General features: G+C 69.2%; 59 protein-coding genes (2 of these 59 running past the window's edge). 31 read left to right on the top strand and 28 right to left on the bottom strand.

Going from position 1 to position 54,810, the window contains the following annotated elements:
• A protein-coding gene (locus ACOACQ_RS02710) for an alpha/beta hydrolase (protein ID WP_420287551.1) crosses the window boundary here: on the bottom strand, window positions 1-499 show its 5' end (the start). Its footprint begins 551 nt before the window's first position; the window shows 499 of its 1,050 coding nt (coding positions 1-499); it begins with the start codon at window positions 497-499; its stop codon lies off the left edge, out of view.
• Between the two features lie 214 nt (window positions 500-713).
• On the opposite strand from ACOACQ_RS02710, the gene ACOACQ_RS02705 reads away from it, so the two are divergent.
• The 11 genes from ACOACQ_RS02705 (at window position 714) to ACOACQ_RS02655 (ending at window position 12,077) form a co-directional block, all read left to right on the top strand.
• The gene (locus ACOACQ_RS02705; RefSeq protein WP_378604973.1) at window positions 714-1,049 is read left to right on the top strand and encodes a type IV pilin protein; all 336 of its coding nucleotides are present in this window, start codon (window positions 714-716) and stop codon (window positions 1,047-1,049) included.
• Between the two features lie 72 nt (window positions 1,050-1,121).
• Window positions 1,122-2,222 carry a type IV pilus twitching motility protein PilT gene (locus ACOACQ_RS02700; RefSeq protein ID WP_378604970.1) on the top strand — a complete coding sequence of 367 codons (1,101 nt, stop codon included), beginning with the start codon at window positions 1,122-1,124 and terminating at the stop codon, window positions 2,220-2,222.
• Between the two features lie 12 nt (window positions 2,223-2,234).
• Window positions 2,235-3,971 (top strand): GspE/PulE family protein, encoded by a 1,737-nt coding sequence (locus ACOACQ_RS02695; protein WP_378604967.1) that lies wholly within the window; start codon window positions 2,235-2,237, stop codon window positions 3,969-3,971.
• A 2-nt stretch (window positions 3,972-3,973) separates the two neighbouring features.
• Window positions 3,974-5,179 carry a type II secretion system F family protein gene (locus ACOACQ_RS02690; protein WP_378604964.1) on the top strand — a complete coding sequence of 402 codons (1,206 nt, stop codon included), beginning with the start codon at window positions 3,974-3,976 and terminating at the stop codon, window positions 5,177-5,179.
• Window positions 5,179-5,661, top strand: a complete 483-nt coding sequence (locus tag ACOACQ_RS02685) for a type IV pilus modification PilV family protein (protein ID WP_378604961.1) — start codon at window positions 5,179-5,181, stop codon at window positions 5,659-5,661. The genes ACOACQ_RS02690 and ACOACQ_RS02685 overlap by 1 nt, the downstream gene beginning before the upstream one ends.
• Window positions 5,652-6,314, top strand: coding sequence for a type II secretion system protein (locus ACOACQ_RS02680; protein WP_420287550.1), 663 nt, complete (start codon window positions 5,652-5,654; stop codon window positions 6,312-6,314). The genes ACOACQ_RS02685 and ACOACQ_RS02680 overlap by 10 nt, the downstream gene beginning before the upstream one ends.
• Entirely contained in the window at window positions 6,311-8,455 is a 2,145-nt protein-coding gene (locus ACOACQ_RS02675; RefSeq protein WP_378604955.1) for a hypothetical protein, read from the top strand. Before ACOACQ_RS02680 ends, ACOACQ_RS02675 begins: the two co-directional genes overlap by 4 nt.
• Window positions 8,437-9,252: a prepilin peptidase gene (locus ACOACQ_RS02670; protein ID WP_420287549.1), complete on the top strand. Its 816-nt coding sequence runs from the start codon at window positions 8,437-8,439 to the stop codon at window positions 9,250-9,252. The genes ACOACQ_RS02675 and ACOACQ_RS02670 overlap by 19 nt, the downstream gene beginning before the upstream one ends.
• A 67-nt stretch (window positions 9,253-9,319) precedes the next feature.
• The gene (locus ACOACQ_RS02665; RefSeq protein WP_378598743.1) at window positions 9,320-9,874 is read left to right on the top strand and encodes an imm11 family protein; all 555 of its coding nucleotides are present in this window, start codon (window positions 9,320-9,322) and stop codon (window positions 9,872-9,874) included.
• A 13-nt stretch (window positions 9,875-9,887) separates the two neighbouring features.
• Window positions 9,888-10,394 (top strand): hypothetical protein, encoded by a 507-nt coding sequence (locus ACOACQ_RS02660; RefSeq protein WP_420287548.1) that lies wholly within the window; start codon window positions 9,888-9,890, stop codon window positions 10,392-10,394.
• Between the two features lie 420 nt (window positions 10,395-10,814).
• A complete protein-coding gene (locus ACOACQ_RS02655) occupies window positions 10,815-12,077 on the top strand; it encodes a DUF222 domain-containing protein (protein ID WP_420287547.1) in 1,263 nt (420 codons plus the stop codon).
• 221 nt (window positions 12,078-12,298) lie between these two features.
• Here ACOACQ_RS02655 and ACOACQ_RS02650 read toward each other — a convergent pair whose 3' ends face one another.
• Complete coding sequence (locus tag ACOACQ_RS02650) at window positions 12,299-12,610, bottom strand: hypothetical protein (protein WP_378598731.1); 312 nt, start codon at window positions 12,608-12,610, stop codon at window positions 12,299-12,301.
• A gap of 146 nt (window positions 12,611-12,756) precedes the next feature.
• Here ACOACQ_RS02650 and ACOACQ_RS02645 point away from each other — a divergent pair, with 146 nt between their 5' ends.
• The 3 genes from ACOACQ_RS02645 (at window position 12,757) to ACOACQ_RS02635 (ending at window position 13,730) form a co-directional block, all read left to right on the top strand.
• Window positions 12,757-12,984, top strand: a complete 228-nt coding sequence (locus tag ACOACQ_RS02645) for a hypothetical protein (RefSeq protein WP_378598728.1) — start codon at window positions 12,757-12,759, stop codon at window positions 12,982-12,984.
• 77 nt (window positions 12,985-13,061) lie between these two features.
• Window positions 13,062-13,397, top strand: a complete 336-nt coding sequence (locus tag ACOACQ_RS02640) for a hypothetical protein (RefSeq protein WP_378598725.1) — start codon at window positions 13,062-13,064, stop codon at window positions 13,395-13,397.
• Window positions 13,398-13,514: 117 nt separating this feature from the next.
• Window positions 13,515-13,730 (top strand): hypothetical protein, encoded by a 216-nt coding sequence (locus tag ACOACQ_RS02635; RefSeq protein ID WP_420287546.1) that lies wholly within the window; start codon window positions 13,515-13,517, stop codon window positions 13,728-13,730.
• A gap of 110 nt (window positions 13,731-13,840) precedes the next feature.
• On the opposite strand, the gene ACOACQ_RS02630 is transcribed toward ACOACQ_RS02635, so the two are convergent.
• Complete coding sequence (locus ACOACQ_RS02630; protein ID WP_420287545.1) at window positions 13,841-14,152, bottom strand: hypothetical protein; 312 nt, start codon at window positions 14,150-14,152, stop codon at window positions 13,841-13,843.
• Window positions 14,153-14,323: 171 nt separating this feature from the next.
• Here ACOACQ_RS02630 and ACOACQ_RS02625 point away from each other — a divergent pair, with 171 nt between their 5' ends.
• A complete protein-coding gene (locus ACOACQ_RS02625; RefSeq protein WP_378598698.1) occupies window positions 14,324-14,620 on the top strand; it encodes a hypothetical protein in 297 nt (98 codons plus the stop codon).
• A gap of 143 nt (window positions 14,621-14,763) precedes the next feature.
• Here the strand turns inward: ACOACQ_RS02625 and ACOACQ_RS02620 are convergent, their stop codons facing one another.
• The 6 genes from ACOACQ_RS02620 to ACOACQ_RS02595 all read right to left on the bottom strand — a co-directional run bounded on the left by ACOACQ_RS02620 (window position 14,764) and on the right by ACOACQ_RS02595 (window position 20,004).
• Window positions 14,764-15,231: a DUF4279 domain-containing protein gene (locus tag ACOACQ_RS02620; protein WP_378598695.1), complete on the bottom strand. Its 468-nt coding sequence runs from the start codon at window positions 15,229-15,231 to the stop codon at window positions 14,764-14,766.
• A 111-nt stretch (window positions 15,232-15,342) separates the two neighbouring features.
• On the bottom strand, window positions 15,343-15,552 hold the full coding sequence (locus ACOACQ_RS02615; protein ID WP_378598692.1) for a hypothetical protein: 210 nt from the start codon (window positions 15,550-15,552) through the stop codon (window positions 15,343-15,345).
• Window positions 15,553-15,708: 156 nt separating this feature from the next.
• On the bottom strand, window positions 15,709-17,181 hold the full coding sequence (gene cls, locus ACOACQ_RS02610; protein ID WP_420287544.1) for a cardiolipin synthase: 1,473 nt from the start codon (window positions 17,179-17,181) through the stop codon (window positions 15,709-15,711).
• 30 nt (window positions 17,182-17,211) lie between these two features.
• Window positions 17,212-17,415 carry a YgaP family membrane protein gene (locus ACOACQ_RS02605; RefSeq protein ID WP_420287543.1) on the bottom strand — a complete coding sequence of 68 codons (204 nt, stop codon included), beginning with the start codon at window positions 17,413-17,415 and terminating at the stop codon, window positions 17,212-17,214.
• A gap of 13 nt (window positions 17,416-17,428) precedes the next feature.
• Window positions 17,429-17,827 (bottom strand): carboxymuconolactone decarboxylase family protein, encoded by a 399-nt coding sequence (locus ACOACQ_RS02600; RefSeq protein ID WP_420287542.1) that lies wholly within the window; start codon window positions 17,825-17,827, stop codon window positions 17,429-17,431.
• 20 nt (window positions 17,828-17,847) lie between these two features.
• Entirely contained in the window at window positions 17,848-20,004 is a 2,157-nt protein-coding gene (locus ACOACQ_RS02595; RefSeq protein ID WP_420287541.1) for an MMPL family transporter, read from the bottom strand.
• Window positions 20,005-20,097: 93 nt separating this feature from the next.
• On the opposite strand from ACOACQ_RS02595, the gene ACOACQ_RS02590 reads away from it, so the two are divergent.
• On the top strand, window positions 20,098-20,529 hold the full coding sequence (locus tag ACOACQ_RS02590; protein ID WP_378598681.1) for a DUF302 domain-containing protein: 432 nt from the start codon (window positions 20,098-20,100) through the stop codon (window positions 20,527-20,529).
• A complete protein-coding gene (locus ACOACQ_RS02585; RefSeq protein ID WP_378598678.1) occupies window positions 20,513-20,773 on the top strand; it encodes a metal-sensitive transcriptional regulator in 261 nt (86 codons plus the stop codon). Before ACOACQ_RS02590 ends, ACOACQ_RS02585 begins: the two co-directional genes overlap by 17 nt.
• Before the next feature lie 20 nt (window positions 20,774-20,793).
• Here the strand turns inward: ACOACQ_RS02585 and ACOACQ_RS02580 are convergent, their stop codons facing one another.
• Both ACOACQ_RS02580 and ACOACQ_RS02575 read right to left on the bottom strand, forming a co-directional pair.
• Window positions 20,794-21,426 carry an alpha/beta hydrolase gene (locus ACOACQ_RS02580; protein ID WP_378598675.1) on the bottom strand — a complete coding sequence of 211 codons (633 nt, stop codon included), beginning with the start codon at window positions 21,424-21,426 and terminating at the stop codon, window positions 20,794-20,796.
• Window positions 21,423-22,769 (bottom strand): cryptochrome/photolyase family protein, encoded by a 1,347-nt coding sequence (locus ACOACQ_RS02575; RefSeq protein WP_420287540.1) that lies wholly within the window; start codon window positions 22,767-22,769, stop codon window positions 21,423-21,425. The genes ACOACQ_RS02580 and ACOACQ_RS02575 overlap by 4 nt, the downstream gene beginning before the upstream one ends.
• Before the next feature lie 42 nt (window positions 22,770-22,811).
• On the opposite strand from ACOACQ_RS02575, the gene ACOACQ_RS02570 reads away from it, so the two are divergent.
• From ACOACQ_RS02570 to ACOACQ_RS02560, 3 genes are all read left to right on the top strand, one after another.
• Window positions 22,812-23,237, top strand: coding sequence for a homing endonuclease associated repeat-containing protein (locus ACOACQ_RS02570; RefSeq protein ID WP_378598669.1), 426 nt, complete (start codon window positions 22,812-22,814; stop codon window positions 23,235-23,237).
• Window positions 23,238-23,244: 7 nt separating this feature from the next.
• Entirely contained in the window at window positions 23,245-24,705 is a 1,461-nt protein-coding gene (locus ACOACQ_RS02565; RefSeq protein WP_420287539.1) for a DUF1800 domain-containing protein, read from the top strand.
• A 67-nt stretch (window positions 24,706-24,772) separates the two neighbouring features.
• Complete coding sequence (locus ACOACQ_RS02560; RefSeq protein WP_378598664.1) at window positions 24,773-25,990, top strand: DUF1501 domain-containing protein; 1,218 nt, start codon at window positions 24,773-24,775, stop codon at window positions 25,988-25,990.
• Between the two features lie 26 nt (window positions 25,991-26,016).
• Here ACOACQ_RS02560 and ACOACQ_RS02555 read toward each other — a convergent pair whose 3' ends face one another.
• The 14 genes from ACOACQ_RS02555 to ACOACQ_RS02490 form a co-directional block, all read right to left on the bottom strand.
• A complete protein-coding gene (locus ACOACQ_RS02555) occupies window positions 26,017-26,400 on the bottom strand; it encodes a DUF1304 domain-containing protein (RefSeq protein ID WP_378598661.1) in 384 nt (127 codons plus the stop codon).
• Between the two features lie 14 nt (window positions 26,401-26,414).
• Window positions 26,415-27,278, bottom strand: a complete 864-nt coding sequence (locus ACOACQ_RS02550) for an SDR family oxidoreductase (protein ID WP_378598658.1) — start codon at window positions 27,276-27,278, stop codon at window positions 26,415-26,417.
• Window positions 27,275-28,201 carry an ABC transporter substrate-binding protein gene (locus ACOACQ_RS02545; RefSeq protein ID WP_378598655.1) on the bottom strand — a complete coding sequence of 309 codons (927 nt, stop codon included), beginning with the start codon at window positions 28,199-28,201 and terminating at the stop codon, window positions 27,275-27,277. Before ACOACQ_RS02545 ends, ACOACQ_RS02550 begins: the two co-directional genes overlap by 4 nt.
• Window positions 28,202-28,203: 2 nt before the next feature.
• Complete coding sequence (locus tag ACOACQ_RS02540; protein WP_420287538.1) at window positions 28,204-28,911, bottom strand: ABC transporter permease; 708 nt, start codon at window positions 28,909-28,911, stop codon at window positions 28,204-28,206.
• Window positions 28,908-29,573 (bottom strand): ABC transporter permease, encoded by a 666-nt coding sequence (locus ACOACQ_RS02535; protein ID WP_420287537.1) that lies wholly within the window; start codon window positions 29,571-29,573, stop codon window positions 28,908-28,910. Before ACOACQ_RS02535 ends, ACOACQ_RS02540 begins: the two co-directional genes overlap by 4 nt.
• A complete protein-coding gene (locus ACOACQ_RS02530; RefSeq protein WP_378598647.1) occupies window positions 29,570-30,385 on the bottom strand; it encodes an ABC transporter ATP-binding protein in 816 nt (271 codons plus the stop codon). Before ACOACQ_RS02530 ends, ACOACQ_RS02535 begins: the two co-directional genes overlap by 4 nt.
• Before the next feature lie 165 nt (window positions 30,386-30,550).
• The gene (locus ACOACQ_RS02525) at window positions 30,551-30,934 is read right to left on the bottom strand and encodes a nuclear transport factor 2 family protein (protein ID WP_420287536.1); all 384 of its coding nucleotides are present in this window, start codon (window positions 30,932-30,934) and stop codon (window positions 30,551-30,553) included.
• Window positions 30,931-32,934, bottom strand: coding sequence for an FAD-dependent oxidoreductase (locus ACOACQ_RS02520; RefSeq protein WP_420287535.1), 2,004 nt, complete (start codon window positions 32,932-32,934; stop codon window positions 30,931-30,933). Before ACOACQ_RS02520 ends, ACOACQ_RS02525 begins: the two co-directional genes overlap by 4 nt.
• Window positions 32,931-33,494 carry a PadR family transcriptional regulator gene (locus tag ACOACQ_RS02515; protein WP_378598638.1) on the bottom strand — a complete coding sequence of 188 codons (564 nt, stop codon included), beginning with the start codon at window positions 33,492-33,494 and terminating at the stop codon, window positions 32,931-32,933. The genes ACOACQ_RS02520 and ACOACQ_RS02515 overlap by 4 nt, the downstream gene beginning before the upstream one ends.
• 73 nt (window positions 33,495-33,567) lie before the next feature.
• The gene (locus tag ACOACQ_RS02510) at window positions 33,568-33,963 is read right to left on the bottom strand and encodes an arsenate reductase ArsC (protein WP_420287534.1); all 396 of its coding nucleotides are present in this window, start codon (window positions 33,961-33,963) and stop codon (window positions 33,568-33,570) included.
• Complete coding sequence (locus ACOACQ_RS02505) at window positions 33,960-34,637, bottom strand: aquaporin (protein WP_378598632.1); 678 nt, start codon at window positions 34,635-34,637, stop codon at window positions 33,960-33,962. Before ACOACQ_RS02505 ends, ACOACQ_RS02510 begins: the two co-directional genes overlap by 4 nt.
• Complete coding sequence (locus ACOACQ_RS02500; protein ID WP_182380212.1) at window positions 34,634-34,990, bottom strand: ArsR/SmtB family transcription factor; 357 nt, start codon at window positions 34,988-34,990, stop codon at window positions 34,634-34,636. Before ACOACQ_RS02500 ends, ACOACQ_RS02505 begins: the two co-directional genes overlap by 4 nt.
• Window positions 34,991-35,016: 26 nt before the next feature.
• Complete coding sequence (locus ACOACQ_RS02495) at window positions 35,017-36,357, bottom strand: NAD(P)-binding domain-containing protein (RefSeq protein ID WP_420287533.1); 1,341 nt, start codon at window positions 36,355-36,357, stop codon at window positions 35,017-35,019.
• Window positions 36,358-36,419: 62 nt separating this feature from the next.
• Window positions 36,420-37,118, bottom strand: a complete 699-nt coding sequence (locus tag ACOACQ_RS02490) for a winged helix-turn-helix transcriptional regulator (protein ID WP_420287532.1) — start codon at window positions 37,116-37,118, stop codon at window positions 36,420-36,422.
• A 107-nt stretch (window positions 37,119-37,225) separates the two neighbouring features.
• Here ACOACQ_RS02490 and ACOACQ_RS02485 point away from each other — a divergent pair, with 107 nt between their 5' ends.
• Window positions 37,226-38,362, top strand: coding sequence for an acyl-CoA dehydrogenase family protein (locus tag ACOACQ_RS02485; RefSeq protein WP_378598622.1), 1,137 nt, complete (start codon window positions 37,226-37,228; stop codon window positions 38,360-38,362).
• Window positions 38,363-38,408: 46 nt separating this feature from the next.
• Here ACOACQ_RS02485 and ACOACQ_RS02480 read toward each other — a convergent pair whose 3' ends face one another.
• On the bottom strand, window positions 38,409-38,960 hold the full coding sequence (locus tag ACOACQ_RS02480; protein ID WP_420287531.1) for a hypothetical protein: 552 nt from the start codon (window positions 38,958-38,960) through the stop codon (window positions 38,409-38,411).
• 149 nt (window positions 38,961-39,109) lie between these two features.
• Between ACOACQ_RS02480 and ACOACQ_RS02475 the strand changes: the two genes are divergently transcribed.
• The 3 genes from ACOACQ_RS02475 (at window position 39,110) to ACOACQ_RS02465 (ending at window position 42,701) form a co-directional block, all read left to right on the top strand.
• Window positions 39,110-39,424 (top strand): ArsR/SmtB family transcription factor, encoded by a 315-nt coding sequence (locus ACOACQ_RS02475; protein WP_378598613.1) that lies wholly within the window; start codon window positions 39,110-39,112, stop codon window positions 39,422-39,424.
• A gap of 4 nt (window positions 39,425-39,428) precedes the next feature.
• On the top strand, window positions 39,429-40,403 hold the full coding sequence (locus ACOACQ_RS02470; RefSeq protein WP_420287530.1) for a TIGR03086 family metal-binding protein: 975 nt from the start codon (window positions 39,429-39,431) through the stop codon (window positions 40,401-40,403).
• Between the two features lie 153 nt (window positions 40,404-40,556).
• A complete protein-coding gene (locus tag ACOACQ_RS02465; RefSeq protein WP_420287529.1) occupies window positions 40,557-42,701 on the top strand; it encodes a DEAD/DEAH box helicase in 2,145 nt (714 codons plus the stop codon).
• Here ACOACQ_RS02465 and ACOACQ_RS02460 read toward each other — a convergent pair.
• The gene (locus ACOACQ_RS02460) at window positions 42,698-43,327 is read right to left on the bottom strand and encodes a Pr6Pr family membrane protein (protein WP_420287528.1); all 630 of its coding nucleotides are present in this window, start codon (window positions 43,325-43,327) and stop codon (window positions 42,698-42,700) included. The two genes, ACOACQ_RS02465 and ACOACQ_RS02460, sit on opposite strands and share 4 nt — an antisense overlap.
• A 265-nt stretch (window positions 43,328-43,592) precedes the next feature.
• Here ACOACQ_RS02460 and ACOACQ_RS02455 point away from each other — a divergent pair, with 265 nt between their 5' ends.
• Both ACOACQ_RS02455 and ACOACQ_RS02450 read left to right on the top strand, forming a co-directional pair.
• Entirely contained in the window at window positions 43,593-44,852 is a 1,260-nt protein-coding gene (locus tag ACOACQ_RS02455; RefSeq protein ID WP_378598600.1) for a DUF445 domain-containing protein, read from the top strand.
• Window positions 44,853-44,893: 41 nt separating this feature from the next.
• The gene (locus ACOACQ_RS02450; RefSeq protein ID WP_420287527.1) at window positions 44,894-45,139 is read left to right on the top strand and encodes an RNA-binding S4 domain-containing protein; all 246 of its coding nucleotides are present in this window, start codon (window positions 44,894-44,896) and stop codon (window positions 45,137-45,139) included.
• Between the two features lie 12 nt (window positions 45,140-45,151).
• On the opposite strand, the gene ACOACQ_RS02445 is transcribed toward ACOACQ_RS02450, so the two are convergent.
• Window positions 45,152-45,520, bottom strand: coding sequence for an FKBP-type peptidyl-prolyl cis-trans isomerase (locus tag ACOACQ_RS02445; RefSeq protein ID WP_378598594.1), 369 nt, complete (start codon window positions 45,518-45,520; stop codon window positions 45,152-45,154).
• Between the two features lie 143 nt (window positions 45,521-45,663).
• Between ACOACQ_RS02445 and ACOACQ_RS02440 the strand changes: the two genes are divergently transcribed.
• The 5 genes in view from ACOACQ_RS02440 to ACOACQ_RS02420 are tightly spaced (at most 45 nt apart) and all read left to right on the top strand, a layout consistent with a single transcriptional unit that may run on beyond the window.
• The gene (locus ACOACQ_RS02440; RefSeq protein WP_420287526.1) at window positions 45,664-47,016 is read left to right on the top strand and encodes a lipase family protein; all 1,353 of its coding nucleotides are present in this window, start codon (window positions 45,664-45,666) and stop codon (window positions 47,014-47,016) included.
• 45 nt (window positions 47,017-47,061) lie between these two features.
• A complete protein-coding gene (locus ACOACQ_RS02435) occupies window positions 47,062-47,913 on the top strand; it encodes a PP2C family protein-serine/threonine phosphatase (protein ID WP_378598588.1) in 852 nt (283 codons plus the stop codon).
• Entirely contained in the window at window positions 47,910-48,989 is a 1,080-nt protein-coding gene (locus ACOACQ_RS02430) for an FHA domain-containing protein (RefSeq protein ID WP_420287525.1), read from the top strand. Before ACOACQ_RS02435 ends, ACOACQ_RS02430 begins: the two co-directional genes overlap by 4 nt.
• A 1-nt stretch (window position 48,990) precedes the next feature.
• The gene (locus ACOACQ_RS02425; RefSeq protein WP_420287524.1) at window positions 48,991-50,469 is read left to right on the top strand and encodes a serine/threonine-protein kinase; all 1,479 of its coding nucleotides are present in this window, start codon (window positions 48,991-48,993) and stop codon (window positions 50,467-50,469) included.
• Window positions 50,466-54,810, top strand: partial view of an Ig-like domain-containing protein gene (locus ACOACQ_RS02420; RefSeq protein ID WP_420287523.1) — the 5' portion only. It continues 1,802 nt past the right edge of the window; 4,345 of the gene's 6,147 nt are visible here — the first part of the coding sequence; it begins with the start codon at window positions 50,466-50,468; its stop codon lies beyond the right edge, outside the window. The genes ACOACQ_RS02425 and ACOACQ_RS02420 overlap by 4 nt, the downstream gene beginning before the upstream one ends.

Below are 54,810 nucleotides of genomic sequence, written 5' to 3'. Positions count from 1 at the left end.
GTTGCTTGGACATGTCGAACGGGCTGGCGACCATCGAGAGGGAGCGGATGGGGAGCTCGGGGTGGACGGCCGTGGTGCCGATGGAGATCAGCCCACCCATGCACCAGCCGACGAGGTGCACGTCGCGCCCGCCGGCGTCCTCGGACACCGTGCGGACGGCCTCGGGGAGGACGTCGTTGATGAAGTGCTCGATGCCGACCTTGCTGTCGGCACCCTTCAGGGGTCCGTAGTCGACGAGGTACGTCGGCCGCCCGCGGTTGACGAAGTCCTCGGCCAGGGACAGGCCGCGGCGGAGGTCGAAGCACGAGGCCTGGGCGCCGAGCGGAGGCACCAGCAGGACCGGCAGCCCCTTGGCGCGGACCCCCTTCACCTTGTCGTAGCGGTGCAGTTCCAGGGTCCGCCCGGTCGCGATGACCTCGGAGGGAGTCCGGCTCAGGTCGGCGATCCCGCCCTTGACGAGGAAGTCCCACAGGTTGACGACGGAGTCCTTGGCTGCCACGGCGTCAGTGTCGCGCACCGTAGGGGTTTTCCGTGGTCATGTCCTGCGAATCGGCGAAGTTTTCTGAGGCTTGTCCCACTGTGGTCTAGACCGAAGGTAAAGAATCTGCTATTGCCATGACGCCGCGTCGCACACGGACGTTTCATGGCTACATCAGCGCTCGGGTCTGGTCCTTTCCCTCCATCATCATTCCCTTACTTCCTAAGGACTTCGCATGCTCCGCACTCTTGCTCGTCGTCGGAACGACAACGGCTTCACCCTCATTGAGCTCCTCATCGTCATCGTGATCCTCGGCATCCTCGCCGCGATCGTGGCGTTCTCGGTCCGCGGCATCGTCGACCGCGGTGACGCGTCCGCTTGCAAGGCTGAGGTCAAGACCATTGCGACCGCCGAAGAGGCGAACTACGCCAAGAACGGCTCGTACGCCACCATCCCGAACCTTGAGATCAATGGTTTCCTGCGCGACGGCACGCCGAAGTACGTGGCAAGTGCCTCGGCAGCTGACGGCTCCCTGACGATGGTCGCCGGCGCACCCTGCGCAGCTGGCTGATCGGCTCTATTGCTCTCAGGAGGGCCGCCGCCCTGGCGGCGGCCCTCCTTCGGCCGTCTGTGAGGGGAATCAATGTTCCACCACGTGCACCGCATCGGTGACCGGATTGACCAGCTGCTGGCTGCGCTCTGGGAAGTTCGTGGCACCGACCTGCTGCTGACCGTCGGCTTGCCGCCGATGCTCCGGATCGACGGGTCGCTTGCGCCGGTTCCAGGGCAGTCAGTGTTGACGGCAGACGACGCCAACTCGTTGCTCGCCGAGGTTCTCACCTCCGAGCAGCAGACCGCGTGGGAGTCGAAGCACGAGTACGACTTCTCGTTCTCGTGGCGCGAGCACGCTCGGATCCGTGGCAACGCCTTCACCCAGCGCGGACAGACAGCGGTCGCGCTGCGGATGATTCCGCGCGAAGTGCCGACGCCGGACGACCTCGGTCTGCCACCGGTGCTCCGCGATCTCGCGATGAAGCACCAGGGCCTCATCCTGATGACTGGTCCCACCGGTTCCGGCAAGTCGACCACGCTGGCCTCGTTGATCGACCTGATCAACACGAACCGCGGCTGCCACATCATCACCGTCGAGGACCCCATTGAGTACGTCCACGACCACAAGATGGCGGCGGTCAACCAGCGCGAGGTCGGGACCGACACCAACAGCTTCCCGAACGCCCTGCGCTCAGTGCTCCGCGAAGACCCCGACGTCCTGCTCGTGGGTGAGATGCGTGACCTCGAGTCCATCGCCTTCGCATTGACCGTGGCCGAGACCGGCCACCTGGTCTTCGCCACCCTGCACACCAATGACACGGCGCAGTCCGTTGGCCGCATGATCGACGTCTTCCCCGCCGAGCAGCAGGCCCAGATCCGGGTCCAGTTGGCTGCCGCACTCAGTTGCGTGGTCTACCAGCGCCTGGTCCCGAAGATCGGCGGTGGGATGACGGCCGCCTACGAGGTACTGACCGCAACGCCGGCGGTACGCAACCTGATCAAGGAGGGCAAGACGCATCAGCTGCGCAACTCCCTGGTGACTGGCGCCCAGGACGGGATGATCACGCTGGAGCAGTCGCTCTCGCAGCTGATCCAGGCCGGCATCGTGACCGAAGAGGAAGCCGTTGCGCGAAGCCTCTACCCCAAGGACATCGAGGCCCGCCCGCGGTACACCGCCGGCGCGGTGCGATAGGCGGCGCGGCAGATGCGGTTGAGGGGAAAGCACAGCAAGGTCGAGGCGCCGGTCGCGGCGCCTCGGACGGATGAGGACGACGAGCGGCTCGGCCGGATCCTGGTCGGCGCCGGGCGCGTCCAGCCGTACCAACTGGACGCGGTGCGCACGCAGGAGGGCAGCTCACTCGCCACGAAGCTGATCGACGCCGGTCACATCTCCGACGATGTGTTGGCGAGCACGCTGGCCGAGCATCATCGCGTCGGTGTCGCGGACTTCCGGATCCTGACGCCGGACCCGGAGACCGTGGCGCTGCTCACCCGGGACCAGGCGAACACGCTCGAAGCACTCCCGGTCGCCGCGGACGATGACGGCGTCACCGTGGCCCTGCTGGACCCCTCGCCCGAACGCGTCCAGGCGCTGGCGGTTGTGATCGGTCGCTCTGTGCGGCCGCTCGTGGCCACCCGACGCGACCTCGAGCGCGGCATCGCGACCTCCTACCGAGCGACCCGCGAGGTCGGCACCCAGGTCCTTGCCTACGAGGCCCGTGACCTGCTGCGGCGTGAAGCGTCGGACATCGACACGATCAGCGTCAACGACGACGCACCGGTCGTCCGAGTCGTCCAGTCGATCATCACCCAGGCGCTGCGGGACCGTGCCTCCGACATCCACATCGAGCCCGCCGGCGAGAGAGTGCGGGTCCGCTACCGCATCGATGGCGCGCTCAGTGAGGTCCTCGATCTCCCTGCCTCGATCGGGCCGGCCCTCGTCAGCCGCGTGAAGATCCTGGCCGACATGAACATCGTCGAGCGCCGCCGACCCCAGGACGGCCAGATCAGCATGGACATCGACGACCGCGCCATCGACATCCGGGTCTCCACCACGGCAGTCGTTGGTGGCGAGAAGGTCGTGATGCGGGTTCTTGACAAGAGCCGTCCGCTCTTCAAGCTGGAACAACTCGGCATGCCGGCCGACACGGCGGCACGCTACTCGGCGCTGATCCACTCGCCGTACGGCATGGTGATCTGCGCCGGACCGACGGGTGGCGGAAAGACCACCACGCTCTACGCCTCACTGGGTGAGCTGAACAGCCCGGATCGCAACCTGATGACGATCGAGGACCCGGTCGAGTACACCTTTGCATCGATCAACCAGATCCAGATCAATGAAGCGGCCGGCATCACCTTCGCCGGCGGTTTGAAGTCCATCCTTCGCCAGGACCCCGACATCATTCTCGTGGGCGAGATCCGTGACGTGGACACGGCACGGATCGCAGTGCAGTCCGCGCTCACCGGTCACTTCGTGCTCTCGTCCTTGCACGCGACCGAGGCAGTCTCGGCGCTCTACCGCCTGCTCGACATGGGCATCGAGGCCTTCCTGATCGCGTCGTCGGTGACCGCTGTCGTCGCGCAACGCCTGGTCCGCCGGAGCTGCACCTCCTGTCTGGAGCCCTACCAGCCGTCCCCGGACGAGCTGGCCTTCCTGCAGATGTTCGGGGGCAAGGAGCCGATTGCCGGCTTCCAGCACGGCACCGGCTGCCACTTCTGCTCACACACCGGCTACCTGGAACGGATCGGCGTCTACGAGATGCTCGTCGTCACCGACGAGGTTCGTGAACTGATCGTCGACCGGGCTCCGCACGACCAGATGCGCAAGCTGGCCCGCAGCCAGGGCATGCGCACGCTGCAGGAGCAGGCAGCCCAACTGGTCACCCTCGGCACCACCACGGCGTCCGAAGTCATGCGTTCGATCTACGTCGCGGGAGTCTGAACATGCCCAAGTTTGCCTATGTCGGTGTCGACATCGAGGGCCAGAAGGTCAAGGGGACCGAGAAGGCTGGCAGCCGCAACGACGTGGAGGTCTCGCTCTACCAGCGCGACCTGCGCGACCTCAGGGTCACCGAGAAGAAGAGCGTGCTGCAGTACGAGATCTCAGGTCCCCGGATCAAGCGCGAGCACGTCATGCACCTGTCTCGCCAGATCGCGGCGTTCCTGAGGGCCGGGCTGCCGATCCTGGACGCGGTGAAGTCGATCGGTGCCGACAGTGAGAACTCCTCGGTGCGCCGGATGATGCACGACATCGAGGACGGCCTGCGCACGGGTGAGCGCTTCTCGGACACGCTGGAGCGCTACCCCAAGGTCTTCCCGGAGTTCTACCGTGGCATCATCCGCTCCGCCGAGCTGACCGGTGAGCTCGACACGGTGCTCAGTCGGCTCGCGTTGTACCTCGAGCGGGACCTCGAGACCCGCCGCAAGATCAAGTCGGCGCTCATCTACCCGATCGCGGTCGCGCTCATGTCTGTCTTCACCGTCGGGGTGCTGGCGGTCTACGTGCTGCCCAAGTTCGAGACCTTCTTCGCGGACTTCGACGCGAAGCTTCCCTGGACGACCCGAGTTCTGCTGGGCTTCACCGACTTCCTTGGCGCCTGGTGGTGGGCGATTGCTGCGGGGATCGGAGCCTGGGTGCTCCTGTTCGTCATCTCCCAGCAGTTCGAGCGTGGCAAGTACGTCTGGCATTCGTTCCTCCTCGGCGTGCCGGTGCTCGGCAGCACCATCCAGTACGCCCTGGTCGAGCGGTTCTGCCGCGTGATGGCCTCGATGGTCGGCGCCGGTGTCAACCTGCCGGAGGCGATCCGGGTCGCGACCGACTCACTGCGCAACCGGGTGTTCATCAAGCGGCTCAACGGGGTCACCGAGCAGATGCTCGAGGGCCAGGGCCTGGCCGCTCCGCTGGCTCGTACTCAGCTGTTCCCGGGAACCGCGACATCGATGCTCCGCGTCGGCGAGGAGACCGGCTCCATGGACACCCAGCTCGAGGTCACCGCGGACTACTTCGAGGACGAGCTGACCTACAAGATCGCCAAGCTGACGGCACTCTTCGAGCCGATCGTGATCCTGATCATGGGTGGCATCGTCGGATTCGTTGCCATCGCCCTCGTCCAGGCGATGTACGACATCTTCCAGCAGGTGGACATCTGATGCAGCGCACCGGGCAGCGACCGCGTGACGAGCAGGGCGAGACCCTGATCGAACTGGTGGTCGCTGTCGCCATCCTCGGGATCGCCGCGGTGGCGATCCTGAGCGGACTCATCCTGAGCGTCAAGGCGTCGACCCTGGGGAGCAACCAAGCCTCGGGCGGTGCCTACGTGCGGAGCTTCGCCGAGGCCATCCAGAACCACGTCGATGCCAGCGGCTACGCGACGTGTGCGAATGCCACGTCGACCTACCAGGGCGTCACGGTCACCAACCTGCCCAGCGGGTACACCAAGACGGTGGTCGCGGTGCAGTCATGGAACGGCAGCGCGTGGGGTGCCTGCACGGGTCTTGGCATCCAGCGGCTCAATCTGAGGGTCACCACTCCCGGTGACACTTCGCATGGTGCGTCGGAGACCCTCACCGTCATCCTGCGGCAGCCCTGCAACGGTGCTGCCACGACCTCGGCGAGCAACCCATGCGCATGACCTGGAAGCGGTCGCGCTGGCTGCGACGTGAAGACGGCTTCACCCTCGTCGAGATGGTGATCACCGTCTCGATCCTCGGGATCATTGCCGTGGTCCTGTTCGGCGTGGTCATCCAGTACCTCAAGGTCAGTGGAAACACGCGGGCACGACTGGGAGAGTCGACCGACCAGCAGTTCATCTCGACCTACTGGCAGGCGGACGTCAGCAGCCTGGGGCGGCGCTCCTTCACCCCGAGTGATGTCAGCAACCCGGTCCCGAGCTCACAATCGGTCTACGTCGGCGCGGCCGGGCCGGGCGGCTGCGGAAGCACGGTCGGAACGGTGGTCGTTGCCTTCGCCTGGACGGAGTTCACGGTCGGGTCGTCCGTCCCGGCCAACGCCTGGACCTCGACCGCGCAGGAGGTGGCCTACGTGCGGGTCGGCGGAAGTGCGCCGTACAAGCTCCAGCGCGTGCGTTGCAAGGCCGGCGTCGAGGCAGCGCCCCTGACGGTGGCCCACAACCTGACCGGGACCCCGACGGTCACGTGCGACTCCACCTGCACCGCCGCGTCGCCACCCAACCGGGTGTCGATGCAGTTCACCGTCCGGGACACCTCGGAGCCCACCAGCACCGGGTACACCACCACCGTGACCGCTGATCGGAGGCAGGGATGATCAAGCGCCTGCGGAAATTGCGTGAGGACTCCGGCATGATGCTGGTGGTCGCACTGCTCGTCATCACCACCATCGCTGTCGTCACCGGAGTGATGCTGTCCCACGGCTGGACGAACTTCCGGACCACGGTCGCGCTGCGCGGGGTCGCGGGAACCACCTACGCGGCCGACGCGGCAGCCAAGATCGCGATCAACAACCTCCGCCAGGGTGCCAATGCGCCCGGATGGACCGACCCCACGTTCCCCGGAGCGTGGGACAACTGGGTCTACACCAACAACGCCGACGGCACCGGCTGTTTCGGCGCGGTAGGGGAGAACCCGGACAACAATCTCGAACTGAACAACCTCTATCCGGCCGCGGGCGACCAGACCAGTGCCTCATCGGCGCGCGTGGAATGCTCCAGCGTTCCCGGGACCGGGATCTTCGGTGGTGGCAGTGGGGTCGGGATCGAGGATCCTGACCCGACTGATGCTTTCGCGCGCGCGCTGACCACTGTCGGCACCTCGGGCGCGTACCAGGGCATCACCGTCAACCCGCTCGGCACCGGTGGCGATGCGCCGCTTCCTGTCCGTGGTGGTGTCGCCTCGAAGTCCTTCATCACCGTCGAATCGGGATCACTGGTGACCGACGGCTACGTGAGGGCAGAAGGCGCCTGCAGCGGAGACATCGTCGCGGGTGTCGATGACAACGGGGTGGAGCAGCGGTTCTGCAACGCCGCAGGCACAGTGCCGGTTCCTGCTACGCCGACCTCCCCGTTGTCTTCGGTGCCGACCTATCGCGACGCCAGCAGCATGGGCTGCAACTTCCAGCCCGGCTTCTACAACAACGCGGCGGCACTGAGCGCTGCCGTCAACAACTGCGGCACGGCCTACTTCGCAAGCGGGCAGTACTACTTCGACTTCGTCGATGAGGAGCACTCCGGCAGCAACACGTGGAACATCACGACGACCGTCCTCGGTGGCGACATCACCTCGCCCTCGGATCCTTCGATCCCCGGCCGGTGTGTCAGCCCGATCAGCCGGAACTCCGGCAACGGAGTCCAGTTCGTCTTCGGCAACAACAGCCGGATCACGGTGAGCGACACAGCGCACGTCGAGCTGTGCGGCCCCACCAACGGCGGCGACGCGCCCATGACGCTCTACCAGCAGCAGTCGGGTTCGACGGCGAGCCCTGTCGTGGTTCCTGAAGCGAGTGCTGGCACCGTCGACCAGAAGACCGGAAACGGTGGCGGGTTCAAGTGGACCACTGGCGTCCCGACTCCTGCCGGAACGACCATCCGCAACGCGATCGCGTCGCCCGATGCGCTCAGCTACTCCTGGCTCGTCGCCGGCAACAACGACGACGTGGGCATGGACCTGCGCGACTTCCCGGGCCTGTCTGCCATTCCGGCCGGGTCTGACATCACCTCGGCACAGGTTCGGGTGAAGTACCGCAAGTCCAGCGCGCGAAACCTCACGGTCACCGTCAACGGCCAGACCCCGTCGAACGTGGCGATCAGCGCTCCGAGCCCGACGCCGACTCCGACCACCACCGAGTGGGGTTCGGCCGACATCGCGTCGCAGCTTCGCACCCAGCTCCAGGGTGGCTCGTTCAACGCCACTCGGCCGACCCTCGAGCTGCGACTTCTCGACGCGGCGGCGGCCGACACCCTGGTCATCGACGCAGTCACCCTGTCGGTGACCTACGTGCCGCCGACGCTCCGCGCCGCAACTGACAACATCATGTTCATCAATGCTCCGGCGGGTAACTTCCACGGCGAGTTCGTGATCCAGGGAGCCACCTTCGCACCGAACGGATTCGTCCGACTCGTTCCCGGTTCGTTCGACGATGCGCTGGTCGCGTTCCGCTGGGGCCTGGTCGCCCGGGGCGTCGACTTCAAGGCACAGCCGTCCCAGACGTTCGGGTACCCGCTGGTCTCGATCCCCGACGCAGGGGTCGGGCTCGGGAACAAGGTGACGGTGGTCGACCTCAAGGTCTACGTCTGTGTCCAGGCCGGGACCTGCGCCACTGGTGGCAAGCACGCCCTGACAGCGCGCGTGATGATCACCGATCCGCCGTACGACACTTCCGGTACCTTCGAGGGCATCCCCGAACCCGGTGTGCGACAGATCAAGGTTCTCAGTTGGGCGGAGCAGAACTGACCACGCAGGAGATCCTCAGCGTCTTCGTCCCAGTCTTCGCCGGCCTTCTCGGGTTGAATATCGGGTCGTTCCTCAACGTCGTCGCGCACCGCGTGCCGGCGGGGGAGTCGATCGTCAGCCCACCGTCGGCGTGCCCGAGGTGCGGGCACGAGATCCGGAACCGGCACAACGTGCCGGTGCTCGGGTGGCTGGTCCTGCGGGGGAAGTGCTTCGACTGCGGGGAGCCGATCAGTGCGCGGTACCCGCTGGTCGAGCTCGGGACGGGCGTGGCGTTCGCGCTGGTCGCGCTGCGGCTCGGCACCGACGAGCAGGGACTGCGGTTGCTGCCGGCGTACCTCACCTTCGTGGCCATCGGGATCGCGCTCGCGCTCATCGACCTGGACGTCCAGCGTCTGCCGGACAAGATCGTCCTGCCGTCGTACGTCGTCCTGGCGGGTCTGCTGCTGATCGACTGGGACGGGGGAGCGCTGCTGCGCGCGCTCGAAGGCGCGGCGATCCTCGGTGCGTTCTTCTTCATCGTCTGGCTGATCGCGCCCGGGGGCATGGGCTTCGGTGACGTGAAGCTGTCCGGGATCGTCGGCGGGATGACCGCGTACCTGACGTGGGGGACGTTCCTCGTCGGCGCGTTCATGGGGTTCCTGCTCGGCGCCGTTGCCGGGGTGCTGCTGATGGCCGGCGGCAAGGCCGGGCGCAAGACGGCGGTGCCGTTCGGGCCGTTCATGATCCTCGGCGCGTTCGCCGCGATCCTGGGCGCGGGGGGCCTGGGGGACTATTACCTGGAACTGATCGGGTACTAGTCATGTGTCAGTCAAGGCGGGACAGTCTCGAGCCCGACAAGTGGGCAGGATTTGGGGTGGAACTCCCGTGAGCGGACTCAGCCAGATCGACAAGCTGTATCCCACGCCAGATCCTGACTACCCCGAGTTCCTTCCGGCCCATCCGAAAAATGCGCACATCGACTGGATGGCATTCATGGCCTACGTCGAAGAAGGACGCCCGGATCAGCCTTCGACGTACAACTTCTATCTTCGTGCACAAGGCCGCGTTGACGCCGTCTGGCTGAATGGCATCGCCCAGCCTCTCGTTTCACCGGCGCTGCGGGAGGTCATGCACGACGTCGCCGGAGAGGACCTCGATTTCCTGCCCGTGGCCGTTAACGAAGAGCCGTACTGGTTGATGCGAGTTCAGACCCGTATAGACGCGCTTGACCCCGATGCCTCACAGTTCAACCGCGGCTCACGCGGCAACATCAAAACGATCCAGCGCGCCGTGTGGCTGTCCGACCGGATCACCGACCCAAAGATGTTCACCATCCCCCAAACACCTCGAAGCATCTGGGCAACTCCGTCGGTCGCCGATGCGTACAGGAGTTCTGGATGCACTGGGCTCAACTTCGGTCCTTATGGTGAAGTCGTGTGACCGAGACATGTCCGTGAGCGAGGCGGAGGGGGAGGCGGGAGCTGAGGTGGCACTCGCCATTGGCGTGGATTCCGGGATGCTGTTGTTCGCTGATGCCTGCGATACCGACATCGGCCTGGAAGAAACCAAGCCGTGGTGGAGCGGCAGAGTGCCGCTTCCCAGTTGTGGTTGGGTCGCCACGACTCACGCTGTTCTGATTGATACCGGCGGAGATGATGAGTTTCCCGTCGAGGCCGACACGGATCACGGCTTGTGTCGCAGGCTGGTCATTGCGTTCGACGAACCATCGGACCGGGAGTGGCAGCATTTGAAGATTCTTGGCGTGCCGTCGCACCTGTTGTTCGTGGGTGACCCTGGGATGGCCCAGCAGTTCGAGGTCGAGCCCCTCGCACAGGCGATCGCGGCTCCTGGGGTCTGGCTGGTGACGCGTTCAGAAACCGCGAACGTTCGAATCGACATACAGCAGACGCTTGAGCCTGACGCCGGAACTCAGACGACTGCAGTTCGTGTGTCGATGTGAGGTCCAGAACGAGCCACAGGTCGCCTGGCTCGTCGCCGACCAGCGGAAGTGTGGACATCGGAAAAGCGGGATCGGCACAGGGCCTGCCGAATGATGGAATGTCTTCAACAGGCCGTGGTGGTCGCAATCCCGTGCAGTGTCCCCTGCATGGAGCGGCCGCCACGGCCTGAATTGGTGAATCAGTACCAAGCCTGCCTCGTTTTACCTGCGGTGTGACCCGGAGTTTGTTCAAAATTTCTGCGGCTTGGGGTTTCCCGCGGGTTCGAACGGGTGTACGATTGACCGTAGGTCACGACAGCCGGAGCCCCGTGCGGGGAGGAGGGTGTCGAGGCCGAGTCCAGGTCGGGACAGTCAGTGCCCAAGGAAGGGCCGCCGGTCGGGCGACACGTGTTGTAGCCGTGCTCGTCCGCAGGAGAAGACATGACCGCCACCGTCGCCACGGGTGTTCACCCGATTATGGCGTGCGTCCAGACGGTCTCGAACGCGGTCGCCGATGTCGCCGACGTACAGCCGATCTTCATGTCGACCGATGAGAAGAAGGCCGCTCTGGTGGGGCTGGCCGCTGGGGAAGCGGCGCTGGCAGAGCTCCGGTTGCGGGTTCTGGCGAGTTCCGACGACGTGGCCGACGAGGCGGGTGCGTACGACGCCGCAGCGTGGTTCTCGCAGGCAACGAAGGCAGACCCGGCAGCCGCGCGCGCCGACCTGCACCTGGCGAAAGCGCTGGAGGAACGGCCGCTGGTCGCTGCCGGGATGCGTGAGGGCGGGGTGTCGCAGGCGCAGGCCCGTGTGATCGTGGCCGGCGTCGATGCGCTGCCCAAGGAGCTCGGGCCGGAGGTGCTCGCCGCGGCTGAGCGGACCCTGGTCGGGTACGCCGCCGACTTCCGGCCGCGCGAGCTGCGCAAGATCGCGCGGCACGTCCTCGGGGTGGTCGCGCCCGAGATTGCCGAGGAAGAGGCTGGCAGGCAGCTCGAGGCCGAGGAGGCCGCCGCGCGGGAGAAGGCGTCGCTTAAGTTCCGCGACCTGGGTGATGGGCGGACCCGTGTTTGGGGCGTGCTGCCGACGTCGGTGGCGAACCGGTTGAAGGCTTACCTGCAGGCGTACACGTCACCGCGGCGCTGGTCTCGAGACGGTTGCGGCGCAACCTCCTCGACCAACGAGGGGGAGCGGGTGCCGCAACACCGGGCGTACGCGTGGGCGCTCGCCGCGCTCCTGGAGGCGCTGGACCCCGACAACCTGCCGGAGCATGGCGGGGACGCCACGACGGTGATGGTCACGATGACGCTGGAACAGCTCCTGGCGGAGCTGGCCACGGCGGGGCTGTTGTCCGAGGGCGACGAGATCTCGGCATCCGAGGCCCGGCGGCTCGCCTGCCAGGCATCGATCATCCCGGTGGTGCTCGGCGGCAAGGGTCAGGTGCTCGATCTCGGCCGGTCGCAACGGCTGTTCTCCAAGGCGCAGCGCAAGGCCCTCCGCTTACGTGACAAGGGCTGCCGTGCCGAGGGCTGCGACGTCCCGGCCGCGTGGACCGAGGCCCACCACCTGAAACCGTGGTCAAAGGGTGGGAAGACCGACCTCGAGGACGGGATCTGCTTCTGCAGCCACCACCATCACCGGATTCACGACCATGCGTACTCGCACGAGTTGTTGGCGAATGGGAATGTCAGGTTTCACCGACGGAGATAGGCCGTGGCTCGTCGGAACTCGATGAAGGTGACGTCGCGGCAGGCGCCGTTTTGGCGTGCCCCGGAACTGCGCGGATCTGCCGAGGACCGTGCGGCCTCCTCGGCTCAACGCACCTGACGAATCTGTCGTCCGAACGGCCAAAACAGGACAGATTCGTCAGGTACGACGCGCACCCGTTCCGTCCGACTGTGCCGCGACGGGAGCGGAGCCGCGCATCGCACCTAGTCGTCGAGCACTTTGCGAGCTTCGCCCCACTCGCGCTCGAACTCAGACTTGTCGATGTCGTCATGCGGGAAGTCCCAGTCTTGGAGGGGCTTCTCCGGAGCAATGCCGTACCGGCCCTCATACGCCTGGACCGCAGCGATCCCACTGGCGTCACGCGCGGCGACAACCTCATCAAGTGCAGCTGCAGCCCGCGGGCGGCGTTCAGACCCCGCCAGTTCGACGGATCGCGTGATCCAGCCGTCATCTGCGACTTCCCAGAGGAAGGTTACGTCCCCTTCATCCCAGTGCGACCGCACCCACCTCGGCATGGATGGATCGTTGCACCGATGGACTGCCCTGTCATGCCGCTGTCGGAGCGGGATCTGCCCGAACGGGGAGCGGCATGCAGAGCGCGAACTCAGCCTGCCGCGAGACCTACCCGTGACAACATGTGCGCGTGCCCTTTGAGCCAACCGTGACCTCGAAGGTCGCCGAGATCCTCGCGACGGTCGTGGAGTGCGGTGGCGAGGCAAGCGGTGCGCATCTGCTCGACACTTGTGGCTTAAACAAGGCTCAGTTGACTCGCCAGCTCCGATGGATGGAGATGCAGGACTTCGTCAACCAGGTTGGGTCGTGGAATGACGGTGGTCTGTGGGTTCGCGCAACGGCCCTCGGTCGAGCGATCCTCGCTGCACAGCCCTGAGCCCTTCGCGCTCTTGCAGCTGATCGGCCGTGCCGACGTGCGGTCACGAGTTCCGGCACTCGGGCAGACTGCGACGCATGAGCGACGGCCTAAGAACCGAGATCCTGCTGTCGATGCAACGGGCGCTTTGGGAGCACGTGACTCAGGACCTCCGTGGCGTGGCAGTGGAGTACTCGGGAGAGTTGGATCGCGGAGCGCACGTTGTCGCTCGGTTCCTGTACGAAGGCGACGCTGGCCCGTTGCAGCGCGAGTGTGTATCTGAGTCGGAGGCGTACTTCTTGGCGGACTTCCTGCCCGACATGTCTACCGAGTTCGTTGCTGTCGACCACGCAGATCGCGATCTTCAGGGCGACGAGATGTGGGTCTTCCTGCGGTGGGAACCAACACCGGAGTTGCCGGATCAACCGCACTGAAGCGCCCGACCAAGCCGCTGTCGGAGCGGAACGCCGGACCATGCCGCTGTCGGTGCGGGAACCCGCACGGGCGGGCACATGGGCGCACGACGGCAGCGAATCGTGCGAGCATCAGATGTGACCGATCCACGGGATATCTCCACCATGTTCACCTTCTCGCAGAGCAATCCTTCCGGAGCTGGACAGGGAGACGTGGCAGCGCTGCTTCGCCGAGTTGCCGACACGATTGATGGACTCGGCGACATCGAGATCTACGACGTCACGTTCCGATCCGAGGTCACCGACGGCGAAGACGACCTCACAATGTCCGTCTACTACGACCGCCCCGAGTAGGGACGAGACATCCTCCGACGCCCGACCATGCCGCCGTCGAAGCGGAGTCTCGATCCGGCTACCGGTTGGCCTGAAAGCTGCCGACAGGCGAGTGCGACTCGCTCCGCCGGTCAGTACGGCCCTGTTGTTACGGAGATGTAGGCCTCCGCGAACACCGCACACGCAAGAAGGACTGCAGCCGAGACTGTCCCGAGCAAGATGCCTCGGCCGACAGGACGGCGGATGAGAAAGAGTCCGGCGGTCAGGAAACAGGCGGTCACGGTCCCGACGACTTCCAGCCACTTTTGGAACTCAGATCCGGAGTAGTAGGAGTCGCCGTCGTGGACGGCCAGCCTTGCGACCAAGCCGGTCAGTAGGAGACCCGTTAGGCAGGTGGCCAGCGACTCCCGACTGAAACGTCGGGAGCCATCAGAACTCTGCATGAACCGATCATGCCCAGCGGAGCCGCCTCTGTCTGACAGATTGATGGACCGGTTACCTTGTCGACGTAGACAGCGCCTGCGTGCCGCTCCTGATAGATCCGAGACGCACGGACATGCTGCGAACAGGACGGTCGTGACGATCAGCGAGCAGCCGGCCGTAAGGTCGTGCAGATGAAGTTCCGGCAGCGGCGTCAGCGCACGGCTGATCTGCACGTGCAGTTCATCTGGGGCGGCGAACCCGTCGAGGGTTGCGATCCGATTGCATTGCTTGTTGCATCAGACGAGCCAGAGGCTGCAGTTGCACGTGCCGGAGCGTTGGGTGTCTGGCACGCCTCGGTACTCGATGACATCAGGATCAAGGCCAGCGAGGCGGAACACGCCGCAGCCGACCCGCAGGGGTTTGTGTGGCGTCGTGCTGACGAAATGCAGTGGCGAGGTTCGGGATCCTGGCCAGGTCTTCAGAGATGACGGCTGAACCACCGTTTCAGTCCTACAGCAAGGATCCGCTCCGGCGGCGCGCTTGAGGCCGAGATCTCGTTAACCCGCTCCGATCGACCATGCCGCCGTCCGGGCGGAGGCTGACAGAGGCAGCCCAAGGATCGAGACCCTCATCAGCCGTACTCATCTGCGTCGATGTCTGCGCCCATGGCCACCAGAAGCTCGAGCTGTTCGCGCTCCATCGACCATCCCAACAGCTGATGCTGGCCGGCCATCTTCTCCCACTCGTGCCCGTCGTCATCGGTGACCGGCTCACCGAGCGACTCCTCCTCGCCGTCCTCATCATTGAAGTACCGCACGACCTGAAGGCACGCGCTGACGTCGCCGCGTTCGACAAGCGCACGGACGCGATCCGCGACCGGCGCGATGCGATCGAGCACCTCGGATATCTGTTCATCCAGCCGAAGTCCGAGCGTTTCGCAGGAGATCTTCCAGGAGTGGCTTGCGGGGCGGAGCGGATCGCTGCTGTCGCTTCCCTGAACCCTGACCGCATCAGGCTCCATGCCGAGGTGAGCGGAGATCTCAGCCCCAGTCGTCTCGTTGCTCCCCAGCGCAAAGTAGACGTACTGGCTCATCCGCATGGGCCAAGTGTCGCAAGTTGCTGCGCAACCCCCTCGACCGGCGAGGCGTCTCGATACGTCGCTCGTTCCTCGCGACTGCTCGACGAGCTTGCGGGTCAGCGGGTCAGCGGGTCAGCGGCCGGAGAAGCAGACCAGGCAGGACGACGGGTCGTGCTGGATGTTGCTGTCGTGCAGGCGGTCGCTGCGGGAGAGGAAGTCGTCGAGGGCACGCTCGGAGGCGGCGATCTCGAGGATGACCTCCTCGAGCTCGGGCGACAGGCGCGGGCCGGTCTGGACCTCCGAGCCCTGCTCCAGGACGGTTTCGGACGCGAGTGCGCTCATGGTTGCTCCCCCAGCTTCTGCCCGAGTCCTCAGTGTTCAGGACCCTTTGCGATCTCCCTCAGGCCCTGTTCCTCGAATATCCACGCTGCATCACACCGGCGCAATGGGGGAGGGCAAGGTCAGGCCGAAAGCGGGACAAGGTCCCATCACAATTGACTACTGGAGGGCGGCCGTGAGGCGCATGACATTGTCGACGAACCGCACTGTGCGCGGCCGGCGGTCCCAGTCGGCCAGCGTGAGCTCCTTCGACAGCGCGCGATAGCCGTCCTCGACCTCGCGCATCCGCGCCACCACGGCAGGGTCCGGGAGCATCAGCGACACCTCGTAGTTGAGGCCGAACGAACGCATGTCCATGTTGCTCGACCCGATCACGGCCACCGTGTCGTCGATGGTGAAGTGCTTCGCGTGCAGGATCAGCGGGGCCGGGTAGCGGTGGATCCGGACGCCGGCTTCCAGCAGCGCGCGATAGTACGACGCCTGCGCGTGCCCGACCATGAACTGGTCGGCGACCTCGCTCACGAACAGCTCCACGTCGACGCCGCGTTCGGCGGCCGTCGTGACGGCGTACAAGAGCGACTCGTCGGGGACGAAGTACGGCGACGTCAGGGAGATCCGCTCCGTGGCGGCGTAGATCAGCGTGGTGAACATGCGCAGGTTGTTCTCCGCCGCGATGCCCGGGCCGCTGGGCACCACCTGGCAGGGCACGTCGAGCACCTCGTCGGGCCGCGTGTCGGGGGTGCCGTGAACTGCGACGAGCTCGACGACGTCACCCGTCTCGACGTACCAGTCGGTGGCGAAGACGCCGTTGAGGCCACCCACCACCGGGCCCTCCAGGCGCACCATCAGCTCGACCCACTCGCGACCCAGCCGGTGGTTCTTCGCGCTGTGGTAGCCCGGCTCGGTCAGGTTCAGCGAACCCGTGAAGCCGACGCTGCCATCGACCACCAGGATCTTGCGGTGGTTGCGCAGGTCCGGGCGCCGGAAGCGGCCCTTCAGCGGCTTGATCGGCAGCATCGGGTGCCAGTCGATGTCGGTCTTGCGCAGGCGCCGCAGCATCCGGTGATAGCCGGCGATCCGCCGCGAACCGAGGTGGTCGAACAGCAGGCGTACGTCGACCCCGCGGGCCGTCGCGCGGATCATCGACTGGAAGAGCGGGTCGGTCACCTCGTCCCACGCGGTGATGTAGAACTCCACGTGCACGTGGCTGCGTGCCCGGTCCACCTCAGCGGCCATCTCGAGGATCAGGGCCTGGTAGTCGTCCCACAGCTGGACCTCGTTGCCGCCGGTCAGCGGAAGCGCGCCGAGGTGGTGGTTGAGCGAGGCGACGCGGGCGATCGGCGCCGGCAACCGGTTGGTGTCGAACGTCATGGGGAGCCGGTCGGTGCGCTCCCGGATCGCGCGGATCGCCTCCCGCTGGCGGCCGATCCGGCGCGAGCCGAGCCGGGTGCGGCCGAACATCAGGAAGACCAGGAACCCGATGATCGGCTCCACCATGATGAGCAGCAGCCACGCCATCCCGGTCGACGGCTTGCGGTTGCCCGGGATGACGCCGAGGGCGATGAGCCGGAGACCCACCTCCAGGATCAGGAAGATCAGGCCGACGGTCGACGTCGGGTCGGGCCAGGTCATTGCTGCAGACTAGGAGACCTGCAACCTCTCTCAGCGGAAGGCGCAGCCGGACTTCACGCCGAACCGTCGCAGGATCACTGCGGCGGGGCAGAACCCGGTGATGCTCGACTGGAGCAGGTTGGACCCGACGAAGGCGGCGAGCAGCAGCCACCACGTCGAGACGAGAGTGGCCAGGACGACGCTGACCAGGACGAGCGTTCCGGCTAGTGCGAAGACGGCGCGGTCGATGTTCATGTCGTTCTCCTTCTCAGGCGGGGTGCTCGGCGGCCAGCGCGTCGGCGAACTCGCAGAACGCGTCGTACGCCCGGGCGCCGTGGATGGTGGCGGGTCCGCCGTGCATCAGGAACGTCACGCCGATGGCCTCGGCGGCTTCCTGCCTGGTGGCGCCTGCTCGCGCCGCCGCCTGGCCGTGCGACGCCACGCAGCCGTCGCAGCCCTCGACGACACCGATCGCCAGCGCGATCAGCTCCTTGGTCTTCTTGTCGAGCGCGCCGTCGGCGAAGGCCGCCTTCGACAGCTCGCCGAAGCCCTTGTAGACGTCGGGGATGGCGCGGCGAAGGCTGCGGTGGAGCGGGGAGAGGTCGTCGAGGACGACCTTGCCGTGGGGCGAGGCCTGGGGCGTGATGGAGCTGGGCTCGGTGGTCATGGTGATGTCCTCTCGGTCGGTCATTCGTGGGCGAAGGTGATGGTGGGCAGGAGGCGCTGCAACCAGGCAGGCGTCGCCCAGGCGGCCCTGCCGGTCAGGCGCAGCAGCACGGGGAGCAGGACGAGCCGGACCAGGAAGGCGTCCAGCAGGACCGCGACGCCGAGGATGACGCCCATCTCCTTGGGTGGCAGCGGCCCGGACAGGGCGAAGGTGAAGAAGACAGCGACCATCACTCCGCCCGCCGCGAAGATCACGCGACCGGAGTGCGCCACGGCGCCGACCATGGCTTCCTTCGGATCCCCGGACTTCTCCCAGTGCTCCTTCGCGGACGCCAGGAGGAACACGGTGTAGTCCATCGCGATCGCGAAGATCATCGCGAAGAAGAACACCGGCGCCCAGGCGTCGAGGAAGCCCTGCGGCTCGAACCCGAGCAGTCCCGATCCGTGGCCGTCCTGGAACACCAGACGCGCCACGCCGAAGGCAGCGGCCGTGGACAGCAGGCTGGCCAGGGTGCCGAGCAGCGAGATCAGTGGTGCCTGCAGGGCGAACAAGAGCAGCAGGAAGCCCAGGACGAGGACCACGCCGATCACCAGCGGGGTCGAGCGGTCCAGCTGCGCAGTGAGGTCGATGTTCTCGGCCGCTGCGCCGCCGACCAGGGCCGATGACGGGAGGTCGGTCCGCAGCCGGTCGAGGATCCGGGGGAGAGCGGGGTCCGAGGGGTCGACGGTCGGGACGGCCTGGATCAGCTGGCTGCCCGAGCCGTCGCCGGCCGGCTGGGCCGGCAGGACGGACTCGATGCCGGCGTCGGCGGCGAGCACCTGGGTGGCGCTGGCGGCGTCCTCGTCAGGGACGACGACCTGCAGCATGCCGGGCGCACCGGGGCCGAAGGCCTCCTTGACCTGCTCGTAGCCGACGCGGGCACTGGCGTCGTCGGGAAGGACCTTGATCGACGGCATCCCCGTCTGCAGGCCGAGGATCGGCGCCGCCAGCAGCACCAGCGCCGCGGTGGAGCCGATGCCCCACGCCCACGGACGTCGCCACAGGTGCTCGCCCCAGCGGGCGAAGAGGGGGGAGCGGTGCTCGCCCACGCGGGCCCACGGCAGGGCGAAGCGGTTGATGCGTTGGTCCAGCTTGAACAGGACCAGGGGCAGCAGGGTCAGGGTGGCGCCGAGCACGAAGATGACCGAGATCATGATGCCGCCGGCCATCGAGCGGAACGACGGGGACGGCACCAGCATCACGGCGGACAAGGACACCAGCACCGTCGCGCCGGACAGCAGGACGGCCTTGCCGGCGGTGTCCATGGTTTCCGCGATGGCCCGCTGCGGCGAGCCCTGGCGGCCCAGGCGCGCGGCGCGGTAGCGCACGACGAGGAACAGGGCGTAGTCGATGCCGAGGGCGAGCGCGAACATCATCGCGAAGTTCATGGCCCAGATCGAGACCGGCACGAGCTCGTTGATCAGGACCAGCGAACCGGCTGACGCGACCAGGCCGGCCAGGGTGAGCAGCAGGGGGAGGCCGGCGGCGACCAGGGCGCCGAAGGCCAGCACGAGGATGGCCAGGGTCACCGGCCAGGAGTACAGCTCCGAGGTCAGCATCGCCTCGAGGTTGGCTTCGTTGAAGTCCGACCAGAGCAGGGAGGAGCCGGTCGGGTTCACCTGCACCGTGTCGGTGGAGAGGTGCTGGAGCTCCTCCTTCAGGTCGGTCGCGACGCGCACCATCTCGTTGGTGTCGACACCCGCGCCGGCGAGGACGACACCGGTGTGTTCGTCACCCGACATGCTGATGCCGGGCATCGGTGCGATCACCTCGGCCAGTCGTGGCTCCTCCTCGAGGATGCGGGTCACCTCGGCAAGCACCCGTGGGCCGTCGCCCTCGCTGAGCGGGCCGTCAGTGCTGTGCACGACGACCTGGATCGCGTGGCTCGCGGCGCCGCCGAAGTGCTCCTGGACCAGGTCGCGGGTCGCGACCGACTCCGAGCCGCTGGCCTGCCAGCCGGCCCCCGAAAGGTTCTTCTCGACGGAGGGGGCGAAGATCCCGAGCCCGATCACCACGACGATCCAGCCGATGCCGACCACCTTGCGGTGCTCGGTCACCCAGATGCCGAGTCGGCCGAGAGGGCCGGGGCGCCAGGTCGGCGCGGCCGGCTCCGTTGATTCCGCTGCTGTCTGCGTCACGGTGACGCCTCCTTTCCTTTAACCCCCCGGGGGGATACGATGACAACCGTAACAGATCCCCCCGGGGGGATGGAGAATCGAGAGGGGAATGCCATGGGCACCACCGAATTCACGATGAGCACCACCGTCGCGACGTCGTACGACGTCACGGTGGCGCGGGTGCGGGAACTGCTCGGTGACGCCGGATTCGGCGTCCTCACCGAGATCGACCTGCAGGCGACGCTGCGCGCGAAGCTGGGCGTGGAGGTGCCCGCCCAGGTCATCCTCGGTGCCTGCCGGCCGCAGCTGGCGCATCGGGCGCTCCAGGTCGACCCGCGGATCGCGACCTTGCTGCCGTGCAATGTCGTGGTCAGCGAGATCGGCCCGGAGCACAGCAGGGTCGAGGTGTTCGACCCGGCGTTCATGGCGACGATCGCACCGGATCCGGAGCTCAGCGCCGTGGCGGACGACGCCCGCGCGCGGCTGACCGGGATGATGGACGCACTGACCACCGAGGCGGGAGATCGCAATGCAATTGGAGCCTGAGGAGATCAAGGCCGTCATCACCCGGCTCAAGCGGGCGAACGGCCACCTCGCGTCGGTGATCCGGATGCTCGAGGAGGGCGCGGACTGTGAGGCGGCGCTGCTGCAGCTGGCCGCGGTCAACAAGGCGATCAGCCGGGGCGGCTATGCCCTCGTCTCGACCGGTCTGCAGAAGTGCCTGGCCGAAGGCGGCCCCGAGAGCGTCGATGCCAAGAAGCTGGAGAAGGTCTTCCTGGCCCTCGCCTGATCCAGGACACGACGGGTCGCTCAGGCGTCGTTGAGGATCTTCTGCACTCCGCTGAGTGCCACGAGGTTCCACAGGCCCGACTGCCGCAGCAGGTAGTGGCCCACCGGGCCCATGTCGACGAAGCTCGCCTCTGCCGCGACGACGCCGGCCCGTTCGACGTACCGCATCGTGGCCTTGGGCGAGGTGATGTGGTCGCGGGTGCCGTGGGCGGCGTGGAGCACCTTGCCGGCCAGCGCCTCGACCGGTTCGTCCTTCGGGAACCACGGAGCCAGGGCGACCACGCCGAGCACCGCCGGGTCGTCGGCCACGGCGACGGCGGTGCGTGCCCCCATCGAGTGACCGAGGATCACGACGGGGAGGTCGTACCGGCTGCGGATCTCGTCGAGGGCCCACCGTGCGTCCTGCACGGGGTCGGGCAGCGCGCCGGGCCGGGCGTTCCAGCCCTTGACCCGGTAGCGCAGCAGGAGGATTCCGATGCCGTCGGCCTTCAGCGCCGGAGCGAGGTGGCGGGCGAGCACGCGGCCGCGGCGCCACGACAGGCTCCGGATGCCCACCGGGCCGGGGCCGTGCTCGGCGCCGCCGTGCAGGACGAGCACGATCGCGCGCGGATCCTTCGGCACGCGCACGTCGGTGAACTTCGGCGCCTCGGTCATGTTCGTTGCCCCCGGATCAGTTGGTACGCCGCCAGCGCCTCGTTGCGCTGCACGGCATGGTCGACCATCGGTGCGGGATAGCCCCCGGGAAGTTCGGAGCGCCACGGCCGGTGGATTGCCGGAGTCGCGACGCCGGCGAGCTCGGGCACCCAGCGGCGGATGTAGTCGCCCGCAGGGTCGAACTTCTCGCCCTGGGTGATCGGGTTGAAGATCCGGAAGTACGGCGCCGCATCGGTGCCGCAACCGGCCACCCACTGCCAGTTGTGCTGGTTGCTGGCGAGGTCGCCGTCGACGAGGTGCGCCATGAAGTGCGCGGCACCGTGCTGCCACTCGACCTGCAGGTCCTTGACCAGGAACGACGCCACGATCATCCGCACCCGGTTGTGCATCCAGCCCTCGGCGAGCAGCTGGCGCATCCCCGCATCGACGATCGGGAAGCCGGTGGTGCCGCTCGCCCATCTCCCGAGGCGGTCCCTCAGCTCGGCGCCGGTGACGTAGGGGAGGTCGCGCAGCTCGGGGCGGAAGTACTCCGTGGCCGACGCCGGCCACGCGTGCAGCACCGACGCGTAGAACTCCCGCCAGGCCAGCTCCCGGCGGAACACCTCGCTGTGCGGGTCGGCCGGATCGAGACCGGCCAGCAGGGTGCGCGGGTGGACGCTGCCCCAGCGCAGCGCGGTCGAGAGTCGCGACGTGGCGTCCAGGTCCGGGCGGTCGCGGATGTCGTCGTACGGGGTGCCGAGGAAGTCGCGCCAGCGCTGCAGCGCGGCTGCTTCACCGGCCTCGGGGAGCGTGGCGCCGGTCGTGGGCGTGGTCGTGGGGACCAGCTCGCCCGGGGCGCCGACCCAGTCGACCGCAGCCGGGTCGGAGTCCGCCGGGTGCCGCCAGCCGTGCTCCACCCAGGCGCGGTAGAACGGCGTGAACACGCGGTACGGCTTGCCCGCACCCGTGGTGAGGCGGCCCGGAGCGACGGCGTACGGCGAGCCGGTGCGGACCAGCGGGACGTCGAGCGTCTCCTCGACGTGCTGGTCGCGCCGGACGCCGTACGGGCTGAAGTCGGCGCTGACGTGGACCTCGCGCGCGTTCGTCTCGCGGACCAGGTCGGCGAGCACGGCGGCGGGTCGGCCGGTGCGGACGACGAGACCGGGCCCGTGGCGGCGCAGGTCGGCGTCGAGGGCGCGGAGCGAGGCGTGCAGGAACGCCGTGCGCACCGGTCCCGCGGACGACAGCAGCACCTCGTCCAGCACGAAGACGGGCACCACCGGCCCGGACTCCGCGGCTGCCAGCAGGGCCGGGTGGTCGCCCAGGCGGAGGTCCCGGCGGAACCACAGGATCGTCGGCGTCACCTCGCCATGCTGGCAGAGCGACAAAGCGCTAGCGTGACCGGCATGCGGGCACCTGAGTACTCCGACGCACGGCTCGCCGCGGACCTCGCGGCCGCCGCCGGCGAGCTCGGACAGCCCCTCACCGCCAGCGCGTACGACGCCTGGCAGCGCAGCCACGACGCAGCGTCCCCGGCGCTGCTGATCCGCCGGTTCGGTTCCTGGAACGAGGCCTGCGCCCGGGCGGGCGTCGCGACCAACAAGACCCGGTCGACCACCCGTCGCTGGAGCGACGACGACGCCGTGGCCATCGTGGCGTCATACCTCAAGGCTCCAGGGAGCACCGGCACGTTCGCGGACTACTCGGAGTGGGCGCGGCAGCAGGACGGGGCGCCCAGCGGCGCGACGCTGCGCCAGCGCTGCCCGTGGGCCGAGATCAAACAGCGCGCGGAGGCGCACAACAGCTCAGGCGGGTCGTCCGCCGGCCGATGACCCGTGGGTGACGTACACGCCACGTCCCTACCGCCGAACGACGATTCCGAACGCCGCAACGCTGCACGGTCTGCGTCGGTTCACGAGCGGGTACACGCCGGCGCTGCGCAACCAGGTCACCGCAGCCGGAGGCTTCGGCGCGTGGTTCAACCGGCAGCTGGCCGACGCGTACGACGACAACGTCTACGTCCAGACCGCCCGCTGGTGGCCCTCGATCAACGCGTCGCCCGCGACGGTGTGGCAGCGACACAAGGACGAGGTCGAGGAGCTGTGGCGCGCCGACGCGAACTACCAGTGCTGGGCGCTGGTGCGCCGGTACGGCTCGCAGCGGCAGGTGCGGGAAGTGATGGCGGAGTTCTGGGAGCACCACCTCCACGTGCCGGCGACGGGTGAGGTCGGGCCGTTCCGGTCGTCGTACGGAAAGACCGTGCGGACGCACGCACTCGGTCGCTTCGACGAGCTCCTGCCCGCCGCGATCACGCATCCGGCGATGGCGGTCTACCTCGACAACGCGAACTCCTCGAAGTCCGCCCCCAACGAGAACCTCGGGCGTGAGCTGCTCGAGCTGCACACGGTGGGGCGGGGGGAGTACGGCGAGGACGACGTGAAGAACTCCGCGCGCATCCTCACCGGCTACCGCGTGGGGCTCTGGTCGGACTGGGCGTTCTCCTACGACCCGGCCAAGCACTGGACCGGGCCGGTGCAGGTGATGGGCTTCGCGCACGCCAACAGCGATCCCGACGGCCGGGCCGCGCTGACGGCCTACCTGAAGTACCTCGCACACCACCCCGCGACCGCACGGCGCATCGCGCTGAAGCTCGCCCGACGGTTCGTCTCCGACTCGCCCCCCGACGCGCTCGTCACCCGGCTCGCGCAGGTCTACCTCGCGAACGGTACGGCGATCCGGCCGGTGTTGAAGGCGCTCGTGGCATCGTCGGAGTTCGGGGCCTCGCGGGGCAGGAAGGTCCGTACCCCGCCCGAGGACGTCGTCGCGACCTGGCGGGCGGTGGGTGCCCGGTTCACGGCGCCTCCGCGAACCAGTGACGACTCGTCGGGAGCGAACGCGATCCTGTGGCAGAGCCAGTCGATCGGGCTCACCCCGTTCGGGTGGCAACGACCCGACGGGCGACCCGACACCGCCGCCGACTGGGGATCGACGTCGCGGTTCCTCGCCTCGCTCGACGTCCACTTCACGATGGCCGGCGGCTGGTGGCCCAAGGTCGGCACCGGCTACCGCAGCGCGGTCAGCTGGCTTCCCCAGCGGCGGATCCGCTTTGACGAGCTCGTCGACCACGTCGCCCGGAGCGTGCACGGGGCCGGCTCGACCGCCCTGCTGCTGCAGGTCGCGTGCGAGGCGACCGGGTGCCGGCCGTCCGAGGTGATCAGCTCCACCCACCGGATCGTGCGGTGGGAGTGGGCGCGGCTGCTCACCGTGTTCCTCGACTCACCGACGCACATGACGAGATGAGGTGGGACTGGTGACTTCTTCGGCTTCTTCTGGTCGGTGTGCTGAGGGGTGCCCGGAGTTCACGCGGATGTCGCGGCGGGGGCTGCTGCGCGGTTCGGTCGGGGCCGGGGTCGGCGTGACCGCGGTCAGTGCCTTCGGGACCGCCTTCATGGAGACCTCGTACGCCGCCACGCGATCCGCACCCGCCGTCCTGGTCGTGCTGTCGATGCGCGGCGCCGTCGACGGGATGAGCCTCGTCGTCCCGCACGGCGACCCCGTCTACTACGCCGCCCGGCCGCGTATCGCGGTGCCGTCCGAGACGCTGCTGGTGAAGGACGGGTTCTTCGGCCTGCACCCGAACCTTGCCCCACTCCTGCCGCTGTGGGACGCCGGCCAGATGGCCACCGTCCACGCCACCGGACTGCCTGCACCCAACCGGTCGCACTTCGCCGCCATCGAGGAGGTCGAGGACGCCGACCCCGGGTCCACCGAGCGGGTCGGCTGGCTCAACCGACTGATCGGCCGCGACAGCTACACCAACCCGCTCCAGGCGATCAGCTTCGGCGAGTCCGTGACACCCGTCGCGCTCGCCGGTCCGCAGGCCAGCGTCGCTGTCGACACCATCGCCGACATGCAGCTGGCCGGGGCGGACAAATGGGACACCGCGCGCCGGCGCCCGAAGTCGATGCGGACGATGTGGGCTGGGGCGCCCGGACCGCTGGGCGTCGGCGCGCGGGCCGCCATGCAGGCCGTCGGAGACTTCGCCCCCGTCCGGGCCGTGCCCGCCGCACCGGCGAACGGCGCGGCCTATCCCTCCGGCGACTTCGGCAAGGTGATGGCCGCCGCTGCGCGCACCATCCGTGGGGACGTCGGTGCCGACGTCATTGCCGTCGACTACGGCTCCTGGGACCACCACGCCGACCTCGGCCCACTGGCCTGGGGCCAGATGCAGAAGATGACGACCGAGTTCGCCCGCGGAGTGGCGGCGTTCTTCACCGACCTGGGACCACTGGCCGCGAAGGTCACGCTCGTGACGCTCTCGGAGTTCGGTCGTCGTACCAAGGAGAACGCGAACTACGGCCTCGACCACGGCTACGGCACCGCCATGATGCTGTTCGGTGCGGGCGTGAAGGGTGGCTACCACGGCACCTGGCCGGGCCTGACCAACACCGCCAACGCCGACCTTCTCGTCACCACCGACTACCGCAGCGTCCTCGCCGAGGTGGCCGTGAAGCGGATGGGCGCGTCGTCCGCGCAGGTGTTCCCGGGGTTCCAGCCTGAGACCGTCGGCGCGATCGCTGGTTGAGGTGCGAGCGAAGCGAGCCTCGAAACCTAGACGAGTGAGATCGCGAGCAGGATGACGGCGATCGCGGGGAAGGTCAGCTGGGTCAGGGCGGCGCGCGCCTTGTCGGGGGAGGAGATCAGCAGGACCAGGCCGGCCGCGACCATCGAGCCGGCGCCGCAGAACACCAGCGTCGCGCCGACGTCGTCCTTGTCGGCGAGGATCGCGCCGATGCCGCCGGCCGTGATCAGCGCGAGGAACAGGTTGTAGAAGCCCTGGTTGTAGGCCAGTTCCTTCGTCGCCTCGGCCTCCTCGGCACTGGTGCCGAAGGTCGCGCGGGTCTTCGGACTGGTCCAGGTGAGCGACTCCATCACCCAGATGTAGACGTGGAGCAGGGCGGCCAGCCCGGCGAAGACGAGGGCGACAGCGGTCATGGCGGGTCCTGCTTTCAGGCGGTGGCGTCGGCCGTGGGGTCGGTCAGGAGGGTCTCCAGACTGACAGGTTCGCGTCCGGTGAGCAGGCGTACGTCGCCGCTCACCGGGGCCAGTTCACCACGCGCCACGGCTGTGTACGTGGAGACCCACGCGTCGTACTCCCACGGCTCGGCGGGCCAGCGCAGCCGGGACGCGTAGGCCTCCTCGAGCGTCTCGTCGTGGAAGGTCACCGGGCGGCCCGTGTGGGTCGACAGGATCGCCGCGATCTCGGTGAAGGTGAGGGCCTCCGGCCCCGTCAGGTCGTACGTCGACCCGGCGTGTGCCGTGGGTTCCAGCAGCGCCGTGACGGCACAGCGCGCGATGTCCGCACGGGCCACGGCGGAGACCCGGCCGTCACCCGCGGGGCCGCGGATCACGCCGTCCTCGCCGACCAGGTCGGCCATCAGCTCGAGGTAGAAGTTGTCGCGCAGGAAGGTGAACCCGAGCCCGCTCGCGCGGATGTGTTCCTCGGTCGTCCAGTGGTCGCGGGCCAGCGTGAACGTGCAGTCCGGCGAGGCAGCGAAGAACGACGTGTAGACGATGTGCTGCACACCGGACGCGGCTGCGGCGTCCACGAACGCACGGTGCTGCGCGAGGCGGTCGACGGCCTCGGCACCCGACACCATGAACAGGGTGTCGACGCCGGCCAGCGCCGAACGGGCGAGGTCGTGGTCGTCGTACGCGAAGAGGACGGGGGCTGCTCCGGGCAGTTCGGGCGCGCGCGACAGGTCGCGGACCAGCAGGCGCTGCTCGATGCCCTGCTCCGAGAGCGCCCGGGCAACGAGTTGCCCGAGCGCTCCCGTGGAGCCGGTGACCGCGAGGGCCGGCCCCGTGATCACAGCAGGTCTTCGTCGTTCAGCCAGTCCTTCGCGATGGTCGCGGCCGGCAGCTTCTCCTCGACGCTGCGGGCGTTGAGGGCGATCAGGTCCTCCGGGGACATGGCGGCGCTGATCTTGTCGATGATCGCGGCGGCGTCGTCGTCGACGTCGTCGCTCGCCACCGGGACGAACGCCGACGCCAGGAACAGGCCCTTGGAGTCGGTGAGCGTGACCAGGTCGTTCTTCTTGATCGACGGGTCGGCGGTGTAGATCAGGCCGATCTGGATGTCGCCGTCCTTGAGGGCCTTCACGGTGAGCGGGCCGCCGCTGTCCTCGATCGGCGCGAACTTCACGTCGACGCCGTACGTCTTCTTCAGGCCCTTCGGGCCGTTGGGGCGCGACTCCGCCTCGGAGTTGGCGCCGAACACCAGCGGGTCGGTGACCTTCTTGAGGTCCTCGATCGTCGCGACGCCCCACTTGTCGGCGAACTCCTTCGTCACGACGTAGGAGTCCTGGTCGGTGGCGGGGGAGGCGTCGAGCAGGCGCAGCCCCTTGGGCAGTGCGTCGCCGAGGGCGGCGTACACCTCGTCGGGCTTGGTGGCCGTGGCCTTCGGGTCGAGGGCGAGGAGCAGCGGACCGGTGTACTCCGGGAACAGGTCGATCGCGCCGCTCTCGATCTCGGGCAGGTAGACCTCGCGCTGGCCGATCTGGAACTGGCGGTCGACCTTGATGTCGTCCGCCTCGAGAGCCTGGGCGTAGATCTCCGCGACGATCTCGTTGGAGTAGTAGGCCTGCGAACCGATGACGATGGTCGCGCTGTCGCCGTCATTGTCGGAGGCCAACGGGTCGGAGCCACCGCACGCGGTGAGCGTGAGGGCGCTGGCTGCGGCGAGGGCCACCAGATTGCGGGCCATGCGACGGGTCGTCAGGCGAAGGGGGGTCATGGTCAACCTTTCGAAGGCGCAGCCCCGGCGGGACTGCGGGTCGGGGAGCCCGGGGAGGGGGTGTGGCCCCGGCTGGCGCGCTGGAGGGCTCCGAGCGCGAGATCGAGGAGCAGGGCGAGGCCGGCGACGAGCAGCGCACCGGCCAGCATCTGCGGGTAGTCGCGGGTCTTGAGGCCGGCGAAGAGGTAGCGGCCCAGGCCGGTGTCGGAGATGTACGCCGCCAGGGTGGCCGTGGCCACGATCTGCAGTGTGGCGGCGCGGATCCCGCCGATCAGGACGTCGGCGCCGAGGGGGATCTCGACGCGGGTGACGATCTGCCACTCGCTCATCCCGATCGCCCGGGCGGCGTCGACCGCGCCGTCGTCGGCGGACTCGATGCCGGCGTACGCACCGGCCAGCAGTGACGGGAAGCCGAGGGCGACCAGGGCGAGCAGTGGCGCCTCGACGCCGATGCCGAGCCACAGTCCGAGCAGGGTGAGCAGGCCCAGCGTCGGGACGGCGCGGACGGCGCCGGCGACGGCCACGACGAGGAGTCGCCCGCGGCCGGTGTGGCCGATCAGGATGCCGAGCGGCATGGCGAGTACGGCGGCGATGCCGACCGCTGCGAAGGTGACCCACAGGTGCTGCAGGATCCGCGTGTCGATGCCGCCGGGGCCGCCCCAGTGGGCGCCGTCGCCGATCCAGTTGAGGGCGTCGCCGAAGAGGCTCATGCCGACGCACCTGCTTTCGTCTTCGTGGTGCTGCTGCGCTGCCAGGGGGTCATGGCGCGTCCGGCCGCGACGATCAGCAGGTCCAGCACGACGGCGAGCAGCATCGTGCCGATCACACCGGTCGCGACCTCCTCGCGGATGTTGCGCTGGAAGCCGTCGGTCAGCAGGCTGCCGAGGCTCGAGATGCCGACCAGGGCACCGATCGTGACGAGGCTGACCGTGCTGACCGTCACCACGCGGATGCCGGAGACGAGCACCGGGAGCGCAAGGGGAAGGTCCACCCGCCAGAAGATGCCGGTCGGCGAATAGCCCATCGCCTCGGCAGCCTCACGCACACGAGCGTCGACCGAACGGAACGCGTCGGCCGCCGTACCCGCGAGCAGGGCGGTGCCGTAGATGGCCAGCGCCACGATCAGGTTGGTCTCGCTGCGCAGCGGGACCGACAGGACCACCGGGACGACGATCAGCAGCGGGAGCGCGGGCACGGAGTACAGCAGGCTGGCGGCGCCGAGGACGACCGTGCCGACGCGGGGCCAGCGCCAGGCGATCCGGCCGAGGACGATCGCGACGACGATGCTGATGAGGACCGCGGGCACCGCGAGGCGCACGTGCTGGCCGAGGAGGTCCAGGACGAGGTCGCGGTTGAGGTCGAGCCAGGTCATGCCTTGAGCACTCCGACCGGGCGGTCGTCGCCGTCGACGACGACCTGCTGGCCGTCGAGGTGGATGGTGCGCAAGGTCCGCTCCGCGCGGTCGGTGCCGACGAAGTCGCGCACGAAGTCGTCGGCCGGTGCGGCGACGATCTCCTGCGGTGTGCCGACCTGCGCGATGATCCCGCCGGTCTTGAGGATCACGACCTCGTCGCCGACCCGGAACGCCTCGTCGATGTCGTGGGTGACCAGGACGATGGTCTTGCCGAGCTCGGCCTGCAGCTGGAGCAGCTGGTCCTGGAGGTCGCGCCGCACGATCGGGTCGACCGCACCGAACGGCTCGTCCATCAGCAGGATGTTGGGCTCGGACGCGAGCGCTCGCGCGACGGCGACGCGCTGCTGCTGGCCCCCGGACAGCTGGCCGGGGTAGCGCTTCGCCAGCGAGTGGTCGAGGCCGACCGTCGTGAGCAGGCCCAGGGCGGCCTCACGAGCCGCCTTCTTCGGCGTGCCGTTGAGGACCGGGACGGTCGCGACGTTGTCGATCACCCGGCGGTGGGGGAGCAGGCCACCGGCCTGCGGGACGTAGCCGATCGACCGGCGCAATGCCACCTTGTCGAGCTCGCGCACGTCACGGCCGTCGATCAGCACCGCCCCGACGGTCGCATCGACCATCCGGTTGACCATCCGCATCAGCGTGGTCTTGCCCGATCCCGACGACCCGACCAGCGCCAGCGTCCGGTGCGAGGGAATCGTGCAGGAGAAGTCCGCGACCGCCACCGTGCCGTCCGGATAGGTCTTCCCGACATTCTGGAACTCGATCCCCATCCGTCCACCCTAGGGGGAGACACGGACAACCCGGTGGCACGCAGTGCGAGGGTTTCGCTGGCGAGGTGCCCACGAAGTGTGGCAATTCGGGGTTCGAGGTGTGACACCTCGTGCCCCCAACTGCCGCACTTCGTGGTCCCAATTGCCACACTTCGTGCACCTTTGTCAGGCGGAGGCCATCTCCACGATCTTGTCGAACCGTGCGCCCATGGCCTCGGCCAGCGCGTGCGCGGCCTTCAGCGGGCGGACCATCACCATGAAGTCGGTGATCAGGCCGTCGTCGTCGAGGACGAGGAAGTCGCAGCCGGTGATCTGCAGCCCCGCGACCTTCGCCTCGAAGACCAGCGCGTGGCCGGTGTCGTCGGCGAGCTCGCGGACGTAGTGGAAGTCCTCGAAGACCTCGATCACGTTGGCCAGGATCGCGGCGGTGATCTTCTTGCCCTCGTACGGCTTGTGGGCCACCGGGCTGCGGAAGACCACGTCGTCGGCCAGGAGTGCGCCGATGGCCTCGACATCGCGCGACTCGACCGCCGCCCGGAAGGCGCTCACAGCGCCGCCGCCAGCTCGGTGCCCTGCTTGATCGCACGCTTCGCGTCCACCTCGGCGGCGACGTCGGCCCCACCGATCAGGTGCACGGAGCCGGGGAAGCTCGCGGCCAGCAGGTCGTCGTACAGGCTCCGGACGGATTCCTGGCCGGTGCAGAGCACGATGTGGTCGACGTCGAGCACCTGCGTCTTGCCGTCGACGGTGATGTGCAGGCCCTCGTCGGAGACGCGGTCGTAGGTCACGCCGCTGATCTGGTGGACGCCGAGGTCCTTGACGACCGCGCGGTGCACCCAGCCGGACGTCTTGCCCAGGCCCTTGCCCTGCGCGGTCTCCTTGCGCTGCAACAGCCACACCTCGCGCTTCGGGGTGCGCGGCAGCTTGTCGGTCACACCGCCGCGTACGACGGCAGGGTCCGCGACGCCCCAGTTGGCCTTCCACTCCTCGAGGGTCTCGGGTACGTGCGCCAGCAGCTCGGACACGTCGAAGCCGATGCCGCCCGCGCCCATCACGGCGACCTTGGCGCCGATCTCGACGCGACCCGTGATCGCGTCGGGGTACGACACGACCTTCGGGTGCGTGATGCCGGGGACCGACGGCGTCCGCGGCTCGACGCCGGTCGCGACGACGACCTCGTCGAAGCCGGTCAGCTGCTCCGGGGTGGCCCGCGTGGAGAGCTTCACGTTGACGCCGAGGACCTCCATCCGGCGGCGGTAGTAGCGCAGCGTCTCGGCGAACTCCTCCTTGCCGGGGATCTGCATGGCGAGGCGGAACTGGCCGCCGAGCTCCTCGGACGCCTCGAACAGCGTCACGTCGTGGCCGCGCTCGGCCGCGCTGACGGCGGTCGCGAGACCGGCCGGACCACCGCCGACGACGGCAACGCGCTTGGCGGACCGGGTCGCGCCCAGCACCAGCGTGGTCTCGTGGCAGGCGCGCGGGTTGACCAGGCACGAGGCGCGCTGGTTCTTGAACGTGTGGTCCAGGCAGGCCTGGTTGCAGCCGATGCAGGTGTTGATCTCGTCGGCGCGACCGGCCCGGGCCTTCGACACGATGTCGGGGTCGGCCAGGAACGGCCGCGCCATCGAGATGAGGTCGATGCCCTGCTCCAGCAGGGATTCCGCGACGTCGGGGGTGTTGATCCGGTTGCTCGCGCAGACCGGGATGCCGACCTCCGCCTTGAGCCGCAGCGTGCTGTCCGCCCACGCGGCGCGCGGCACGCTCGTCACGATCGTGGGAACCCGCGCCTCGTGCCAGCCGATGCCCGTGTTGAACACGCTCGCGCCGGCCTCCTCGAGCTTGTGGGCCAGCTCGACGGTCTCGTCCCAGGTCTGCCCGTCGGGCACGAGGTCGAGCAGAGAGAGGCGGTACATCACGAAGAAGTCGGGCAGCTCCTGGCGGATCCGGCGCACGATCTCGACGGGGAAGCGCATCCGGTTCTCGGCGCTGCCGCCCCACTTGTCGGTACGACGGTTGGTGCGCGACGCGATGAACTGGTTGATGAGGTAGCCCTCGGACCCCATCACCTCGATGCCGTCGTACCCCGCCTTCTTCGCGAGCTTCGCCGAGGCGACGAAGTCGTCGATCGTCCGCTCGACAGCGCGGGTGGACAGGGCGGACGCCTTGAACGGCGTGATGGGGGACTTGGTGGCGCTCGCGGAGACGCTGAACGGCGTGTAGCCGTAGCGGCCGGCGTGCAGCAGCTGGAGCGCGATCTTTCCGCCCTCGGCGTGCACCGCCTCGGTCACCCGCTGGTGCCGGTGCGCGTTGAGGCGCGTGGTCATCTGCGAGCCGAAGGGCAGCAGCCAGCCTCGGACGTTGGGGGAGTAGCCGCCCGTCACGATCAGGCCGACGCCGCCGCGGGCGCGCTCGGCGAAGTACGCCGACAGCTCGTCGATGTGCCACGGGCGGTCCTCGAGCCCGGTGTGCATCGAACCCATCACGGCACGCGACTGGAGGTCGAGGCCGCCGACGGTGGCGCGCGAGGTGAGGAGGGGGTAGCTGGTCATCGGTTCTCCTGCTGTTCGGTGACGGGTGCAGCGGTGTGGGCGTCGAGGTACTCGGTCAGCCAGCGGATCCAGAACTCCTCCATGAGGAGACCGCCACGCAGCACGAGGTAGATGTCGAGGGCAGCGCCGGACAGCGCGCCGGGGTCGGGGAAGTCGCGGTTCTCGAGGAACTCGTAGAGCGAGAGCCGCTTGGTGTGCTCGTCGAGCTGGCGGCGCAGGTCGTCGACCAGGGCCGCGCGGTCACCGAGGGAGGCGGCCCGCATCTTCACGCCGAGCGAGCTGCGCACCGGGTCGGGCACGGTGGGCTCGGCGATCCAGCGACGCAGCTCGGCCAGGCCGGCGTCGGTGACGGCGTAGACCTTCTTGGTGGGGCGATCGGCCTGCGGGATCGCCTCGGCCGTGATCCACCCGTCGGACTCCATCCGGCCCAGCACGCGGTAGATCTGCTGGTGCGTGGCGGTCCAGAAGTAGCCGATCGACGCGTCGAAGCGGCGGGTCAGGTCGGAGCCGGACGCGGCGCGCTCGCTGAGCGAGACAAGGATCGCGTGCTCGAGGGCCATGGCACCAGCGTGCACGATCCCGAGCGGCTATGCAACTAGTTGCAGGGTGTGATCTGCAACAAGTTGCATAGTGTCAGACGAGGGAGGCGATGAGCTCCTCGATCCGCCCGCGGATCTCGTCGCGGATCGGCCGCACGGCCTCGAGGCCCTGGCCGGCCGGGTCGTCGAGCTTCCAGTCCTCGTAGCGCTTGCCCGGGAAGTACGGGCACTCGTCACCGCAGCCCATCGTGATCACGACGTCGGACGCCTGCACGGACTCCGTGGTGAGCACCTTCGGCTGCTCGCCCGCGATGTCGATGCCGACCTCGCGCATCGCCTCGACGGCCATCGGGTTGATCTGGTCGGCGGGCTGCGAACCGGCCGACAGGACGTCGATCCGGTCGCCGGCCAGCGACTGCAGGAAGCCCGCGGCCATCTGGGAGCGACCGGCGTTGTGGACGCAGACGAAGAGGACGGTGGGCTTGCTCATGCGGGGGTCTCCTTGGAGATCGGGTCAGGGAAGAGCAGGCGGACGGCGCCGTAGGCGACGAGCGCGCCGACGAGCTGCATCAGGACGAACAGGGCGACCGACGCCGGGTCGATGCCGGCGAACGTGTCGGAGAAGATCCGGCCGATCGTGACGGCCGGGTTGGCAAAGCTCGTGGACGAGGTGAACCAGTACGCCGCCGCGATGTAGCCGCCGACCGCGAAGGCCAGCGTCTCGGTCCGTCCGGTCCGGATGCCGCCGAACACGACGAGCACCAGGCCGAAGGTGGCGACACCCTCGGCGAACCAGAGGTGGCTGCCGGTGCGTTCGGTGGTCGAGATCGAGACGGCGTCGAGGTCGAACATCAGGTTGGCGAGTACGGCGCCCACGACGGCCCCGACGACCTGGGCGGCCGTGAGCACGGCCGCCGTCGACGCGGTGATCCGGCCGAGGAGCGCCTCGACCAGCGAGACCACCGGGTTGAACGCGGCCGAGACCGGCTGCAGCGTGAGGATCAGGGCGACCAGGACGGCGCCGGTGGCGAGGCTGTTCTGCAGCAGCTGCAGGCCGACGTCGTCGGGCGAGAGGCGGGTCGCCATGATCCCCGAGCCGACGACGGTCGCGACCAGGAGCGCCGTGCCGATGAGCTCGGCGGCCGCGGCGCGGGCGAGCGTCACCTGACGCCCCGCCCGAGCAGCCCGGACAGGTCGGCGAGAGCTGCGGCGTTCACGCGGTAGTAGACCCACACGCCGCGCTTCTCGCGGTCGAGCAGGCCCACCTCGTGCAGCACCTTGAGGTGGTGGCTGATCGTCGGTTGCGACAGGTCGAAGGCGTCGTTGAGGTCGCAGACGCAGGCCTCGCCGTCGGCGTGCGCGCCGACCAGCGACAGCAGGCGGAGCCGGACCGGGTCGGCCAGGGCCTTGAGCAACGGGGCGATCCGGTCGGCCTGGTCGGTGCTGATCGGCTCGCTCATCAGGGGCGAGCAGCAGGCCACGGTCTCCACCGGGGTGAGCTCGAGAGACTTCGACATGTGTCTATGTTGACAGACGTCGATGTCTAGCTGGGTAGCGAGAGGGTGAACAGTTCCTGCTCCGGCGCGCAGCAGCCACCGCCGCCCTCGGCCTCGTCGAAGGATCCGGAGCCGCCGCACACGCCCGACTCGGGCAGGACGAGCTCGACCCGCGCGGCCGACTCGTGGTCGCCCGCGATCTCCGCGACGATGCTGCGCACCTGCTCGAACCCGGTCAGGGTCAGGAACGACGGCGCGCGGCCGTAGGACTTCATGCCGGCGACGAAGAACCCCGCTTCCGGCTGGGCCAGCTCGGCCGCGCCGTGCGGGTAGACCGTGCCGCAGGAGTGGACGTTCGGGTCGATCAGCGGCGCCAGGGTTCGCGGCGACTGCAGCACGGGGTCGAGGTCGAGTCGCACCTCGGACAGGATCGCGAGATCCGGACGGAACCCGGTCACGACGACGACCTGGTCGACGCCGTCGACCACCTGGCCGTCGGCCGAGGTGAGCCGGAGCCGGCCGTCCGGGTCGGAGGCGACCGCAGTCGTCCTGAACGTCGTACGACGGGAGACGAGGCCGGAGGACGCCACCTGCTCCGCGCGCTTGCCCAGTGCGCCGCGCTCCACCAGCTGGTCGTTGTCGCCGCCGCCGAACCCTGCGTCGGAACGCCGGACCAGCCACGAGACGCGGGTGTCGGGGGCGCTGGCGGCGAGGCGGCCGAGGGCGACGAGGACGTTCTGTGCCGAGGCGCCGGTGCCGGCGACCGCGACGTGCTTGCCGGCGTAGCGAGCCTCGATGGCCGGGTCGCCGAGGTCGGGCATGCCGTAGGTGATCCGGTCGGCGTGCTCGCGCTCGCCGGGGGCTGCGTACCCGTCGGTCCCGAGCGGGTTGGGGGAGCCCCAGGTGCCGGACGCATCGATGACCGACGACGCCACGAGGGTCGTCGGCCCGTCCGCGGTCTCGAGGTGGAGCACGAACGGCTCGGTGTCCCGACCGGCGTCGACGACGAGGTCGCGGCCACGGCGGGCCACGCCGGTGACCCGGTGCCCGAAGCGGACGTCGACGGTGCCGGTCGCGGAGAGTGCGGCCGCCAGGGGAGCGAGGTAGCCGGCGACCCAGTCAGCCCCGGTCGGGAAGGCGCGTTCGTCCGGTGCGGGCCAGGTGTCGCCCAGCAGCTCGCGCGCCACCGGGTCGACCAGCTCGGACCACGGCGAGAACAGCCGGACGTGGCCCCACTCGCTGACCGCGCTGCCGGCGTCCGCCCCCTGCTCGAGTACGACGACCGGCAGGCCGCGTGCGTGGGCGTGCGCCGCTGCAGCGAGGCCGATCGGGCCGGCGCCGATGACGACGAGGGGGCCGACGAGGGGGCCGACGAGGGGGTCGGACATGGTGATCTCCTGACATAGATGAACGTCGATGTCAGGACAGTACAGCAGATATAGACAAACGTCTATGTGTTCAGGGCCCGGTCCGTCCGCTCCCGCGTGACGTCGGCCCACGGGCTCCACAGGAACCACCGCGGCAGTGCCCTGACCAGCCGCGGCGGCCCGGCGACCTCGATCCGGCCGGCGTCCACCGCCTCGGACCAGCTGCAGTAGCCCTGGAACACGTCGGCGAGGGCCGGCGTGGCCGCGGTGACCTCGACGTCGACCTCGAAGCCCGGGTGCTGCAGGCACACCGAGACCTCGGCGTGCTCCATGACCAGCCAGATCGACACCGGGTCGGGTGCGGTGTGCCGGAACTCCACGACGGTCCGCCCGGGCGGCAGTCGACCGTGGTCGACCCGCCGGTGCATCCACCACATCAGGGTCGTCGGCGACACGTCGTGCGGGCGCAGCTCGTCGAAGAGCCACTCGATCGCCCACCGGCCGAGGCTGTCGATCACCCGCTCGAGGTCCCGGCCGGCCGGCGTCAGGTGGTACTCGCTGCCGCGCCCCGTGGGGGAGGGCCACGTGTCCAGCACCCCTCGCTTCTCGAGGTGCCGCAGTCGCTGCACGAGCAGGGACCGCGAGATCCCCGGCATCGCGCGGGCGATGTCGTTGAACCGCGTGTTGCCGAGCACGAGCTCGCGGATGATCAGCGGCGTCCAGCGGTCCGCGACGACCTCGGCGGCCATGGACACGGGGCAGAAGTTGCCGTAGTCGGGCATGGGCTCATGGTGGTCCCGCGGCTGCCCGGGTGGAAGTCCTGAATTTGGACCACCCGGGTCACTTTTGTGGACTGGATGCCGGATCCGGATCGTCGGACATTGATGACATGACCATCACCGAACTCAAGAGCGACGCCATGAGCGTTGCCACGCCCCTTGCCCGCGCCGCCGCCCTCGGCCCCGAGCTCGCCGCCCACGCCTCCCGCCACGACGTCGAGGGCACCTTCGTCTCCGAGGCGTACGACGCCCTGCGGGGCGCCGGCCTGCTCCGGGCCGCCGTCCCCGTCGAGCTCGGGGGCGACGGCGCCACCATCGCCGAGCTGACCGCGATGCAGCGCGAGCTCGGCCACCACTGTGGCTCCACCGCGCTGGCCAGCTCCATGCACCAGCACGTCGTCGCGTTCACGGCCTGGCGCTACCGCCGCGGGCTGCCGGGCGCCGAGGCGACCCTGCGCCGGGTCGCCGAGGAGGGCATCCTCCTGGTGTCCACCGGCGGCGGCGACTTCACCCACCCGCAGGGCGAGGCGGTGAAGGTCGACGGCGGCTACCGCGTCACCGGCCGCAAGCGCTTCGCCAGCCAGTCCGGCCACGGCGACGTGCTGTCCACGATGTTCGGCTTCGACGACCCCGAGCAGGGCCGGCGCGTCCTCAACATGGCCGTCCCCGTCACCGCCGAGGGCGTCACCGTCGCCGACAACTGGAACACCCTCGGCATGCGGGGGACGGCGAGCAACGACGTCGACCTCGCCGACGTGTTCGTGCCCGAGGAGAAGGTGCTCGCCAACCGCCCCTGGGGTGTCGTCGACCCGCCGCTCCAGGTGATCGCGAGCGTCGCGTTCCCGATCGTCTCCGGTGCCTACCTCGGTGTCGCCGAGGCCGCCTACGAAGCCGCCGTCACGGCCGCGGCCCGGCGCAGGGACGACGTGCTCGTGCAGCGCCAGGTCGGCCTGATGCGCACGAAGCTCCAGGTGGCGAGCTGGGCCCTCGACGGCGCACTGGCCCTGGTGGGCGACGACCCCGCGCCGTCGTACGACACCTTCCTGGCGGTGATGGCCGCCAAGGCCGAGGTCGCCCGGGCCGGCATCGAGGTCTGCGACCTCGCGATGGAGGTCGCCGGCGGCAGTGCGTTCTTCAAGGGCTCCGTGATCGAGCGCAGCTACCGCGACATCCGGGCCGCGAAGTTCCACCCCCTCACGCCGGAGGACACCCTGGTGGCCGCCGGTCGCCACGCGGTGGGGTTGTAGGCGACCGGCGGCCAGTGCCCGGCGGCCAGTGCCCGGCGGGTGCTGATCAGCGCCCGCCGAGCACCCCGGCGTCGTACGCCTTGAGGACCGACGCCTTGTCGGCGTCGGTCAGGTCGCCGTCCTTGACGGCCGTGTCGAGTCGTTCCGACAGGTCCGTACGACGCTCGGCCTTCTGGGCATCGCGCAGGGTGTCCAGCGCGTCGGCCACCTTGGCCTCGTCGAGGCCGAGCTCGTCGGCGAGTGCCTTGGCCAGGGCGGCCTCGCGGTCGGCCCGCTCCTCGTCGGTGGGCGGCGCCGGCCTCTTCCCGTCGGCCGGCTTCTCCCGGTCCGCGGGCTTGAGGTCCTCCCGGACTGCCTCGAGTGCGGCGGTGAGCTTGTCCTCGGTCAGGCCGAGCGCCTTGGCCAGCGCGGCCGTGTCGACGTGTGCGCCGCCGCGGCCGTGGCCACCAGGACCTCCCGGACCGGGGTGGCCGTCGGCGCTGACGGTCGCGCTGGGGGTGCCCTCGTCCGCGGTGGCGGTCAGGGTGGCGGCGGTGACGCCGCCGGCAACGGCGCCGGCGGTCAGGAGGGCCGCGGCCCTCATCCGGTACGTGCTCATCAAGTGCTCCTCTCCGTGGCCCACCTCGGTGGTGGCCTGGGGACGACACTCCGCCGCGAGCCAAGGTCTGCGCTGCGGCGGACCTGTCGGGAACCTGTGAATGCGGAGGGCTGTTGATAAATGCGTTAGTGACGGCTAACGTATCGATCATGACCGACCCGTTCAGTGCAGCCGCGGAGCCCAGCCGGCGCCGTCTGCTGCAGCTGCTCGCGGCCGGTCCGATGAGCGTCACCGAGCTCGCCGACCAGTTCCCGGTGACCCGTTCGGCGATCAGCCAGCACCTGCTGGTCCTCGCCGACGCGGGACTGGTCGCGGCCGAGAAGTCGGGCCGGCAGCGGATCTACCGCGTCGTCCCCGACGGACTGCGCCGGCTCCAGGCCGAGATCGACCGGTTCTGGACCTCCGAGCTCGACCAGCTGGTCGCCGACGCCCACGAACTCAACAACAACCGCAACCAGGAGTAGAGCCATGACCTTCTCGAAGACCGTCTCCCTGCCCGTCTCGCCCGACGAGGCGTTCGCGCTCGTCACCCAGCCCGAGCGGCTGCGCCGGTGGACCGCCGTCACCGCGCGCGTGGACCTGCGTGCCGGCGGCGAGTACCGCTGGACCGTGACGCCGGGCAACGTCGTGGCCGGCACCGTTCGCGAGGTCGAGCCCGGTCGACGCGTCGTGCTCGAGTGGGCGTGGGACGACATGCCGGGCGCCGAGGACGTCGACAGCACGGTGATCATCACCGTCGAGCCGACCGACGGTGGCTCGCTCGTGACCCTCACCCACGAGGGCCTGACGCCCGAGCAGGAGGTCGGCCACGAGGAGGGCTGGAACCACTTCCTCGGCCGCCTCGAGGTCGCCGCCGCGAAGGGCGATGCCGGCCCCGACGAATGGGCGTTCGCGCCCGAGCGGATGGACGAGGTCGTCGCCGCCGAGGCGAGCCTCGCCGTCCTCCAGGGAGTGCTTCGCCAGGTCGTCTCGACCGACCGGGAGAAGCCGACCCCGTGCGCGGACTTCACCGTCCACCAGCTGGCCGACCACCTGCTCGACACGCTGGTGTCGCTCGGCGCCATGGCCGGAGCCGAGCTGACGCGCGCCGAGGCGCCCACGCTCGAGGACGCCGTCTCGACCCTCGCGTCCGACGCCATCGAGGCGTGGCGCCGCCGGGGCCTCGAGGGCATGGCGACGAGCCCGTTCGGCGAGGCTCCCGCGCCCGTGCTCGCCGGGATCGTCTCGATCGAGCTGCTCCTGCACGCCTGGGACTTCGCCCAGGCGACCGGCGCGACGATCACCGTCAGCGACGCTGTCGTCGAGCATGTCGCCGGGTCGGCCGCCAAGGTCATCCCCGGTGCGCGCGGCCGGGCCTTCGCCGACGAGGTCGTCGCGGATGCGGGATCCGACGCGTTGACCCGCCTGGCGGCGTACAGCGGACGGACGCCCCTCGCGGCGTGAACCGGGTGCGCTAATCTGGTGCCACCACCGAGCGACGTCGCAACTGATGCGCACCCGGTGATGAGCACCCGATCGGCGCACTCCCGCAGCAGCGCGAGCCCCGGTCACCGTCGAAGGAACCTCGCGGACCCTGTCCGCATCGGAAGGAAACCTGTGGCTCGAGGAGGCCAGCGGGGAGCGACGCAGCAGCGTCGGAACCCCCAGGCGGCGCGCACGCGTCGCAACGAAGAGGGGATCATTCCCCAGCTCGCTCGCGCCGTGCGCGAGGTCGAGGCGGCGGTCGCCCGCCGCTCGGCGATGCCGGAGGTGCGCGCGAAGTTCCAGGTCGTCGCCCTGCTGGCCCGCGAGGAGCGCGCCCGGGTCAAGGCCGACACCGAGCTGTCCGACAGCCGCCGCGGCGAGGAGCTCAAGCGCCTGGACGGGATCGCCACGATCCTCGCCCAGACCGCCGCCCGCGACAGCACGCTGTTCACGCTGCTCGACGAGAACGCCGAGATGTCCGAGACGGCCAAGGCCGTACGACGTGAGCTGCTCCGCAAGGCCGGTGCCGAGCCGGAGCCCGAGCCGGAGCCGGTCGTCGAGCTCGTCGACGGTGCCGCTGCCGAGCGCCGGGCGTACCCGCTGTCCGTGCAGGCGCGCCAGCTCGCCAACCCGTTCCTCGCCCCTGACTTCGAGCACGCCCGTAGCCGCGTCCGGCCCCGTCGCCTGGCCGGCTGGGAACTGCTCGAGCCGCTGTTCCGCTCCTTCGAGCGCGCCGCTCCCGACGCCCCGGCGTGCATGCCGCTGCCGGACGCCGACCAGCTGACCTCGATGACCGGACGGCACGCACCCGCCGGTCGCGAGCTGATGCCGCACCAGGCGCAGCTGATCGCCTCGGCCGCCGAGGGCCACCGCACCTACCTGCTCGCCGACGAGCCCGGCCTCGGCAAGACCGCGCAGGCGCTGCTCGCTGCCGAAGCCGCGGGCGCGTTCCCGTTGCTCGCCGTCGTACCCAATGTCGTGAAGACGAACTGGGCGCGCGAGGTGGACCTCTGGGTCCCCAACCGCCGCGCCACGGTGCTGCACGGTGACGGCGACGACGCCGACGGCTTCGCCGACGTCTTCATCGTCAACTACGAGATCCTCGACCGGCACACGGGCTGGCTGGCCACCCACGGGTTCCGCGGGATGATCGTCGACGAGGCGCACTACATCAAGAACAAGGGCTCCCAGCGCTCGCAGAACGTGCTGGAGCTCTCCGAGAAGATCCGCGCCCGGATCGCCCGTCCGCTGCTGATGGCGCTGACCGGCACCCCGCTGATCAACGACATCGAGGACTTCCGCGCGATCTGGCAGTTCCTCGGCTGGATCGACGACGTCGTCCCGCAGGGCGAGCTGATGGAGGCGCTCGAGGAGACCGGCCTCACGCCGGCCGACCTCGGCTTCTACCCCGCTGCCCGCCGCGCCGTCATCGACGAGGGCATCGTGCGCCGCCGCAAGATCGACGTCGCCGCCGACATCCCCGCCCGCCGGATCGCCGACATGCCGGTCGAGCTCGAAGGTGAAGCCGGTCGCTCGATCCGCAAGGCCGAGCAGGAGCTCGCCCGCCGCATGGTCGAGCGGTACGACGCCGCGCTGTCCACGCGACGCAGCGGAGCCGTGGTCGACGGGATCGACCACGACCTCGTGCGCCGGGTGGCGACCTGGGAACGGGAGGACAACTCGACCAAGACGGGCGAGAACGTCTTCGGCATGCTGCGCCGGATCGGCCAGGCCAAGGCCGGCCTCGCAGCGGACTACACCGCCCAGCTGGCCCGCAACGTCGGCAAGGTCGTCTTCTTCGCCAAGCACATCGACGTGATGGACCAGGCCGAGAAGACCTTCGCCGAGCGCGGCATCAAGTACAGCTCGATCCGCGGCGACCAGACCAGCACCGCCCGCCAGAAGGCGATCGACGCGTTCGTGAACGACCCCGAGGTGCAGGTCGCGGTCTGCTCGCTCACCGCAGCCGGTGTCGGCCTCAACCTGCAGGTCGCGTCCAACCTGGTGCTCGCCGAGCTCTCGTGGACCGATGCCGAGCAGACGCAGGCCATCGACCGGGTGCACCGGATCGGCCAGGACGAGCCGGTGACCGCCTGGCGGATCATCGCGACGCAGACCCTCGACACCCGGATCGCCGAGCTCATCGACAAGAAGGCCGGCCTCGCGGCGCGGGCCCTCGACGGCGCCGGTGAAGAGGTCGAGGGCGGTTCGATCGACCTGCAGACCGAGGCACTGGTCGCGTTGCTGACGGCGGCGCTGGAGGAGCGCGGCGACTAGGTCCTGAGCTTCCGGTCGGCGTACCGGTAGAGCGCGATCACGGCCCCGAACAGGGCGGTGATCGCGACACACACCACGATCACCGAGCCCCAGCCCTTCTCGTCGTAGTCGAGGAAGGGGTACGGGAACCAGTCGGTGGCGGCGCCCGCGACCAGGATGACCACGAGCCAGGCGATGGGCCAGGCCAGGGACACCTCGATCGCGCGTCGTTCGACCCGGGGCCGGGGCCCGAAGGCGATCCAGCCGATGACCGCCAGCGCCGGCACCACCATGTGCAGCAGCTTGTCGGCGACGTAGCTCGCGCCCTCGAGGTCGAGCAGCGGGCGCAGCAGGAAGAAGTGCACCAGGCCGGTGACCGTGATGCCGACGATGCCGGCCAGACGCAGTGAGCGGAACCTCGTGCCGTCGCGCGACGGATCGCGGGCGAGCAGGAAGCTGGCGATCGCGATCAGCAGGTTGCTCTGGATCGTGAAGTAGGCGACGAGCCTGATCAGCCGGGTGGCCAGGGTCGGCGGGTTCTCGTCGACGAGGACCGAAGCGCCCTCGATGACCAGGGCCGTCTGCAGCACGAGCGCGCCGATCGCCACCGCGGCGGTCAGGGCGTGCCAGGCAGAGGACTTTCTCACCGGCCAACCGTAGGGCATCGTCGGCGTCCGCCTGGGTTTCCGTGACAAGACTTCACGGTTAACCGGAACCTCCGTGGCCATAAGTCGTTGATCAGGCAAGAGGCCAGTGCCGCGCCGGAAACGGATCGACAGGGGCTGGGTGTGTTGCGGTGACTGGGGGGTTCCACGACACGCAGGGGCGGTTCGGCCTTCGGGCGGGACCGCCCCTTCTCGTTTCCGCAGGTCGCGGCCCGGTTTCGTGGGTGTCGTAGGCAAGGATGGCGACGTGTCCGGTCCCCTCATCACCACCGACCCGTCCTCTGACGAGATCCGTCGCAGTGCGCTGCGCCGGATGCGCACGGTGGCCGTGTCGCTCCTGCTGTTCGCCGCCGCGGTCTACGTCGCGACCCTGAATCGCGACGGGTTCTGGGGGTTCGTCAATGCCGGCGCCGAGGCGTCGATGGTCGGCGCGATCGCGGACTGGTTCGCCGTCACGGCGCTGTTCAAGCACCCGCTCGGCCTCCCGATCCCGCACACCGCACTCATTCCCAAGCGCAAGGACGACCTCGGCAAGGGCCTGGAGGAATTCGTCGGCGACAACTTCCTCCAGGAGGAGATCATCCGCGAGCGGGTGCTCGGCATCGGCGTCGCACAGCGGGTGGGGGACTGGCTGGCGGTGCCGGCCAACGCCGAACGCGTGGTGACCGAGGGCTCCGAGATCGCGGCCATCGCGCTCGGCAAGGTCCGCGACGAGCACATCGAGGCGCTGGTGACCGAGGCGCTGGTCCCGCGCTTCCATGAGGAACCGATTGCGCCGCTGCTGGGCGGACTGCTCTCCGAGGCACTTGCCGACAACCTCCATCACGGTCTCGTCGACCTGATGATCGACGAGATCCACGGCTGGCTGGTGGCCAACCCGGAAACCGTCTACGCCGTCATCGGGGAGCGGGCGCCGGCCTGGGCGCCCGAACGGCTCAATGAGGTCGTCGTCGAACGTGCCCACCGGTACCTGGTGCGCTGGGTCGAGGAGATCCAGGTCAACCCGCACCATCGTGCCCGCAAGGCGCTCGACTCGATGCTCGTCGGGTTGTCCGAGGACCTGCTCGTCAACCCCGACACCCAGGAACGCGCCGAGCGGCTCAAGGACCGGGTGCTCGACCACCCCGCCGTGCTCAAGACCGCGATCTCGATGTGGAAGGCCCTCCGCAAGGCATTGCTGACCTCGCTCGACGACCCCGACGGCGCCGTACGACGTCGGCTGCTCGTCGAGGTCGAGGGTGCCTCGTCCCGCCTGCGGTCCGATGCGGCGCTGCGCGACCGGCTCGACAAGATGGCCGCCGACGGCGCCGTCTTCGCCGTGGAGCGGTACGGCGCCGAGCTGACCGCCGTGATCACCCACACCATCGAGCGGTGGGACGGCAAGGAGGCCGCCCGGCGGATCGAGCTGCACGTCGGGCGCGACCTGCAGTTCATCCGGATCAACGGCACGATCGTGGGTGGCCTCGTCGGCGTACTCATCCACGCGGTGTCCGTCGCCCTTCACTGAGCGATTCACCGGCCGACCCCACCCCGGCCTACTCTGGGCGGGTGGCAACTCCCCAGGACGTCGGCATCCGGGACGGCTCGATCCGTCTCGGCCAGTTCCTCAAGCTCGCGAACCTCGTCGAGTCGGGTGCCGAGGCCAAGCCGCCGATCGCCGACGGCCTCGTGACCGTCAACGGCGAGGTCGAGACCCGGCGTGGACGCCAGCTCGTCCCCGGGGACGTCGTGGAACTGGCAGGGCAGGCCGCCCGGGTCGCCGAGGGCGACGTTCCGGACAACCTGCCCTGGTAGATCAACGAACGGTCAGCGGACCTCGAGCAGGTCCACCACGAAGATCAGGGTCTCGCCACCCTTGATGGCACCGCCGGCGCCACGGTCGCCGTAGCCGAGGTGGGGCGGGATGACGAGCTGGCGGCGGCCGCCGACCTTCATGCCCTGCACACCGGTGTCCCAGCCGGCGATGACCTGGCCGATGCCGAGGCGGAACTGCAGCGGGGTGCCGCGGTTGTACGACGCGTCGAACTCCTCGCCCGTGGACAGGGCGACGCCGACGTAGTGGACCGAGACGGTGCTGCCGGAGGTGGCCTCGGCGCCGTCGCCGACGGTGAGGTCGGTGATCACGAGGTCGGTGGGCGGGGTGGGGTCGACGAAGTCGATCTCAGGCTTTTCCATGCCCACCACCCTAGGACCCACGCGAGGACCCATGCCGACGGGGCGCGCGGGTGCCCACCGCAACCCGTTGACAAGTGACACACCTGTCAACAACCATGCCGGAGGGTGCGTGACGACCGTCACGCGGGGCTGGGAGGATGGACATGGACCACACGTCACGCAACGGACGGCGCGGGTGGGCCCTCGTGGCCGCCGTCGCCCTGCTCGCGACGCTGGTACCGGCGGGCCAGGCCGCGCAGGCGGCCACGGTCACCGGCGGTGCCACGGACCGCGTCGTGTCCGCCGCCGCGACGCCTGACCCCTTCTTCACCTACACCGGCGCCAAGCCGCTGGCCGACTACGCGCCTGGCGCGGTCCTCAAGCAGCGCACGGTCAACTACTCGATCGCCGGGATCCCGTTGCCGCTCAAGGTCGTGCAGATCGTCTTCCGCACGACCAACCAGCGCGGCCAGGCCGTCGCCGGCGTGACCTCGGTCTTCAAGCCGCTGACCGGCGTCACCTCGAAGGTGATCTCCTACCAGTCCTTCTACGACTCGCTGAACCCCGAGGACGGCCCGTCCCGGTCCGTCGCCGGCGGCAAGAACCCGGGCGGGATGGGTGCGCACTTCGAGACCGCGATGATGGTGCCGTTCCTCCTGCAGGGCTACGCCATCGTCATGTCCGACACCCAGGGCCCGACGGCCGACTTCGCTGCCGGTCCCGAGTACGGCATGGTCACCCTCGACTCGCTCCGCGCCACCCTCAAGGTGCCGGCCACCGGCGTCGTCGCGCTCACGGCGAAGATCGGCCTGATCGGCTACTCCGGCGGCGCGATCGGCACGAACTGGGCCGCGGTCCTCGCGCCGTCGTACGCCCCCGACATCAACAAGCGGATCGTCGGTGCCGCCGAGGGCGGCGTGCTGGTGCGTCCCGCGACCAACCTGACGTACGTCGACAGCAGCCTCGTGTGGGCAGGCATCGTGCCGATGGCCATCGTCGGCGTGGCCCGGTCGTTCAACGTCGACCTGCGGCCCTACCTCAACGCGTACGGCATCGAGGTCTACGACAAGATGCAGAAGGCCTCGATCATCCAGGTGCTCGGTGCCTACCCGGGCCTGAGCTGGAAGAAGCTGGTCAAGCCGGCCTACGTCGACCCGTCGACGATCCCGATCTTCGTGAAGCTGGTCAACCAGCTGAACCTCGGCACCCGCCCGAACCCGACCGTCCCGATGCTCATCGGGCAGGGCACGGTCGGTGAGCTCGAGGGCACCATCGGCAAGCAGCGGGGCGACGGCGTGATGGTCGCCGGCGACGTCCGGACCCTCGCGAAGAAGTACTGCTCCGGTGGCGTCAAGGTCACCCACCGCGAGTACCCGCTCAGCCATTTCCTGTCGGTCCCGTTCTGGCTGCCCGAGGCGATCAGCTGGCTGAACGCCCGCTTCGCAGGCACTCCGGCGCCCGACAACTGTGCAACGATTCCGGCCGGCAATCCGCTGGGTCCGCTGAAGGCCAGTTGACGCAGGGGTCCCCGCGTTAGGCTGACGCCCAAGGGATCCCGTTGAATGGACGGGTACAAGAGGGGCGTCTCGGGGGGACAGCAGGTGCGGGTCAACGTCACGGGAGCGGACACGTGGTCGTCCGCTGACTTCGCGACCCGTCTCGTGTACGCCGCCGGGAGCCATCCCGGGCGGGTCCGGACGGTCAACGAGGACTCCTCCCTGGTCGCCCCGCCGGTCTTCCTGGTCGCCGACGGCATGGGTGGCTACGCCCGCGGCGACGTGGCGAGCCGACTGGTCGCGGAGTCGTTCGAACCGCTGGCTGCCCGCGACGTGCAGCCCATCGACGTCGAGGCCGCCATCGGTGCGGCGCAACGCAGCGTCGGCGCACTCGCCGCCGAGTTCACCTCGGCGCCCGGCTCGACCCTCGTCGCCGCGACGTACGTCCTGGAGGACGGCCGTGGCTACTGGCTGCTGGCGAACATCGGCGACTCCCGTGCCTACTGCTTCAGCGAGGGCGTGCTCGACCAGATCTCCAAGGACCACTCGGTGATCCAGGAGCTGATCGACGCGGGCCAGATCACCCGTGAGGAGGCGCTCGGGCACCCCGAGCGCCATGTCGTCACGCGGGCGATCGGCGCGCTCACGGCCTCGGAGGCCGACTTCTCCCTCGTCCCGGCGGTTCCCGGGTCGCGGTTGCTGCTCTGCTCCGACGGCCTGACCTCGGAGCTGTCCGACATCGCGATCTTCCACATCATGTCCGAGCGGCTGTCGCCCGAGCTGACGGTCAGCACGCTGATCGAAGCGGCGGTCGCCGCCGGCGGCCACGACAACGTGACGGTCGTCGTGGTCGACGTCGACCATGGACCCGAGCGTCCCGACGAGGACACCCGCCCGACGCAGGGGGAGCAGGCATGACGACGTACGTCGCCGGCGACCTCGCCACCCTCGTCACGGACGAGGGTGTCGTTCTTGCTACGGGCGATCGACTCAGCGAGGTCGCGGCGCTCGCCGAGCGTGGGCTCGAGCCGCTGACGGTCGTCGAGGTCCTCTCGCGGGGTGTGCTGAGCGAGCTGCCGGACTTCGCCGCCGTACGGATCGACCGGTCCGAGGCCCGCATCCTGGTCCGTGGCGCGTTCGCGGTCTGCGTCGACGGGTTCCGTGTCGAGGGCACCGACGCCACCACCTGGAACGAGGCATCGGCGCCGCTGGCCGCCGGCGCCGTCATCGAGGTGGTCCCGATCGGCGCGCGCCCCACCGGCCCGGCCCTGCCGTTGCTGGGCGGTGTCGTGCGCAGCGGCGGTCTCACCTGGCGTCCCGTCGTGAGTACGACGCCCGCTCCCGAGCCGGTGGCGGCTGAGCCGGTCGCACCCGAGCCGGTCGCCGAGCCGGTGGCTGCCGAGCCCGCCCACGAGCACACCGTGTTCCGGGTGCCGGCGCCCGCTGCCGTCACTCCGCCGACACCGCCGACACCGCCGACGCCGCCGACGCCACCGACGCCACCGATGCCGCCGCCGTACGTTCCGCCGACCCCGCAGGCGGGCGATCCCTCCCCGGAGCACGACGGCCGCACGATCACCTCGGCCCAGATGCAGGCCATGCGGGAGGGCCAACCGGCGGCGACCGTCATCACGCCCACGCAGCCGGCACGGCCGATGATCTCCCTCGAGCTCTCCACCGGACGTGTGGTCCAGGTCCGCCGGCGGGTGCTGATCGGCCGCAGCCCCCGGGTGCAGCAGGTCGGCGGCAGCGCCAACCTTCCCGCCCTGGTCACGGTCGACGACCCGTACGTCTCCAGCACGCACCTGGAGGTCGCGGCGGACGGCGCGCGGATCACCGTCACCGACACCTCGACCAACGGCACCCTGCTCACGCGTCCGGGCCGGCCGCCGATCCCGCTCCCGCCCGGTGTCGCCACCGAGGTTTCCATCGGTGACGTCCTCACCCTGTCCAAGGGACTGACGGCCACCGTCGTCCCGGCCCCGGGACGCTGACATGCAGGCGCCAGAGATCCCGGGCTTCACCTTCATCGACCGCGTCGGTGAAGGTGGCTTCGCCGACGTCTTCCGCTACCAGCAGGACCTGCCGACCCGACAGGTCGCGATCAAGGTGCTGCGCAGCGGCAGTGACACCGGCTCGCTCGAGCTGTTCCGCGCCGAGGCCAACGTGATGGCCCAGCTGTCGAACCACCCCTCGATCGTGCCGATCTACCAGGCCGGGGTGAGCTCCGACGGTCGCGCGTTCCTGGTCATGGAGTTCTGCCCGCCGCCGCACGTGGCGCAGCGCTACCGCGCCCAGCCGCTCCCGGTCGGCGAGGTGCTCGACATCGGGGTCAAGGTCGCCAGTGCCGTCGAGACCGCCCACCGGGCCGGGATCCTGCACCGCGACATCAAGCCGCACAACATCCTCACCAGCACGTTCGGCGTCCCGCTGCTGACGGACTTCGGCATCGCGTCGGTCGTGGGGGAGTCCGGCGCCGCCGGTCAGGGCCTGTCGATCCCGTGGTCGGCCCCGGAGTCGCTGTCGGCCGACAGCCATGACGTCCGCAGCGACGTCTACTCCCTGGCCGCGACGCTCTACTCGCTGCTCATCGGGCACTCGCCGTTCGAACGCCGTGAGGGCCCCAACGACAACGCGAACCTGATCTCCCGCATCGAGCGCGGTCAGCTGACGCCACTGCGTCGGCCCGACGTACCCGCTTCCCTCGTCGACATCCTGCGGCGGGGCATGTCGCTGCAGGTCCAGAAGCGTCCCGTCTCCGCGATGGCGCTGGGCCGCCAGCTGCAGGACGTGCAGATCGAGCTGCGCCAGTCGCCCACGCGGCTCGAGGTCATGGACGCCTCGCCGTCGGCCCTGGTGGAGGAGCACCCCAACGATGCGCGCACCCTGATCCGCCCGGTCTCGGTGATCATCCCGGCCGCGGTCAGCGCCCGCCCGGCGCCGGTGCAGCCGGCGTTCGACGAGGTGACCCGCATCCCGGGCGCAGCGCCGGTCGAGACGGACGGGCACTCCGGCCGTCGTACCGCACCTCGCCGTGAGGAAGCAACGAAGCTCGGTCTGCCGGCCCGGATCGCGATCGGCGTCGTCGTCGCCGCGATCGTGGCCGGCGTCGGGTACGCGCTCGTGGCGGGAGACTCCGGTGGTGGCGACGAGAGTACGGGACCGATCCGGGGCGAGGCACCCGCTGACCCGGTGGAGGCGATCGACGTGCCCGAGGCACCAGTGGTGAGCAAGTCGGGCAACGGAACCCGCTGGACGTTCCGCTGGGAGCAGGTCGAGCCCCGCGAAGGCGACGAGTTCAAGCTGGTGTTCACGGGCGATGGTGTCGATGTGACGGACGCCGAGTACACGTCGGAGACGAACAGGACCCTCACTGTGCAGAAGGACGCCACGGTCTGCCTCCAGGTGGCCGTCTCCCGCGCCGCGGGCCAGGCCTCGCCGCTCTCCAAGTCGGTCTGTGTGGTGGGAGAATGAAGCACCCCACGAGGCGCCGGTGGCGCAGGACCGCGTCCGCGTCAGCACTTGCGCTGCTGATCGGCACCCTCGTCGTGCTCGCCTACCGGTACGACGGCAAGCCGTTCACCGAGGTCGAGCTGAACGACGGCGGCGTGTGGGTCACCAACAACGACCTCGGCCTGGTGGCCCGGCTCAACCCGCAGATCAAGGAGCTCGACCTCGGCGTCGACGCCGGCAGCACCCGGTTCGACATCTTCCAGCGCGCCACGAGCCTCTTCGTCGACGACGCCTCGACGGATCGCTCGATCAAGCCCGTCGACGTCGCCTTCGCCGCCGTCAAGGAGCCCACGTCGCTGACGACCGGAGCTGTCGTCGCACACGGCGGCGACACCTTCGCGGTGGTCGACTACCTCAGCGGCAAGGCCTGGATCCGCCCGGAGGACCAGTTCTCGAGCTTCTCGCCGAAGACGAGCAAGCCCGACATCACCAACGCCCTCTCCGCGGCCGTCGGCACCGACGGTCGGGCCTACGTGCTCGATCGCGAGGGCCGGGTCACCCCGTTCACGATCGAGGACGGCGAGGCGGTCGCCGACGAGGAGATCGACCTCGGCGGCGAGGGCGTCCTGCCCACCGACCCGGAGCTCGTCACGCTGACCGTCGTCGGCCAGACCCCGGTCCTCTTCAACCGCCCGGAGAACGAGCTGACGCGACCCGGTGCCGACCCGGTCGCACTGCCGACGGACGACACCACCCTGGTCGAGCTCCAACAGCCCTCGGGCGACGGCGAGGCCGTGTACGTCGCGACCCGCGAGGGCCTCTTCGTGACTCCGCTCAAGGGCGGGGACCTGGTGAAGACGAGTCGCGGCGCCGTCGCCGGCGCGCCCGCGGCGCCGGTCGTGCTGGACAGCGCGGAGTGCGTGTACGCGGCCTGGGCCGACCCCACCTCGCAGGACAACTACCTGCGCGACTGTGAGAACAACAGGTTCGACGACAAGACGCCGATCCCGGGCATGCAGCCCGGTGCCGACCTCCGGTTCCGGGTCAATCGCGACGTCGTGGTCCTCAACGACGCCAGGACCGGCGACAGCTGGCTGGTGCAGGAGCCCGGCAAGGCCAAGATCAACAACTGGCCCCAGGTCGCCCCCGAGAACCAGAACCGGTCGGAGCTCAAGGAGACGACCGAGAAGATCCCGGACCAGGAGAACCGGCCACCCGAGCCGGAGAACGACGACCTGGGAGCGCGCCCGGGTCGGGCGACCGTGCTGCCCGTGGTCGCCCTCAACGACCATGATCCCGACGGCGACATCATCAGCATCTCCAAGACGCAGCACGTCAGCGGACCGGAGTACGAGGTCAAGATCGTCGGCGGCGGAACCCAGTTCCAGGTCGCCGTACCGTCGGACGCCGAGGGCACCTCGGTCTTCCGCTACTACGTGAGCGACGGGCGGGTGAACGAGGAGCGCTTCGCGGAGGTCCGGCTGACCATCCGCAAGGACTCCCAGCACACGCCGCCGAAGATGATGCCTGACCGGAAGCCCCGGCTGAAGGTCGCCCGCGGCGCCACGTCGAACTACTTCGTGCTGGCGGACTACTTCGACGCGGACGGCGACGACCTCACGCTGGCCGACGCGAGGGCGCGCGGCGGCGAGGTCGAGTTCCGGCCGGACGGCACCATCACGTTCTCCGACACCGGGGCCGGAGCGAAGGTCACCGAGATCGAGTACACGATCGAGGACAGCTTCGACGTGATCCAGGGGAAGCTGCCCGTCCAGGTGCTCGGCGACACCGCACCACCCGAGCTCGTTGCCGACCTCGCTTCCGGCGTCGCGGGCGCCCAGGTCGTGGTCCAGCCCCTGACGAACGACCGGAACCCCGAGGGGCGCGACCTCACGCTGAAGAGCGTCAAGGTGATCGGCAACGACGAGGGCACCCAGATCTCCAAGGACCTCGAGTCCGGCACCTTCACCTTCAAGTCGTCCCGGGCCCGGAGCTACTACCTGGAGTACTCCGCCTACAACTCGTCGGCGACCAGGTCGTCGTTCATCCGCCTCGACATCGAGTCCCCACCCAAGGACAACCGGCCACCGGTCGCGGTTCGCGACAAGGCCACGATCAGCCCCGGCGGTACGGCGCAGGTCGACCTGCTGCTCAACGACCTCGATCCCGACGGCGACGTGCTGGTGGTCAAGCGGATCGGACGGCCCTCGATCCCGGGCGTGAAGGTGTCGATCGTCGACAAGCGGCTCGCCGTCGTCAGCTCGGCGAACGACATCATCGGTCAGCAGGCCACGGTCGAGTACGTCGTGTCCGACGGCAAGAGCTCCACCGTGGGGCACCTGGTGGTGGCCCAGCGACGGTCCGACCAGGCCAACCGCCATCCGGTCGCCAACAAGGACCAGGTGACCGTGCGCGCCGGGTCCGTCACGACGATCCCGGTGCTGGGCAACGACTCGGATTCCGACGGCGGCAAGCCGCGGCTGTTCCAGGACGACCTCCGCAACGACCAGGACCTCGACGTCTGGGTGGCCGGCGACACGCTGCGGCTGCGGGCACCGGAGGAACCGGGCAGCTATTCGGTCTTCTACGGCGTGCGCGACGACGACGGGCTCAGGGCGAGCGCCGAGGTGAGCATCTACGTCGTCGCCGACTCCGCGAAGAACAACCACCCGCCGTTGCCGCAGCCCATCATCGACCGCGTCATCAGCGGCCGGCCCAAGGTGATCTCGGTCGACCTGATCGGCGCCGACCCCGACGGTGACGCCGTGGCGTTCCGCAGCATCGTCGCTGCTCCGCAGAACGGCCGGATCCTCGACACCGGCGTGGACTGGATCCGCTACGAGGCGTTCGAGGGCAAGACCGGCACCGACTTCTTCCAGATCAGGGTCCAGGACAAGTACGGCGCCGAGGGCATCGCCGAGGTGCGGGTCGGCGTCGTACCCGAAGAGGTCGAGAACCAGCCGCCGGTCGCGCTCGACGACACCGTCCTGGTCCAGCCGAACCGCACGATCTCCTACAACGTGCTCACCAACGACGTCGATCCCGACGACGACCCGCTGCGCATCGACGAGCTCAACCCGACGGACGTCAAGCACGAGAACGGGTTCATCGAGGTCCCGATCGGTGATGCACCCGACACGGGTGCGAAGGCGACCAACGTCGGCTACACGATCGAGGACGCCGCCGGTTCCCGGGACAACGCGGTGCTCAAGGTCTCGGCGAGCAAGGACGCGCCGTTCTACGCCCCGATCGCGCGCGACGACGTGGCGGAGCTGGGCGACATCATCGGCCGCGACCCCGGCGACACGGTCGACATCGACGTGCTCGACAACGACCTCGACTTCGACGGCGCCAAGGCCGACCTGCGCGTCAGCGACTGTGACGCCGGCAGCAAGGGTTCCTGCGAGGTGACCGACGACGACACGACGGTCCAGGTCACGCTCACGGCCGAGGACCAGGTCGTGCTCTACCGCCTCGATGACGCCGACGACCAGTCCACCGGCACCTTCGGGGTCATCTTCGTCACCGGCACGGACAACGTCCCGCCGCAGCTGACGACCGACAAGGACCTGATCCCCGTCGAGGTCGATGCGGGCGAGACGCTCGTCTTCGACCTGACGGACCTGGTCATCACCCGCGCCGGTCGCCAGGCCCGGCTCGAGACCGGCACCCTGCCGAGCGCCGTGAACGGTGCTGCCTCCCCGGTGAAGGGTGCGCCCACGTCGCTGTCCTTCACTCCGAACCGCGGACACGTCGGGCCGGCGTCGGTCACCGTCGGCGTGAGCGACGGCAAGACCGCGGCCGAGGATGCCGCCCTCACGTCACTGCTGACGATCCCGATCGACGTCAAGCCGGTCGGCAACGTCGCGCCCACGATGCGCGACGCGGCGGTCGACGTCACCGCCGACGGCGACCCGGCCGAGGTCGAATTGTCCGGCCTGACCAGGGACGCGAACGAGGGCGACCTCGACGCGATGACCTACACCGTGGCCTCCGCCGACCCCGGGCTGTCGGCCGACATCCAGCCGGGCGACAGCGTCCTGTCCATCACGTCCAGTGCCGATGACGGCGAGGTGCTGAAGGTCAAGGTCGTCGCCGACGACGGTGAGGGCGGCACCGACGAAGCAACCGTGACGGTGCGTGTCGTGGGCTCGGACCGGCCGCTGCTGACGGTGCCGGACATCAATGTCACGGGGAAGAAGGGCGAGTCGATGTCCGTCGACATCGCCGACTACGCCGTGAATCCCTTCGAGGGTGAGCCGATCAAGGTCAGTGACCCGAAGATCGAGGGCAACGGCCGGCTGTCGGGCCTGAAGGTCGACGGCTCCGCCGTCTCGTTCACCCCGAACGGCTCGGGCCGGT

It is taken from the genome of Nocardioides sp. CPCC 206347 (assembly GCF_048654605.1).
In the GTDB taxonomy this organism is placed as follows: domain Bacteria; phylum Actinomycetota; class Actinomycetes; order Propionibacteriales; family Nocardioidaceae; genus Nocardioides.
This window is presented reverse-complemented; position numbering and strand designations above follow the sequence as displayed.

Excerpts from the sequence above, each read along its gene's own strand:
- ACOACQ_RS02695 (WP_378604967.1), top strand. The coding sequence starts at position 2,235 with ATGCGGTTGAGGGGAAAGCACAGCAAGGTCGAGGCGCCGGTCGCGGCG.
- ACOACQ_RS02585 (WP_378598678.1), top strand. The coding sequence starts at position 20,513 with ATGCAATTGGAGCCTGAGGAGATCAAGGCCGTCATCACCCGGCTCAAG.
- ACOACQ_RS02630 (WP_420287545.1), bottom strand. The coding sequence starts at position 14,152 with ATGCAGAGTTCTGATGGCTCCCGACGTTTCAGTCGGGAGTCGCTGGCC.
- cls (WP_420287544.1), bottom strand. The coding sequence starts at position 17,181 with ATGACCTGGCCCGACCCGACGTCGACCGTCGGCCTGATCTTCCTGATC.
- ACOACQ_RS02500 (WP_182380212.1), bottom strand. The coding sequence starts at position 34,990 with ATGTCGAAGTCTCTCGAGCTCACCCCGGTGGAGACCGTGGCCTGCTGC.
- ACOACQ_RS02700 (WP_378604970.1), top strand. The coding sequence starts at position 1,122 with ATGTTCCACCACGTGCACCGCATCGGTGACCGGATTGACCAGCTGCTG.
- ACOACQ_RS02640 (WP_378598725.1), top strand. The coding sequence starts at position 13,062 with ATGAGCGACGGCCTAAGAACCGAGATCCTGCTGTCGATGCAACGGGCG.
- ACOACQ_RS02475 (WP_378598613.1), top strand. The coding sequence starts at position 39,110 with ATGACCGACCCGTTCAGTGCAGCCGCGGAGCCCAGCCGGCGCCGTCTG.
- ACOACQ_RS02605 (WP_420287543.1), bottom strand. The coding sequence starts at position 17,415 with ATGAACATCGACCGCGCCGTCTTCGCACTAGCCGGAACGCTCGTCCTG.
- ACOACQ_RS02545 (WP_378598655.1), bottom strand. The coding sequence starts at position 28,201 with ATGACCCCCCTTCGCCTGACGACCCGTCGCATGGCCCGCAATCTGGTG.
- ACOACQ_RS02590 (WP_378598681.1), top strand. The coding sequence starts at position 20,098 with ATGGGCACCACCGAATTCACGATGAGCACCACCGTCGCGACGTCGTAC.
- ACOACQ_RS02555 (WP_378598661.1), bottom strand. The coding sequence starts at position 26,400 with ATGACCGCTGTCGCCCTCGTCTTCGCCGGGCTGGCCGCCCTGCTCCAC.
- ACOACQ_RS02515 (WP_378598638.1), bottom strand. The coding sequence starts at position 33,494 with ATGGCCCTCGAGCACGCGATCCTTGTCTCGCTCAGCGAGCGCGCCGCG.
- ACOACQ_RS02495 (WP_420287533.1), bottom strand. The coding sequence starts at position 36,357 with ATGTCCGACCCCCTCGTCGGCCCCCTCGTCGGCCCCCTCGTCGTCATC.
- ACOACQ_RS02620 (WP_378598695.1), bottom strand. The coding sequence starts at position 15,231 with ATGCGGATGAGCCAGTACGTCTACTTTGCGCTGGGGAGCAACGAGACG.
- ACOACQ_RS02580 (WP_378598675.1), bottom strand. The coding sequence starts at position 21,426 with ATGACCGAGGCGCCGAAGTTCACCGACGTGCGCGTGCCGAAGGATCCG.
- ACOACQ_RS02690 (WP_378604964.1), top strand. The coding sequence starts at position 3,974 with ATGCCCAAGTTTGCCTATGTCGGTGTCGACATCGAGGGCCAGAAGGTC.
- ACOACQ_RS02675 (WP_378604955.1), top strand. The coding sequence starts at position 6,311 with ATGATCAAGCGCCTGCGGAAATTGCGTGAGGACTCCGGCATGATGCTG.
- ACOACQ_RS02560 (WP_378598664.1), top strand. The coding sequence starts at position 24,773 with ATGTCGCGGCGGGGGCTGCTGCGCGGTTCGGTCGGGGCCGGGGTCGGC.
- ACOACQ_RS02480 (WP_420287531.1), bottom strand. The coding sequence starts at position 38,960 with ATGAGCACGTACCGGATGAGGGCCGCGGCCCTCCTGACCGCCGGCGCC.
- ACOACQ_RS02705 (WP_378604973.1), top strand. The coding sequence starts at position 714 with ATGCTCCGCACTCTTGCTCGTCGTCGGAACGACAACGGCTTCACCCTC.
- ACOACQ_RS02445 (WP_378598594.1), bottom strand. The coding sequence starts at position 45,520 with ATGGAAAAGCCTGAGATCGACTTCGTCGACCCCACCCCGCCCACCGAC.
- ACOACQ_RS02540 (WP_420287538.1), bottom strand. The coding sequence starts at position 28,911 with ATGAGCCTCTTCGGCGACGCCCTCAACTGGATCGGCGACGGCGCCCAC.
- ACOACQ_RS02485 (WP_378598622.1), top strand. The coding sequence starts at position 37,226 with ATGACCATCACCGAACTCAAGAGCGACGCCATGAGCGTTGCCACGCCC.
- ACOACQ_RS02625 (WP_378598698.1), top strand. The coding sequence starts at position 14,324 with ATGAAGTTCCGGCAGCGGCGTCAGCGCACGGCTGATCTGCACGTGCAG.
- ACOACQ_RS02490 (WP_420287532.1), bottom strand. The coding sequence starts at position 37,118 with ATGCCCGACTACGGCAACTTCTGCCCCGTGTCCATGGCCGCCGAGGTC.
- ACOACQ_RS02510 (WP_420287534.1), bottom strand. The coding sequence starts at position 33,963 with ATGAGCAAGCCCACCGTCCTCTTCGTCTGCGTCCACAACGCCGGTCGC.
- ACOACQ_RS02530 (WP_378598647.1), bottom strand. The coding sequence starts at position 30,385 with ATGGGGATCGAGTTCCAGAATGTCGGGAAGACCTATCCGGACGGCACG.
- ACOACQ_RS02685 (WP_378604961.1), top strand. The coding sequence starts at position 5,179 with ATGCAGCGCACCGGGCAGCGACCGCGTGACGAGCAGGGCGAGACCCTG.
- ACOACQ_RS02650 (WP_378598731.1), bottom strand. The coding sequence starts at position 12,610 with ATGCCGAGGTGGGTGCGGTCGCACTGGGATGAAGGGGACGTAACCTTC.
- ACOACQ_RS02430 (WP_420287525.1), top strand. The coding sequence starts at position 47,910 with ATGACGACGTACGTCGCCGGCGACCTCGCCACCCTCGTCACGGACGAG.
- ACOACQ_RS02570 (WP_378598669.1), top strand. The coding sequence starts at position 22,812 with ATGCGGGCACCTGAGTACTCCGACGCACGGCTCGCCGCGGACCTCGCG.
- ACOACQ_RS02440 (WP_420287526.1), top strand. The coding sequence starts at position 45,664 with ATGGACCACACGTCACGCAACGGACGGCGCGGGTGGGCCCTCGTGGCC.
- ACOACQ_RS02470 (WP_420287530.1), top strand. The coding sequence starts at position 39,429 with ATGACCTTCTCGAAGACCGTCTCCCTGCCCGTCTCGCCCGACGAGGCG.
- ACOACQ_RS02520 (WP_420287535.1), bottom strand. The coding sequence starts at position 32,934 with ATGACCAGCTACCCCCTCCTCACCTCGCGCGCCACCGTCGGCGGCCTC.
- ACOACQ_RS02680 (WP_420287550.1), top strand. The coding sequence starts at position 5,652 with ATGCGCATGACCTGGAAGCGGTCGCGCTGGCTGCGACGTGAAGACGGC.
- ACOACQ_RS02600 (WP_420287542.1), bottom strand. The coding sequence starts at position 17,827 with ATGACCACCGAGCCCAGCTCCATCACGCCCCAGGCCTCGCCCCACGGC.
- ACOACQ_RS02615 (WP_378598692.1), bottom strand. The coding sequence starts at position 15,552 with ATGAGCGCACTCGCGTCCGAAACCGTCCTGGAGCAGGGCTCGGAGGTC.
- ACOACQ_RS02655 (WP_420287547.1), top strand. The coding sequence starts at position 10,815 with ATGACCGCCACCGTCGCCACGGGTGTTCACCCGATTATGGCGTGCGTC.
- ACOACQ_RS02425 (WP_420287524.1), top strand. The coding sequence starts at position 48,991 with ATGCAGGCGCCAGAGATCCCGGGCTTCACCTTCATCGACCGCGTCGGT.
- ACOACQ_RS02535 (WP_420287537.1), bottom strand. The coding sequence starts at position 29,573 with ATGACCTGGCTCGACCTCAACCGCGACCTCGTCCTGGACCTCCTCGGC.
- ACOACQ_RS02435 (WP_378598588.1), top strand. The coding sequence starts at position 47,062 with ATGGACGGGTACAAGAGGGGCGTCTCGGGGGGACAGCAGGTGCGGGTC.